We start from the raw sequence: 56,687 nt of genomic DNA, 5'->3' as shown, positions 1-56,687 counted from the left end.
GCTCCAGTGTCGCGGGGATGACGGCGTCGAAGGTGAGGTCGAACGAGAGGTCGTACTCACCGGGTTCGAGCACGATCCGCAGTCGTTGCAGGCCCTCGAGGACCTCGACGCGAAACGGACCGACGGTGGTGTCGGAACGGTCGGTACCGAGAGCTTTCGAACTGCGCACGACGATGTGGTCGTCGCCGCGGCGTAGCACCGCGAAGGCGTCTGTGACACCGAGGTTGGGGTACTGGCCGAGGCCGACGATGAGGAAGAGATCCGTCTCGGCCGACGGGTAGCAGTTGAAGTAGTAGCGGTCGTAGAAATTGCGGTCGGACGTCGCTACGCGGCGGATCGGTTCGGCCACCTGATGCACGAGATAGTCGTCCATCGGTGAGAGCGGATTGCCCGCGAAGTCCGCGCTCACTGCAACTTCTCCCAGTAGGTGCCGTCGAGCATCGCCTGGAGCGAGGCTCGGTGCATGATCAGGTCGTCGGGGTCTTCCGGTGCGACGGCTTGCCCGAAGTGGATGGCGCGGGTCTGGATTCGCAGCATGATGGTGGCCTGCCGCAGGGCCGCGTACACGGTGTAGAACTCGAGGTTGCGGGGAGCCTGGCCGGACAGTTTCTCGTAGGTAGTGGCGATGTCGTCGACGCGCAGGAAGTCCGGCATGCCTTCCAGACCCGCGACTTCGGCGATGTCTTCGAAGAACCGGTGCAGGTACGCCATCCACCCCAGGTCGAGTTCACGCGGTCCGAGTGTGGCCATCTCCCAGTCGAGTACGGCCACCGGCCGAAAATCCTCGTACATGATGTTGCCGATGCGGGCGTCCCCCCAGCAGAAGACCGCGGGGGAGGAATCGCCCGGGCGGTTCTCCTCGAGCCAGGCGAAGCTGCGCTCGATCAACGGGGACCGCGGCCCCGACTGGGTGGTCCACTCGTAATACTCGCGCTGCTGACGTATGTGCGCCGCGAGCGACTCGGAGACCGTCGGACCCGACCCGGGCAGTCGAAGGAAGTCGAACCGATCCCACGGACGGTCGATGTCGTGCAGTTTCGCGAGCACCTCCACCGAGGCGTGCTGCAGCAGCGTGCGCTGGGCGTCGGTCGCCTCGGTCACCCACGACCCGAAGTTGTAGGGCATCACGTCCGGTGGGACCTGACCGGAGACGCGGGCCATGACGAAGAACGGCGCACCGAGTGGTTCGGGATTCGTCTCGGACCAGTAGACGACCGGGACCGGGACCGAGGAGTGTTCGCGGACCTGCGCCATTACCTGGAACTGGCTGTCGAGGTCGTAGCGCGGGAAGACGGGCATGGTGCTGTCGGCCGGGGCCACTCGGGCGACCAACGGATGCTGTTCACCCGACCACACGGCGTCGAACAGGATGGTCTCGCTGGACATTCCGTTGGCGTCGGGGAGATGGACGTGCGTGACGTCGGGGACGGTGCCTGCGGGCAGTTGGCCGGACAACCACCGCTGTAGCCGTTCGCGCAGGATCTCGGGGTCGCGTTTCGAGTTGCTGGGTCGGGCGACCTCGGACTGATGAATGGAGTTGTCGGCAGATCGGGGAGCACTCGTGCTCACGATTCACCTCCTCCTCTTCTGAACGTGGTGTGACCCTGAACACTAGAACACGTTACAGAATTTCGGAACAGAAGGTGAGAACCGGTCTCCCGGTCGCCCCGGACTTCAGTCGTCGAGCGCGAGGACCCCCGCCCCGACCAGCGTTCCGGTGGAGCCCAACTCCGCAGGCACGATGCGCAGGCCCGCGACGAACGTCAAGCGGGCGTGCCGGGCAGCGGCCGCGCGCATCGGCCGCCACAGCGCCGGGCCCGCCTGAGCAAACCCGCCGCCGACGACCGCGAGGTCGACATCGAGCAACGCCGCGGCGGAGGCGATGGCCGCGCCCAAGGCGGTGCCGGCGCGGTCGAGGGCGGCCACGGCGACAGGATCGCCGGCCGCTGCCGAACTCGCCAGGTCGATGCCCGTCGCACCCGTCCAGCCGTGCGAGCGAGCCCACCGCACGGACGCGGGACCGCTCGCCATGGTTTCGAGGCAGCCGATGCCGCCGCACGTGCAGGCCTCGGCGCCACCGGGAACGACCATGTGACCGATGTGCCCGGCGTTGCCGGTGCGACCGGTTGCGATGCGCCCGGCCAGGACCACGCCGCCGCCGATGCCCGTCGAGACGACCAGAGAGACGAGGTCGGTGGTGCCGCGCCCGGCGCCGTGCCGATGCTCGCCGAGCGCAGCAGCAGCGCCGTCCATGGCGAGCTGCGTCCGTGCGCCCGGGAAGAGGTCGCGGACGGCGGTGACCAGGCCGAACCCGGCCGACCACTCGTCGATGTTGATGGGGGACACACGGCCGGTCGTCGAGTCGACCGGTCCGGCGCAGGCGATGCCGACGGAGGTGATCGTGGCGTCTGCGGCGACTTTGCGCAGCAGTGCGGCGCATGCGTCCCAGACGCCGGCCGCGGGAGTCGCGGTGATCGACGGCGCCGGGACAGTGCCGCCTTCTCCGACGAGTCCGGCGGCGATCTTGGTACCGCCGATGTCGAGCGCCAGGCGGGCCACGATCAGCGCTTCTTCAGCACGAGGACGAGGTTGCTCACCAGAAATTCGCGGAGCCCCGGTACCCGCACCATCCACCACGCCCACCGCGGATGGTAGCGGGGGAAGGCTGCGAGAAGCTCGGCGTCGGTAGTGCTCTTCGCCCACCGAAGACCTTCGGCGGCACCCACTTTGAACAACGACACACCGTATCGGTTCTTGGGTTCGCGACCGGTCTTACGGACGTACCGGCGCGCGGCGTATTCACCACCCAGTGCATGCCACGGGCCGGTTTCGTGCCCACCGAACGGTCCCCACCACAACGTGTACGACAACACGATCATGCCACCGGGCTTCGTGACCCGGACCATCTCGTCGGCCATCGCCCACGGTTCGCTGACGTGCTCGGCCACATTGGAGGAAAAGCAGATGTCCACCGAGGACGTGCGGAACGGCAACGCGAGACCCGAACCGCGGATGGCCCCGCCCACGGCGAGACCTGCTGCGTGCATCTCCGACGGGTCGGGCTCCACCGGGACATACCGGGCGCCCGCCTCCAGGAAGACATCGGCGAAGTAACCGGGTCCGCCGCCCACGTCGAGCACCGTGGTGCCGGTAAGGTCCTCGTCGGTGAGGCCGCAGTACAGGTCGCCGATGAGTTCGACGGAATCCCGGGCCAGCGCCCCGTAGAACAGGTCAGGCGCGGTCTGCTCGTGCCGGAAGTCACTGAGCAGTCCGAACGAGCGCTTCAAGGTTGCCCGTCGACCGAATCGTCGGGTCACGGGTGGCGTCGTCACGGATATGAACCTTAGCGAGTGTGGCCCACCGGACGGCAATCCGCCGCGAGGCTGCAACGCTCGGCGTAGTACGACCGATAGGGTGTTCGAGGACTATCGAGCGGAACCGCCGCCTCGGACCGAGAAAACACCGCACCGACCACAGGAGTTCACGAACGTGCACGAGGTTCTGCTGCTCTGCTGGCGAGACACCGGGCACCCGCAGGGTGGCGGCAGTGAGCGGTATCTCGAGCAGGTCGGGGCGCAGCTCGCCGCACGGGGAATCAAGGTGACTCTGCGGACCGCCGGCTACCCGGGTGCGCCCAAGAAGGAGACAGTCGACGGCATCGAGATCAGTCGCGCAGGCGGTCGGTACAGCGTCTACCCGAGGGCACTCGCGGCAATCGCCGCAGGCCGACTCGGGTTCGGGCCCCTCGAGGGCATCCGCCCCGACGCCGTCATCGACACCCAGAACGGCATTCCCTTCTTCTCCCGCGCCGTCGCGGGTGCACCGGTGACACTGCTCGTGCACCACTGCCACCGCGAGCAATGGCCGGTCGCAGGAAAGCTGATGGGCAAGATCGGCTGGTGGGTGGAATCGCGACTGTCCCCGCGCACTCACCGCGACAACCAGTACCTCACCGTGTCGCTGCCCTCGGCCGACGAACTGGTCGAACTCGGTGTCGAGCGCGAACGAATCGCCGTCGTGCGCAACGGTGCCGACGACATCCCCGCCGGCGTTGCGATTGGTGGCGCACAGACCCGGACCGACCACCCGAGTGTATGCGTACTCTCACGCCTCGTCCCGCACAAGCAGATCGAGGACGCCCTCGAAGCGGTCGCGGCCCTACGACCCACGATCGGCGGGCTGCACCTGGACGTCATCGGCGGCGGCTGGTGGGAACAGAACCTGCGTGATCGCGCCTCCGAACTGGGCATCGGCGACGCCGTCACCTTCCACGGCCACGTCGACGAATCGCGCAAGCACGAACTGCTGGCACAGTCGTGGGTGCACGTGATGCCTTCCCGTAAGGAAGGATGGGGTCTGGCGGTGATCGAGGCTGCGCAGCACGGTGTTCCGACCGTCGGCTACCGCAGCTCCAAGGGACTGACGGACTCGATCGTCGACGGCGTGACCGGGGTCCTCGTCGGTGGTATCGACGCCGCCGCCACCGATGTCGACGACCTCACGGCGGCCGTCAGCGCCCTACTCCTCGACGCGGAGACCCGAATGGTCCTCGGTGAAAAGGCACGGGTACGTGCCGGAGAATTCTCCTGGGAGCAAACAGGCAACGGTGTGCACGAGGTTCTCGCCGGCACCGCCGCCGGTCTACGTACGTCAGGACTGGTGTCGTCGGTGCTGCCGCGACCGGGCCTGGGCCACGCACACGCCGAGTAGCCCGCCGACCAGCAGCGCCGCCCAGAGCGCGTGGGCCGCGATCACCGTCGCCCGAATCTGCGCAGCTGCGTCCTGTGCCGGTACTTCGCCGTCCACGCGATACAACGCGAGATGTTCATCCGAGAACAACGGTTGCAACCCATCCAGCGTGGTGGCGGATTGCCCGTGCGGCCCGGGCGTGTCGCGCTCGACGAGCACCCAGCGAACGCCGAGCGACGCCAGGTACGCCGGGGAGCCACCGTCGAGGAGTAACCGTTCCACCTTGTGCGCGCGGGAACCCTCGCCTGCGACGGCGCGCCCGTCCACCACGAGTTCGCCCGACTGCAGGACGTCCACGGGCAACAGTCGGGGCGCCGGGTCCAGGACCGCTGCCGCCCCGCTGTACGGGAATCGGCGGAACATGCCGGTGGGCAGGACCGCGACGTCGCCACTGTCGGGTTGAGCCTCGAGCCGGGACGTCACTTGCTCCCACGACTGCGGGTACCGGACCGGCCGGAGCGTGCCTCCCACTCCCCACACGAGGTCGGGAAGAGCCAGAACCACGATCAGCACGGCCGCCACGGACCAGGTGGCGGGGCGTCGCATCACCGCCGCTGCGGCGGCAAGGGTGTAGAGCGGTGCCGCCGCCGCCACCCACTTCTGGGCGTCCCGGAACAAGCCCGCGCCGGGCACGTTCTGCACGGCCCAGCGGCCGAGGTGAAGACCCCAGGCTGTCGCGCCGAGCGTCGGCAACAGCACTGCTGCCACGGTGAGTACGGCGAGGGCCTTCACCACAGGATGGCGACGACGCCGCCATAACGCCGGTGCCCCGCAGAGGACGACGCCAAGCAACATCACTGTGCCGACCAGGGCAAACAGTGTCGTACGAGTGTTGGGGACGGCTGCGTCGTTCCACATGCCGCCCAGCCCCAGCAGGCTGCCCACCGTAGCGAGTCCAGGCTCTGCGCGTGCCGCGAAGGCCGCGACCCCAGCGGGGTCGGAGCTGTCTGCGCCTCCCGCGGAGAGGGCGGTTGCAGCCAGCCACGGCGTGCTCGCGAGACCGAACAGAATCAATGCACCGGCCGACCGCGGGAGCGGTGACGACCGCCCACCCGGAACCACCAGGACCGCCAGCGCCGTCACCGTCGCGAGCAACACGCCGGTCGGGGTGAGGCCTGCCGCCGCGAGGCACGCGGCGAGCGCGAACCAGCCTTCGCGGTGGCCCCGGCGAATGGCGACAGCCGCACACACGGTCCACGGCAGCGCTGCATACCCGGCCAGAAGACTCCAATGACCTTGCAGTAATCGCTCGGCCACGTAGGGGTTCCACAGGATCACCGTCGAACCCACCAACTGTGCGCCCAGCCCTGCCGTGGGCAGCACGGCGCGGATCATCCGGGCCGCGCCCCATCCGGCGGCCCACAAGGAGACGAGCAGGATCGCCTTCACCAGGAGCCCACCGTCGACGACGGTGCTCAACGCAGCTATCAGCGCGTCCTGCGGTACCGCGCGGGCCGCGGCGTCCGTCAGGCCCAGCGCCGAATCCGTCGGATACGAGCGGGGTGTGCTCACCGCATCACGCAGCAGTAGATATCCGGGACCGAGAAGAGGGCCGAGAATCAATGCGGCCAGGACCAGACTGTAGCCCGCCGGAATGGTCAGTGCTCGACTCCGGGCGGTCATGAGCGGCCACGATACGTGGTGCATCGGCTCAGCTCGTACAGCGCGTAGTGCATCATGGGGCGCATGACCCGCCAGACCCTCACCACCTCGGCAGTAGCCGGGGTGACGATGGTGACGGCCGGGTCGATGGTCGCGAACGTCGCGTCCTACCTGCTTCATCTTCCGGCCAGCCGATGGCTCGGGCCCGCCGGCTACGGCGAATTCGCGAGCCTGCTGGCAGCCCAGTTGGTTCTGGCCGTGCCTGCGCTCGCGCTGCAGACCGTGGTTGCGCGCGAAGTGGTCCGGGGGAGGGGGGCGCACGCGGTCCGTCGTCTGGGATACCGATGCGCCGTCATCGTCGCGATCGCGGCGCTCCTTCTCGCGCCCGCAGTCGCGTGGGCACTCGACACCGGCACCCTCGCGACCGTCTCCGCATTGATCACCGCGCCCGTGCTGGTCCTGGTTGCCACCGAACAGGGACTCCTGCAGGGCGCCGCGCGATTCGGTCCCCTCAGCGTCGTCCTCGCAGGTGCCGGGATAGCCAAGGTCGCCCCTGCCGTCGTGGTACTCGCCGTGGGCGGAGGACCGGGATTCGCCCTCGCGGCCAGTGCAGTCGGAACGGGGTTCGTCGCGCTGGCGGCGCGGGTGCTCGCCGCCCCGGACCAGTCCGGGGCGAAGAGCACCCGCATCGGAGTTGCAGCCGTCCTGAAGGCGTCGCAGGTGCAACTCGCCCTCATCGCTTTGTCGTCGATGGACCTCGTCCTCGCCCGCATCGTCCTCGGCAACGACGACGCCGGTCTCTACGCGCTCGGTGCGGTGGCTACCAAGGCCGCGTTCTGGCTTCCGCAGGCGGTCGGCGTCGTGCTGTACCCCCGGATGGCGAGCCCAGCCCACTCCGTGCAGGCCGTCCGATCCGCGATCGCCGTACTGGTCGGCCTCGGCGCCGCCCTGGTGGCCGTCGTCGCCGTGAGCGCCCCGCTCGTCCCTCTCCTCGTCGGCGAGGCGTATCGGCCGGTGCAGTCACTGCTGTGGCTGTTCGCCCTCCAAGGGGCCTGCCTGGCGGTGCTCCAAGGCGCGTTGCTCTCCGCCATCGCCGGGGAGCGCACCTACCTGGCCGTCATCGCCTGGATCGGCTTGGCTGTCGAAATTGCCTGCATGCTCACCCTCGCCTCCACCGTCGGTCAGTTCATCGGTGTCGCCGTCACCGTCGCGGCGAGCACCGCACTCGTCGTAAGCGTCCTCGCCGTCCGTAGCGCCCGCCACGCGGCAGCGGTCTGACGTCTACGTACGCGCCACCGCCCGGCGGACACGACGAAGGGGACCTCGGTGATTCCGAGGTCCCCTTCGTCTCGACTACGTGATGTCCGGGTGGACGGTGCTAACGCTGGTCGTACCTCCGCGGGTCGGCGACCGGAATTTCTTCCGTCTTGTCCGTGGTCCAGTCGTGCTGTTCCGTCGGCGCGTCCGAACCCTCGAAGTGGCGTCCGCCTTCCGCCGGAGGCACGCCGCCGGTGGTCCGGGCCGGCTGCGGGCCCTTGCCGCCGCGGAGACCGAGGATGATGCCCGCGATCAGTGCGATGAGGCCGAGGATGCCGGCGATGATCGGGACGGTGCGCCCGAAGGTGCTGATCTTGTCCATGCCGTCACGAGCCTGCTGAACCTGGTACTCGATGGTCTCCTCGTTGAAGGGCAATTCGACCTTCAGGACGTCGATCTCGGGCTTGGCCTTGTTGCGGGCGTAGTACTGGTGCAGCTGCTCCTGGCCCTTGACGACGACACCGGTTTCGGGCTCGACCCACAGGTCGCGGACGTTGGTGTACCAGCGCGTCATCGTGACGGGCAGCGTGCCGCCGGGGACGCCCCAGGCTTCGGCAGGCAGGGTCAGCTTGTTGGTGGGCGAGTTGACCACCTTCGACAGATCGACCGGCTCGATGGTCTGGTTGTAGTGGTACACCTTCAGGCCGTTGATCTCCGTCTCCTCGACGAAGTTGATGTCCTGCGTGGCGCGAGCGTTGAGGTCGAAGTAGGGGTAGCTCTTCTGCTCCGCGTTGAACGGGAACTTGTACTGCAGTCCGTCGCGCGGAACTTCCTCGGCAGGCTGGTTGGGCTGCGTCTGGATCGTGCCGACCGGGTCGTTGGTCGGCATCGACGTCTTGCGGTCGACGGTGTTGCGGTCGACGATCGCGGACAGCAGACCGGTGTCGCCCTGCTTGTCGGTGCGCCGAAGCGTCTGGCCGGCCTGGAGGGTGACCTCTTCGGCGCCGGCTGGGTCTTCGGTGGTGACGTAACGCTGTGACACCAATGGAACGTTCGTGTTGATCTCGGCCTTGCCTGCGAGGAGTGCCTGCGAGTTGAGGACGCTGCCGGTACCTTCGGCAATCGTCGTCACCTCGAGGTCCAACGGCGTCTTCTCCAACTTGCCCACCGTGTAGGTGGGGATGAGTATGGCGACGGCCAAGAGGAAGGCACCGAGGCCCACCAGAATGCAAGCAAGTATCCGGCTCGGCCCTGAGCGCTCCGCCATGCTGTCTCTCCTAACCCAATTCTGTCGATTGAGATTCCCCCACCGGCAGCATGGCTGCACGGATCGCATGGAGCCCACATCGACACCACGTGAGGCAAAACACTAACAGTCCCGAAGGCCCATTTGCCCCATCGGATAGTAAACGCACCGGCACTTCTCCAGTGAAGTGACACGAGTGCAGTTTTCCGTCACAGGGCAGGTACCAGGCACACTGGTGTCGATGACCAGTTCAGTTCGGACCTCGGATGCGCCGGCGCCCGCAGCGACCCACGACACACCTCGAGGGTTCATTCCCGCCCTCGAGGGAATGCGTGGGCTCGCCGCACTCGGTGTGCTGGTTACGCATGTCGCTTTTCAGACGGGAGCGACGCACACCGCAATTCTGGGTCGCATCTGGGGACGGTTCGATCTGGCTGTGGCTGTGTTCTTCGCGCTGTCGGGATTCCTGTTGTGGCGCGGCCACGCCGGAGCTGCGCGGGGCTTGGGACCTGCGCAGGGGATGATGCGGTACTGGTTGTCGCGTGCCACGCGAATCCTGCCTGCGTACTGGGTCGCGGTGGCTGTCGTCCTCACCTTTCTCCCTACGGCGCACGCGAGTTTCCGCACGTGGTGGGCCAATCTCGGCCTGGTGCAGGTGTTCGTGCCGCTGACCCTGACGGACGGCCTCACCCAGATGTGGAGCCTCTCGGTCGAGGTGGCGTTCTATCTGGTGCTCCCATTTCTGGCCCTGGCGTTGGTCCGATTGCGTGGCTCGGCCGCGCGACTGCGGATCCCCGCGATTGTGGCACTCGTCGCGGTGAGCTTGACGTGGGCCTTCCTGCCTGTCCCGGCGCCGGAGGGCATCCATCACGACAACTGGTTGCCCGGCTACCTGCCGTGGTTCGGAGCCGGGATGGTGCTGGCCGAGTTGTCGGTGTCCACACCCGGGCGGATGCACCGCTGGGCGCGGCACCGGGTCGCGATGTTCCTCGTCGCGGTCGCGGCGTTTGCTCTCACCACCACCGAGCTTGCCGGGCCGGAGGGGTTGGTACGACCCGAGCCGTGGCAGTACGCCGTCAAGATGGCTCTCGGTGCGGTGATGAGTTTCGCCCTGATGGCTCCGCTGGTGTTGTCCGACACTTCGCGGCACCGGTTCCTGGCCAGTCCTGCCGCTCTGGCTGTAGGCCGTTGGTCGTACGGAATTTTCATCTGGCACCTCGCGGTGCTTTCGATCGTCTTTCCGGTCTTCGGTCTCGTGCCCTTCGCCGGGCATTTCGTCTACGTACTGGTCCTCACAGTGGTGCTCAGTATCGCTGTGGCCTCGGCCAGTTACGCGCTGGTGGAGGAACCGGCGCGGCGCGCCGTCATTCGGTGGAACACTCGACGCGCCGCCGCGGAGCGACCGAGTGGCAGCACGGCGAGTCCGGCGGCGATCAACGCCACGAGCACTGGGAACTGAACGAGGAACGAGTGCCCCACATACCCGCCGGGTGCACGCCACGGTCCGGTCGAGAGCATCGCCACGCCGAGCATCGTGGACGCACCGGCCACGCCGACGAGAACCCGTGCGGTGGTAGCGGATCCGCGTAGCCGGATCAGCCCGGCGGCGATCACGGTCAGCAATATCGTCGTCACGCCGCCGACCGGCCCGGCGATAACGGTGGACGCCATGAGGATCCCCAGCCATCCGACTGTCGCGCTGCCCCACGTCCTCGGCGCCGCACCGCGGTCCCACGCCGCTTCCCGTGCACGTCGAGGCAGGCACGCCGCGGCGATCAGCGGGAGAAGGAGGAGGAGGCCGCCGAATATCCCGAGGCGGTACCAGCGGTCGGTGGGGAAGTCGAGGGTGACGGTGCCCTCGGTTCCGGCCGGGAGGATCCATCCTTGCTGCCACCCGTCGACCACGACAGGGGAAAGTTCCCGCCCGTCCGGTGCGGTGGCGATCCAGCCGGCGTTGGTGCTCTCGGGCACGACGACGAGGCGATCGCCCTCTGAGGGGGAGACGATGAGTTCCCGGTGATTGTCGGTCCAAGCGGCGGTCGAAATCTGTTCGGTGGGCACCGCACGCGGGTCCGCCCCCGCGTCGAGGCGCAGATCGTCGACGAAGAATGCCGATCCGGGTTGCACGACGATGTCCTGTGAGCCGGCGGCGAGGGGAACAGCGGTGAGGGAGTCGCACTGCGTCGCACGTACGGGGTCACCCGACAGCAACTGTTGCGCGGTTGTGGAGATGCTGGTGCGCACGAGGCGTCCGGCGATCGAGATCACCGGGCCTTCCTCACAGGGCACCGAGACGGTGTGGTCGCCGGAGTCGTCGGTGAGCCCGGACCCCCGCAGCAACGCGCCGTCCTCGCCCAGCACGCCGACCTCGGCGAGCCCGGCGGGTTGCAGCTGCGCGAAGCCGAGTGCGTTCTGATCGAGGGTGTCCTGCCACGACACGAGGCTGAGCACGATCCGGTCCGTCACGCGTGGTTCCACGGCGACGGTGAGGTCGTCGTCGACGTCTCGGACCTGGGGGCCGTCACCGAGGTCGACGGCGACTGTCGTCGGAGCGGCGGGTACTGCTCCCTCGCTGGGGGTCAGCTCGAGGCCCGTGACGAGTGTGGGCTCGGGAAGGTCGAGGGTGAGCGTGGGTTTCGCGCCCTTGCCGCTGGTGGTGTCCTGCACGGCCGACCAACTGGTCCGCGGGTCACCGTCGGTGGCGGCGAACGCGGATCCGCGTAGATCGCCGATATTGCTGGTTCCGCGCGCTCTCGGCCGGCCCGGACGAGTCAGAAGCTCTTCGAGTGCGGCACCGTGCCGCGCCCGCACAGTGAGCTGCGGCGTGACAGCGGTGGCGTCGGGCACCGACAGCGTGCGCTGGAAAGCGCCGGCCTCTTCCGGCGGTAGCGCGAAGGCATTGCTGCAGCGGATGCGGTCGGGTGATTCTGCGCAGGCATTGCGGCCGGGCAGCTCCTGGGTGAGGTCCCACCCGGACACCGACGCGCCGTCGGGGGTGGGAGGCAGCACCGTGCGGTACCGGATGGGTACGGTCACGGGGGGTGCGTCCCGGCGGGAGAAGTCCTCTACCGACACTTCGCTGATTCCGAATTGTGTTCCTGCGGATCCGTTTTCGGTGCGAGTGGCGGTGATGCGCACCCAGGGTGTGTCGCCGCCCGGGACGGACACCGTGATCGGCTTGCCGGGCGCATCCACCTTCACGGCGGTGCTGCCGTTGGGCGTCGAGACCTCCATCCACCGGACGGGGGCGCCGATGGCCGCCGGGCTCGTCGTGATGTGCAGCAATGAGCTCGTCAGGGGAGTGTCGAAGTCGATCTGGAGCCACTGGCCGAGCGCCCGCTCGATGCCGTTGCTGAACCAGCCCGTTGCGGGATCGCCGTCGACGGTCGCGGCGGCACTGCTGGCAGGTGAGGTTCCGCCCAACTGCGTAGCGTCGGATGCGGCACTGGACACACTGATCCGGGCGCCGTCCCATTCGCCCTGCACGAGTGGTGTGTCGGCCACCGGATAGTCCGGTACGAGGTTGTGGGTGCGGCGCGCGTCGTCCGGAGACCGCAGTGCCGAGCTGTGGTTGTCGACCTGCCCGTAGTCGGTCTCGCGGTTCCGGGGGGTGTCGGTGACGGTGACGTCCTGTACCGGCAACCCGGCCCGCTGGGCGTCTGCGGCGAGGAGCACCGGCCCGGACCCGGGAAGAGTCCCGTTCTCTCGCAGGCGCTGCAGCGACTCCGGGCCGCCCTGCACGCGCGGGACGTCGTCGAGGGTGGCGGTGTACGGCCCGCTCGTCGCCGGCGAGCCGTCCGGCATCGACACCTCGAAGATCTCGATCGCCGGGTACCGGGGCCGGAGGTCGCTGTCGATCACGAGGCCGTCCACGTCGCCTGGGCCGATGTGCTCGCCGAATTCGGCCACCCGGGTGAAGCCGGGCGAGCCGGTGACAGCCTGGTGGGCCATGATCGGCCGGGTCGACCGCGAGGTGTCCGGATCGAGATCGTTGCGGAGCACGAGGTAGTGGATGCCCTGACCGAGCAACGTCTGGGCCATGCCGTCCGACGGGCGGCCGTCGGTGATCAAGCGCTGGATCGAGTCCATCGCGCGGATCGTGCCGGGTGGGGTGAGCGGGACTGCGTCGCGGGATGCCCACGGTGTGGACGCCAGCGCCTGGATGGGTTCGTCGCGGGTCAGGCCCCACACCTGACTGCCGAACGGTGCACCCGGTACGACGAGTGCTCGTTCGGCGTCGGATCCGTCCGGGCTCGTTCCACCGGCGTGGTGCTCGAGCCACGTCGCGGCCTGCTGCCAGTACTCGGGCACTTCCGGGTAGGTTCCGCGCGGTGCGAGCTTCCCGGTCCAGGCGAGCGAAGTGGCGAGGGTCAGCGCGACGAGGATCAGATTGGTGACCGCGACCATGGGTTCGCGTTCGGGATGGGCGATTGCGCTGCGCCAGCGGACCGCTGGGACCGAACCCGGCAACGGAACCTGAGCAAGCAGATGGGCCAGCCCGAGGACGAGCGGCAGCCGGACGAGCGGCTCGAGTTTGTGCACGTTGCGTAGCGGAGCCCCGGTGGAGTCGAGGAACAGTCTCACCTGCTCGGCGACCGGGGATCCGAGTTCACCGATGTAGCCGGCTGCCAATCCGGTGACACCGACGAACAGGATGAGCACGAGGCGTCCGCGCGCCGGCATCGACCGCATGCACAGTCCCGCCAGCCCGGCCGCCGCGATGACACCGGTGGCGGCCACCGCGGCCGGCTGGGTGACGAGCACGGCGCCGGCGATGCGCTCAGGGGAGACGAATGGAGTCCAGCTGTCGGTGCCGCGCAGAATCTCGGCGAGCGACGTCCACTGTGTGGTCACCCCGGACGACTCGATGTAGTCCAGGAACGGCGGGCTCACCTTCCCGAGTAGCAGCAGCGGCACGATCCACCACAGCGTGGCCAGTGCGAGGAACGGGAACCACCACGCGGTGAAGGTCCACCAACGCCGGTTGGGCCGGTGAGAGATCCACCAGAGTCCGGCCACCAGGCACGCTGCTGCGGTCGCGACGGCATTGACCGCACCCATGAGGGCCACAGCCAGCGCCGACTGCGCCGCCAGCCGCGCAGGCGAATGCGACAGAACGCCGGCGCGAACCGTGCCACTCGGAGGGCCGAACGCCACGACGAGCGGCAGCAGAACCCACGGGGCCAGCATCATCGGCAGCGTTTCCGAAGAGATGGAGCCGAGGGTGGTGAGCACGCGCGGGGAGAACGCGAACGCGATTCCGGCGATGACGCGAGACGAGCGACTGCCGACGCCGAGCGCCTCGGCGAGCCGAACGATGCCCCAGAATCCGGCCACGAGCAGCAGTGCCCACCACACGCGCTGGGTTATCCAGGGAGGAATGGTGAGGACGTCGCCGAGCGCGAAGAAAGCGCCGTGCGGAAAGAAGTACCCGTAAGCCTGGTTCTGGACCTGGCCCATCGGCGCCTGGCTGCTCCACTGATGTGCCGCCCGTTCCAGGAACCCGATCGGATTCTGGGTGAGGTCGTACTTCGTGTCAGCCGCGAGCCGGCCGGGAGTTTGCAGGAAGGAGAGAAAGAACGCTACGACAGAGGCGCCGAACAACCACCGTCGGGACAGAGGTTCCACCGAGGGGGCCATGGACGACATGGCCACCGGCTCGGAAGTAGTGCGGGAACTCGCGAAGCCGGCGCTCTCAGCGGCTGCCGTACTCAACCTGGTTCAGCAGTGAGGAGTCTGCGTTGCCGCTCCGGTCGATTTCGGGGCGGGTGTTGTTCTGCGCTGCTGCCGTGATGCCGAAAGTCGCCACAGCACCGAGAGCAACACCGACCACAGCACTGACCACACCGGGCACCAGGAACTTCCCCATCAGACATCTCCCACCGTCGTGCCATCGACGCACACGGCTACTCCCGCGTACGAATTGCTCGGGTCAAGGTATCACTCGCGGCCCGTCTGGCTGGTCATTGGTGCGTTTGCGGCAGCTCCGGCGAGTGCGAGCCGGCCGGGTCATTCTGCGACGACTGCTCCGAGCGCCCCCAGAAGCGTGCGGAGCTTGGCGGTCGTCTCGTCCAGCTCGGACTGTGGGTCGGAGTCGGCGACGATGCCGCCGCCCGCGGTCGCGAGCACCTCGAGGCCGTCCGCGGTGATCTCGGCGCAGCGGATGGCCACCACCCAGTCACCGTCACCCTGGGCATCGCACCACCCGACGGCACCGCCGTAGAACCGCCGCTCCTCTTCCGTCTCGCGGATGGCGGCCAGCGCCAGGTCGGAGGGGGTGCCGCAGACGGCGGGCGTGGGATGCAACAGTGTCGCGAGGCTGAGCGCGTCCGTCGCCGGGTCGCGCAACAGCCCTCGGATCGGGGTCGCGAGATGCCACACCTCGTGGGTGCTCGTCAGAACGGGCGCGTCGGGAACACTCAGCTCTGTGCACAGCGGGGCGAGGACTTCTTCGATCCAGGCGGTGACGAAGGCGTGCTCGGCCAGGTTCTTCGTCGAGTCCAGCAGCCCGAGACCCTCGCGTTCATCGGCGGCGGGATCGGTGCGCCGTGGCGCTGTCCCGGCGAGCGGACGGCAGGTGATCGCACGACCGCGACGGCTGATCAACACCTCGGGGCTCGCGCCGACGAGGCTGTGACCCCGGAAGCCGTCTCCGGCCGACGTGAGGTCGACGGCAAAACCGTTGGCTCGAGGATTCGACTGAATCAGCCGCGCCGCCAACGTCTCCGGATCGACAGGTGTCTCCGACGCCAGGACGACGCTGCGGGCGGCCACCACCTTTCCCAGTGCGCCGCTCCGTAGGCGGTCGACCAGAGCGCCGACGCGGGCCACGTGTTCGGCCGGCTCGGGCACCTGCCGCGCCACTCGGACGGGCGGGAGTTCCGCCACTTGCCCCGGTTGCCACGGGCCGCTCGTAAATTCCCACGAGTCGGGGGCGGTCAACGCAGCTCGGCGCGCGGGATCGAAGGGCAGTGCACCGACGACGAGTTCGGTGTCACCGTCGGCGAGCGCGGTGATCGCTGCCGACGCGGAGTCGTATCTGCTGCGGGCGCCGGCCGTGCGCAACGTCCGGTCGGCGCGGGAGAGGAGGAAGCCGTCCATGGTTCTGCCGACAGTAGTGGGCCGGCGCCGTCCTCATCCGTTCACCTGCCGCAGGGCGGCACGATCAGCACGGGACGGTGACTGTGCCGCAGCACGTGATCGGCGACGCTGCTCTGCAGCAGCGACCGCAGTCCCGTCGTGCCCCGGGTACCTGTGACGATGATGTCCACTCCGAGTTCGTCGGCTGTCTCGACGATCGCCGTCCAGATCGTGCTGGTGCACTCGATGGTCCGGCCTTGCGTGGTCAGTCCGGCTGCCTCGGCGAGTTCGATACCTTCGGCGTTGGTGACTTTCGCGTCCGAGAAGGCGACGTCCTCGGTTTCCTCGTCGGGCACCCACTCGGGCTGCATCACCCCCGACAGTCCCGACATGCGTGCGGCCTGACGGACCATCGGTTCCCATACCGTTACCAGCACAGCGCGATTGGAGGCCAGAAAGCGGCCAGCGCATTGCACGGCACGTTTGGAGTTGTCGGATCCGTCGTAAGCGATCAACATCAGACCTGCAGGCACGACGACCTCCTGGGAAAGGGACCCTTCGATCTCCAGATTACCAAGAGTGCCGACCGTGGCAGGGTATTCGGAGCGGCCGGGACAAGTAATCGGGCCACTGGGCTACCGTCGAGGACATGCGGATCAAGTATGCCCTCGCGCTCGCTGCCTGTACCGGCCTCGTGGCCGGGTGCTCTTCGGGCGGCGACACGGCCGCGCCGTCCTCCTCGGCGGCATCGTCCTCGACGACCCCCTCCCCGACTGCGGCTGAACCGGCCTCGCACACCGACGTGCCCGCTGCCGCGCCGGCGTCGTGCGAAACGAACTTCCTGCAGTCTTTGCCGTTGCGGCGCAAGCTCGCCCAGCTGTTGAACGTCGGCGTGACGGGGACCGCCGACGCCGCTCAGGTGGTACGAAACGAGCAGGTGGGCGGCATCTTCATCGGCAGCTGGACCGACGAGGCCATGCTCGCGGGCCGGGAGGTTCCGCAGGTGGCGTCGGCGTCGGCGCTGCCACTGATGGTGACCATCGACGAGGAGGGCGGCCGCGTGTCGCGCGTCGAAGACCTGCTCGGGCCGGACCCGTCCGCTCGGCAGACTGCAGCCACCATGACCGAGGAACAGACCTACCAGATGGCTCTCGAGCGGGGGCGCGGGCTGAAGGATCTCGGAGTGACCGTCAACTTCGCCCCCGACGTCGATGTGAGCTCTCAGCCCGACGACAGCGTGATCGGTGACCGCTCCTTTTCCGACGATCCGGCGGTCGTCACCCGCTACGCCGACGCGTACGCCCGCGGCATGCGCGACGCCGGAGTTCTACCGGTGATCAAGCACTTCCCGGGTCACGGATCGGCGTCGGGCGATTCGCACACCGGGGCAGTCACCACTCCACCGCTCGAGCAGTTGCAGACCAGCGATTTGGTTCCGTACCGCGACCTCGTTCCGACCGGCGTCGGTGTCATGCTGGGCCACCTCGAGGTGCCGGGACTGACCGCGCCCGGCATTCCGGCCAGTATCAGTCCCGACGCGGTGGCCCTGCTGCGCGGCGGAACCGGATACGGCGCCCCTCCCTTCGCGGGGCCGATCTTCACCGACGACCTCAGCGGAATGCAGGCGATCACCGACCGCTACGACATCACCGAGGCAGTCGAGACCGCATTGGCGTCGGGTGTCGACATCGCCCTCTGGCTCACCACCGACGACGTCCCGCGAGTGCTCGACCACCTCGAAAGCGTTGTCGCATCAGGGAAGTTGCCGCAGCAACGGATCGACGACGCGGTGCTGACCGTGGCGCGCGCGAAGGGCGCCCTGCCCTGTTAGCTTGGTGCCCAAGCGGCATCGCTCGACTTCCGGTCGGCTGGACCTGTCGATCTAAACCGACCCTCCCGTAGTGCTTCGGCTGAGGGGCCCGTACAGTTTCCCCTGAACTCGTGGCTGCGTAGAAGTTCGTTCGCCAGGTGGGACCCCCTTTCTTACCGTAGAGTAAGATAGCGGGTTCGACGATTATTGGAGGACGGATGGCCGGCGGCACCAAGCGATTGCCGCGCGCAGTGCGCGAGCAGCAGATGCTGGATGCGGCCGTCGACGTCTTCTCCGACAGAGGCTTTCACGAGACGTCGATGGACGCGATCGCGGGCAAAGCCGAAATCTCCAAGCCGATGCTCTACCTGTACTACGGCTCCAAAGACGAGTTGTTCGCCGCATGCATCCAGCGTGAGGGCGTGCGTTTCGTCGAGGCGCTCGCGCCGGCGGCAGATCCGGGACTGAGCCCCCGTGAGCAACTGCGCTGCGCCCTCGAGGGCTTTCTCGGCTTCGTCGGAGCGCACCGCAAGTCGTGGATGGTGCTGTACCGGCAGGCGATGGGCCAGCAAGCGTTCATGGGATCGGTGCAGTCGAGCCGTGACCGGTTGATCGAACTGACCGCGCACCTGCTGGAGTCCAGTACCAAGGACCCTGATCCGGGCCAGGACTTCGAACTGATCGCCATCGCCCTGGTCGGTGCCGGTGAGGCGGTCGCCGACCGGGTGGCCGGCGGCGAGATCGAGGTGCAGGCGGCGGCCGACCTGCTGGAGTCGCTGGCGTGGCGGGGTCTCGCCGGCAAGAAGAAGTCGGACTGAACGAACGGGACGTCGGTTCGATCAGATCGAACCGACGTCCCGTTCGTACCGGTCAGCGGTAGTGCCCGTCAGCGCAGCGTCGCCGTGAGGTGCGGGTACCCCTTCTTCGGGTGCTTGAGCGACACGTCCCAGCCCTCACCGGTGTGGTCGGCGTAGACGTTCAGTGTGGCCGGCAGCAGGATCGGTTTGCCGAAGCGCACGCTGTACGTGACGGCTTCGGGGATCCGGCCCTCCACGGAGCCGAGCACGGCGGCAGCACTCCACATGCCGTGCGCGATGGTCTTCGGGAAGCCGAAGGCTTTGGCGCCCAACGTCGACACGTGTATCGGGTTGCGATCGCCCGACACCGCGGCGTACTTGCTGATCGTCTTCTGGTCGACCCGCAGCGTGCGCAGCGGAGGCGGCGGCACCTCGTCCGGTTTCGGTTCCGGACCCGGTTTGCCGGACAGCGACGTCTTCTGCTGACGCAGGAAGCTGGACGTCTGCCGCCACACCAGTTCGCGTCCCACCCGGATCTCGCTGATCACGTCGATCAGGAGACCCTTGCGATGCTCACGAAGATTCTCGGCGTGCACCGACACATCGAGCGGCTCGCTCACCGAGATGGGACGGAACTGCTCGATGACGTTCTCGGCGTGCACCGAACCGATGGCGGGGAACGGGAATCCGTCGGAGACCATCAGCTTCATCACGATCGGGAACACCAGCGTGAATGGGTAGGTCAACGGCAAGGTGTCGCCGAAACGCAGCCCGGTGGCCCTGTCGTATGCCGCGAGGTTGTCCGGGTCCACCTGCACGCCGCTGAGCGAGAAGGTCGTGTCCGGGGCGCTGTCGCCGCCGGCCCCGATGACCGGGAGCGCGCTGCGTACGGCGCGGGCGTAGATGTCGAGAGTGCCCGGCATGCCGGTGAGTTCGACGAATTTGCCCGCCATCAGGCCCCCAGCAAGCTCTGGCCGCAGACGCGGACGACCTGTCCGGTCACGGCGTTGGACGCGGGGTTCGCGAAATAGGCCACCGTCTCGGCGACGTCGACGGTCTGACCGCCCTGCAACAGCGAACTCATGCGTCGTCCGGCCTCGCGGGTGGCGAAGGGGATGGCGGCGGTCATCGCTGTCTCGATGAAACCCGGTGCGACGGCGTTGATGGTGATGTTCTTCTCCGCCAGGACGGGCGCCGAGGCTTGGACGAGTCCGATAACTCCCGCTTTGGAGGTGCCGTAGTTGGTCTGGCCGCGGTTACCGGCGATACCGGCGATGGAGGAGACGTCGACCACCCGGCCGCCTTCCTTCAGCGCGCCTTTGGCGACCAACGCCTCGGTGATCTTCTGCGGGGCGATCAGGTTGACACCCATCACCATGTTCCACCGGCCCTCGTCCATGTTGGCGAGCGTCTTGTCGCGGGTGATTCCGGCGTTGTGGACGATGATGTCTGCGCCGCCGTGGCGTTCGAGGACGTGCTCGGCCAGCTTGTCGGCCGCGTCGGGGGCTGAAACATCAAGTGCGAGCGACGTGCCACCGACCTTGTTGGCCGTCTCGGAGAGCGCGTCACCGGCAGCCGGGATGTCGGCGCAGATGACGTGCGCACCGTCGCGGGAGAGGACCTCGGCGATGGTGGCACCGATGCCACGCGCCGCACCGGTGACGATGGCGACCTTGCCCTCGAGCGGCTTGTCCCAGTCGGCGGGTGCGGTCGAATCTTCGGCGCCGACGCGGATGACCTGCCCGCTGACGAACGCGGACTTGGCGGACAGCAGGAAGCGGAGCGTCGACTCGAGGCCGGACAGTCCGGGGGACGCCTTCGGGGAGACGTAGACCAGTTGGGCTGTCGCGCCTCTCCTCACCTCTTTGCCGATGCTGCGGGTGAAGCCCTCGAGGGCGCGCTGGGCAACGTGCTCGTCGACGCCGGTGGTCTCTTCCGGGGTGGTTCCGAGAACGACGACACGAGCGGACGGCGCGAGGTTGCGGATGACCGGCTGAAAGAACTCGAAAAGCTGCTCGAGTTCGGTGACCTGGCCGATGCCGGTGGCGTCGAACACGAGGGCGCCGAAGGTGTCGTCACTCGCCGAGGCGGCCGGGTAGTCGGAGAGCAGTGCGCGCAGCGGCTCGACGAGACGGCCCTTGCCCCCGATCAGGACCGGGCCGGCGAGCGGCGGTTCGCCGTGCTTGTAACGCCGCAGGTTCTCGGGCCGGGGCAGGCCTGCTTTCGCGGCGATGAACGCCCCTGGTGCGGAGGAGAGAAACTGGGAATAGATGTCGGGAGCTCCCTTGCTGGCTGCCACGGTCCTACCTTCTTCTCGTCGTTTTGGCGGTCAGTCACCGAGCACCGAAAGAAGTGCGGTGTCGACAAGTAACTTACTCCTGAGTAAGAATAGTAGCCAACAGGTAATCGCACCAGATCCTTGGAGACGTCAGTGACCAGCAAAGCTCGCACCAATTCGAACTCCGACGCGACGCCGAAGCCAGGCGGAAAGCAGCAGCGTCCCGTCGCCATCGTCGGCGGAAATCGCATCCCCTTCGCACGCTCGGACAAGGCGTACGCACAGGCCTCCAACCAGGACATGTTCACCGCGACCCTCGACGGCCTGGTGAGTCGGTTCAACTTGCAGGGCGAGAAGCTCGGACTCGTTGCGGGCGGAGCTGTCCTCAAACACAGCCGCGACTTCAACTTGATGCGCGAGTGTGTGCTCGGTAGCGCGCTCAGCCCGTACACGCCCGCATTCGACCTGCAGCAGGCGTGCGGTACCGGTCTCCAGTCGATCGTCGCCGTCGGTGACGCGATTGCGGCGGGCCGCATCGACGCCGGTATCGGTGGCGGTGTCGACACCACGTCCGACGCCCCGATCGGCGTCAATGACGAACTTCGCGAATTCCTGCTGTCGCTGAACCGGGCGAAGAGCACCGGTGACCGCATCAAGCTGCTCGCCAACGTGCGGCCCTCGATGCTGGGTATCGAGATTCCTCGCAACGGCGAGCCCCGCACGGGCCTGTCCATGGGCGACCATGCGGCGATCACCGCCAAGGAGTTCGGCGTCCGGCGCGAGGATCAGGACGAACTGGCCGCTGCCAGTCACAAGAACATGGCCGCAGCCTACGACCGCGGATTCTTCGATGATCTGGTGACACCGTTCCTTGGCCTCACCCGTGACGACAACCTGCGTCCCGGGTCCACTGTCGAGAAGTTGTCGACGCTGAAGCCGGTCTTCGGGGTGAAGGCGGGTGACGCGACGATGACCGCTGGTAACTCCACGCCGCTCACCGACGGTGCGTCCGCGGTCCTACTGTCGAGCGAGGAGTGGGCGGCCGAGCGCAAGCTGCCCGTGCTCGCCCACCTCGTCGATTCCGAGACCGCGGCCGTCGACTACATCCACGGCAAGGACGGCTTGCTCATGGCCCCCACCTACGCCATCCCGAGGTTGCTGGCACGCAACGGCCTCACCTTGCAGGACTTCGACTACTACGAGATCCACGAGGCTTTCGCGTCCGTCGTTCTCGCGACGCTCCAGGCGTTCGAGTCGGACGAGTACTGCAAGGAGCGTCTGGGGCTCGACGGCGCCCTCGGCTCGATCGACCGCAGCAAGCTGAACGTCAACGGGTCGTCGCTGGCGGCCGGTCACCCGTTCGCGGCGACGGGCGGCCGCATCGTGGCTTCGCTGGCGAAGATGCTTCGCGAAAAGGCGGGAACCAATGGTTCCGCGCGCGGATTGATCTCGATCTGCGCGGCCGGTGGCCAGGGTGTGACGGCAATCATAGAGGCGTGATTCAGCTGGCCTTTCCGGTAGCTGTCATACCGGAAAGGCCAGTTCGCGTTCGCCCGAAAAGGTGATTCGGCAACGAGGGGTGGTCGGATCCCCGAAGTATTCCTCCGCAGGTGTAACGCTGGAGATTAGCTGGCGATACTCCAATCAGCCCCGTGTTGCTGCCTGACCCCCGACCTGGCAGCAGCACGGGGTTCCTGCATTTTCGGCGGCCGGTAGTCTGTCGTGGGGGGTCCGGACCGGAGATCGCTGAAATCGGACACCGCTTGAAATGCACCGAGCGCCGACGGCAAGCTGAGGCCGGCAACGAAGATACTCGGTGAGAGGGCCACGGTGAGCGACGAAGACCGCGACGCAGGGAGCGCACCACCCCAACGGTCGACGCCCGATCCCGAAAATCCCGTATCGCTCGAGTCTGAGCCGACGCAGGGAATCGCTGACGACGATGCGCCGACTACTCGACTGAACCTCGGTGACCTGGGACAGCGCCCCGAAGAACCGCTGCGGGTGGAACCTGCGCCCAACGAGGACGAGACGCAGGTGATCCCGGTAGTCGCACCGGACGCTGAGAGCGGGCCGACGCACGCTTACTCAGTAGTTCCTCCCGCCGACGAACCGACGGTCCTCACTCACGCACCTGCGCCGATGCCGGACGCTCCGCAAGCGACGCCCCCGGCGGGTGTCGATCCGACCGGGGCTGACCAACCCCCCGCCGCTGCGGTTCCCGCCGTCGACACGGGTGGTCCTAAGGGTGCCCGCTGGGTGAAGATCGCCGCGGTGATCGGCGGTGTCCTCGCGATCATCGGCATCGCGTACGTCGCTGACCTCGCGATGTCCTCCGGGAAACTCCCGCGCGGCGTGACGGTCGCCGGTGTCGATGTGGGTGGTTCGTCCCGCGCCGATGCCGAGGCGACCCTGCAAGCGCAGGTCGGGCCGCGCATACATCAGCCGGTGTCGGTGCAGGCCGGGGACGTGTTCGCCGAACTCGTGCCTTCCGACGCCGGACTCGATGTCGACTGGCAGGCCACGCTCGACCGGGCCGATGCGCAACCACTCAATCCGTTCACCCGACTGGCGTCGTTCTTCACCACCGACGAGATCGGTGTCGTGACGACACGGGACGAAGCCGCATTGGCGGCTGCTGTCGACAACCTGCGGTCGCGTACCGACCGAGCGTCCCGCGAGGGGACCGTGGTGTTCGAGGGTCCCACACCCGTCCCGGTGGACCCGTCCGCAGGGCAGAACGTGAACGGTGAGGGTGCCGAGGCGGCATTCGTCGAGAACTGGGCGTTCGGCGGCCCGGTGGAGTTGCCCGTCGACGCAGTTCCGGTGACCGTGACCAAAGAGGGCGTCCAGAGGGCGCTCGGCGAGGTCGCGATCCCGGCCGCCTCCGCTGACCTGGTCGTCCCGGGTCGTGACGGCAAGGTCGCGATCCTTCCCCGGGATCAGATCGGGGCGGTGCTCGGGTTCCGCCCGGACGGGAACGGTGGGTTGACGCCCGAGTACAACGTCGAGGCCGCCGTCGGCATTCTCGCGCCGCAGCTGGTCTCGACCGAGATCGCGCCCAAGGACGCTACGATCACGCTCGACGGGGGATCGCCCCGGATCGTTCCCGCGGTCACCGGTGATCTGGTGCAGTGGCCCAAGACGTTGGAGATGCTGCCCCAGCTCCTGGCAACTCCCGGTTCGCACACCACCCCTGCCGTGTACGGCCCGGTTCCGCCGGCCCTGACGACCGAGGCGGCGCAAGCTCTCGGCATCAATGAGGTGATCAGCGAATTCACCACCGGCGGCTTCTCCGCGGCTTCGGGTACCAACATCAGGCTGGCGGCCAGCGAGATCAACGGTGCGCTGATCAAGCCCGGCGACACGTTCTCCCTTAACGGACACACCGGTCCGCGTGGATCCGCTCAGGGTTACGTGGAGTCGGGGATCATCAACAACGGTCGTCCTGACACGGCCGTCGGCGGCGGTGTCAGTCAGGTGGCGACGACGCTGTACAACGCGGCCTACTTCGCCGGCATGGAGGACGTGGCGCACACCGAGCACTCCTACTACATTTCGCGCTACCCGGAGGCGCGGGAGGCCACCGTCTTCGAAGGTGCCATCGATCTCCAGTTCCGCAACACCGCGAAGACCGGGGTGATGATCCAGGCGATCGGCGGCAGTTCCGAACTGACCATCAGGTTCTGGGGAACCAAGACCGTCGACGTCGACTCCATCACCGGCACGCGCACCAGACCGACGAATCCCGACACGATGACCTTGCCCGCCGGGGACCACTGCATTCCGTCGAGCGGTGCGCCGGGCTTCACCGCCAGCGACACCCGCGTGATCACCGACCGTGCCACCGGTCAGGAGATCTCCCGCAACACCCGGACCGTGCGCTACGACCCCGTGCCGATTGTGAAGTGTGAATCGCCCGCCGCCGCCCCCAAGCCCGACGAGCGCACCCCCACCACGCCGTCCACACCCGCGCCGTCTTCGGCCCCTGAGCCCGACCCGAACGACGGCGAGTAGCCGCACTACTTCTCGGTTCGCGCACCGCTTCTCGAGCTCGAAAAGCACAGCGCGAACCGAGAAAGGGTGCGACTACAGTGACCGCACCGTAAGCCGCTGGGCGGACGGGAGCGGCGCCTGCGTCACCCAGCCTCGTGGCGATCCGGCACGCGCGACCGCGCGACGGACACGCTCCGCCACCAGCCCCGGTGACCCGAGGTCGTCCCAGGTCCATCGCACCACCTGGAATCCGAGGTCGCGCAGCGCGTCCTCGCGTTGCTTCTCGGCGAAGACAGCGTCGCCGGGGGATTGCCCGGGTCTCAGCAGCCGTCCGTACTTGACGCGTCCGTCGAACTCCCCGAGCACGATGCCGTCGAAGTGGAAGTCGACGCGTCCGATTCGGCGCCCGCCGGGTTCGAACACCTCGCCTTTCTGGGACAGGCCGGGCAGCCCGGCACTCGACAACATGACCCGGCTTCGAGATTCACCGACGCTTTCGCTGTGCCCGCTCAGGAACCGGACGACCCTCCGCGCCGCATCGACGCCGTGACGACGCGCACCGCGGGCGAGTTCGGCGTCCAGGTCCTCTCGGCTGATGCCGAACCTCCGGACGGCCGCGTCACCCACCACGACGGCCTGCTCGAACGGCAGAGTTCTCGCGAGGTCGATCACGGTCCGCGCGGGGAGAGTCAGCGAATGCCCGTCCACCACTGCCACGTGCTCTCCGATGGGCGCGCAGTGCACCGTGGTCCGCCGCTTGATCCGGCCACCTCCGCGTCGGTTTCTGGTGACGTGCACGCGGTCGAGGGGCGTCTTCCACAACGGCAGCCCGTACACGACGGCCGCGGATTGGTGACTGAGCACTGCGTCGTCCGACACGGCGTGAACTGTCGAGTCGATGAGGAAGCGATGGCGTTCCTCCTCGCCGAGCGCCGAGTACATCGACGCGGAGAGATATGCGCCGCGCCTGATGCGCTGCCACTCGCCGCGTGTGTACAGGCGTCGGATCTCGTCGTCGCTGTAGCCGCGGTCCAACGCCTCCTGGCGTCGCAGCATCGCCCCCGGGTCATGTTCCATGGGAACGATTCTCGCCGGAGCCGCCTGAAGAATCCGGTCCGAAGGACCCGGCTGTGGATGGACCGACGCTTGTGGACAACTCCCGCACTCTTTCTCGGCCCGCGCACTGCCTGTGGGGACCGAAAAGGGGTGCGTCGACGCAGAAAGAGTGTCGGAGTCTACGTGGTCGGGACACGAAAAAGCCCGGCGGACGGGGAGGTACCCCGGCCACCGGGCCGTGTGAAGCCGATCAGAATGCGGCTTCGTCGAGCTCCATGATGTCGTTGTCGATGTTGGCGATGATGCCGCGGGTGGCGGTCAGTTCAGGGAGGACGTTCTTGGCGAAGAAGGACGCGATGGCGACCTTGCCCTCGTAGAACGCCTTGTCCTTGTCGGACGCACCTTCGTCGAGCGCCTTGATCGCGATCTCCGAGTGACGCAGCAGCTGCCAGCCGATCATCAGGTCACCGACGGCGAGGAGGAAGCGCACGGAGCCGAGTCCGACCTTGTACAGCTCGGACGGCTGCTCCTGGGCACCCATCAGGTAGCCGGTGAGGGTGGCGGCCATGGTCTGGACGTCCTCGAGGGCGGTGGCGAGCAGGGCACGCTCCGCCTTGAGGCGACCGTTGCCCGCCTCGCTGTCGATGAACTTCTTGATTTCACCGGAGACGTGGGCGAGTGCCACGCCGCGGTCGCGAGCGATCTTGCGGAAGAAGAAGTCCTGCGCCTGGATGGCGGTGGTGCCTTCGTACAGCGAGTCGATCTTCGCGTCGCGGATGTACTGCTCGATCGGGTAGTCCTGCAGGAAGCCGGAGCCACCGAAGGTCTGCAGGCTTTCGGTCAGGTACTGGTACGCCCGCTCGGAGCCGACACCCTTGACGATGGGCAGCAGCAGGTCGTTGACGCGGAACGCGAGGTCCTTGTCGGCACCGGAGACGAGCTTGGCGGTGGCCTCGTCCTGGTGTGCGGCGGTGTAGAGGTACACGGCGCGCAGACCCTCGGAGTACGCCTTTTGCATGGCGAGAGCGCGGCGGACATCGGGGTGATGCGTGATGGTGACGCGCGGGGCGCTCTTGTCAGTCATCTGGGTGAGGTCGGCGCCCTGGACGCGTTCCTTGGCGTAGTCGAGGGCATTGAGGTAACCGGTCGACAACGTGGCAATAGCTTTGGTACCCACCATCATGCGGGCGTGCTCGATGACGTCGAACATCTGCGCGATGCCGTTGTGGACCTCGCCGACGAGCCAGCCCTGGGCCGGGACGCCGTGGCCACCGAAGGTGACCTCACAGGTGGCGGAAACCTTCAGGCCCATCTTGTGCTCGACGTTGGTGACGAAGACGCCGTTGCGCTCACCGAACTCGTTGGTCTCGAAGTTGAAGTGCGTCTTCGGGACGAAGAAGAGGGACAGGCCCTTGGTGCCCGGTCCTGCACCCTCGGGGCGCGCGAGAACGAGGTGGAAGATGTTCTCGAAGAGGTCGTCGGAGTCTGCGGAGGTGATGAACCGCTTGACGCCTTCGATGTGCCATGAGCCGTCGTCCTGCTTGATGGCCTTGGTGCGGCCTGCGCCCACGTCGGAACCGGCGTCGGGCTCGGTGAGGACCATGGTGGCGCCCCAGCCGCGCTCGACGATGGTGGCGGCCCACTGCTTCTGCTCTTCGGTGCCGTTGTGGAACAGCACGTCCGCGAAGGCCGGTCCGGCCTGGTACATGTGTGCGGCCGGCTGCGAGCCGAGGATCAGCTCACCGATGGCCCAGACAACGGAGCGGGGGACGGGAACGCCACCGATCTCCTCGGAGATGCCCATGCGGAACCACTCGGCGTCCCACAGTGCGCGGAAGGACTTCTTGAAGGACTCCGGCAGCGTGATGGTGTGGGTTTCGGGATCGAAGACCGGAGGGTTGCGGTCGGCGTCGGCGAAGGACTCACCCAGCGGCCCCTCGGCGAGGCGGGCAACTTCACTGAGCATGTTGCGGACGGTGTCGGCGTCGAGATCGCCCCACACGCCTTCGCTCAGCGGCTGCTCGAGACCGAGTACCTCGAAGAGGTTGAACTCCAGGTCGCGGACGTTGCTCTTGTAATGGCCCATGTCTTCTGTCTCTCCCAGTGAGATGGTGCGGTCTATCAGTAAGTACCGCCCAAGTTATTACTCGTCGGTAACATCGCCGATATTACGCCCCAATTTCCCGACTGCCAAGACTCGGGCGGTGCGCCACGACGAGTGCGTCGATCGCGGTTCCGGCCGCCGTCTCGCGGAAGCGCCGTTCTGCGAGATCGACGTCGAGACGCCCATTCAGTTCGTGCACCAAATCCTCTGGGGTAAACAGGATTTCAGGATCCTGAGGACCTCCCACTCCTTGCGACAAGTTAACCGCGTCATGGCCCAGAATCATGAGGATTCCATCAGGTTTCAGCGCGGATATGGCGCGGTTCACAACCTCGCGGCGCTCCGCCCGGGGCAGATGGAGGTAGATCACGAGGGCGAGGTCGTACTCGGCGCCCAAGTCGGAGTCGGTGACATCGGCGACGCGGTAGTCGAGCCGTCCGCGCACCGAGCGGGGTGCATCGGCTGCCACTCGCCGGGCCTTGTCGATCGCCACAGCGGAGTAGTCGAGGCCCGTCACTTCCCACCCGCGGGTGGCGAGCCACAGCGCGTTGCGGCCCTCTCCGCAGGCCAGGTCGAGTGCGCGACCGCGGGGGAGTGTGGTGACCTGCTCGACCACGACCGCGTTGGGTGGCGCGCCCCACACGAACTCGCTTTGTGAATAACGCTCGTCCCAGGCAGATGCATCCATGGCCCCGACGCTAGTGCGCGTCGGGGTTATGGAGGAAGCGTGTGGACGACTCGGGCGAGCCGTGCGGGCGACTCAGGGAGTCAAGGTGGTACGCATCAACAACACGTTGTAATTGCTGTGCACCGTGGTGAGGAAGTAGAGGTCGGGTCCGGCAGACCACGGGTGGATGTACGCGCCGTATGCGCTGGGGAGTTCCCTGGCGTCGACGAGGGTCTCGGGTCCGCTCCATGGTCCGGTGATCGACGGGGAGCGGCGCATCACGACGGAGTTGTTGTGATCGGTGGTCAGCATGAGGAACTGTCCGAGGTATTCGTTGTAGGAGACGGATAACTCACCGACGCCTCCGGCGACGATGGGCTTCGCTACGTCGGGATTTCCCTTGATCCACTTACCGCCGTCGAAGTACTCGTAGGCACCGAGGTCCATGATCTGTGCTTCGGGGACACGTGCGACGTGCACGAGCCCGCCACGGCCGGCCGGTGTTCCGTATTGGTAGACGAAGCCGCCGCCCTTCACGAACGCGCTCATCTGGAAGTTGGCGTTGCCACCGACGTTCGGACGCTGTGTCTCGTGTGCGACGGTCCAGTTCTCACCGTTGTCGTGGGAGTAGACGAGACCGGAGTAGTTGGTATCCCACGTTCCCGCGGGACCCCAGTTCTTCACCGACATCATGCTCATCACCTGGGTGTTGCCTACGGCGACGCCCGCGGTGGGAATGCGGCTGATCTCGACGAACGGGATCTTGGGACTGGGAACGAGTTCCTTGGACTGCCCGAAGATGTCGCGCGGGGAACTGTCGAAATTCATGCCGTCGGAGAGGATGCCGTCGGAGCTGCGGAACAGTGTGCTGCTGCGCCACGCCCAGATGCTGCCCGACAGCAGGTTGGGCAGTCCGAGCCCGGCAGAGTCGCCGAACGCTGTGAGGACCTGCCCCTGGCCGTTGTCCCACATGATGCCGAGGTCGGTGCCGAGGACGTTGGCGTCCTGGGTGCGGTTCGGGCTGAGTAAGCCGGTCTGCTGTGCGACTGCTTGTGTGCGCCCGGTGAGGCGTGGGATGCCGTTGGTGCCGTTCAGTCCTGGGATCGGGTTGACGACGTTCGGGTTGGCCGCGGCCGGTACGGCGAAGGCGATCAACGACGCGGCCACACTGGCGATGGACGCTGCGGCGAGGGCTGTGGTGCGCTTCACGAAGGGTCACTCCATCTCTAGCAGCAGGCGGCTTTCCCCGGGTCCGTAGGACCCTCCCCCTACCGGTGATCAACTGCCGGAAATCGAACGAAGTCTAGCAAGTCGGATTCCGCCGAAGTGGCGCTTCGGGTAGCGCGTTCATTTCTCCCGTACGGCGGCCGTGCGATGTTACCGGTGAGTAACAGTAACCGGTGCTACCCGCTGAAGCGGCGTCGACGTAACGTGTGGAACGAGCAAGTCCACTCCGCGCGGCAACGACGCGGGACCTGATGAGGAGATCGATCGATGGGAAAGCAGATTGCCACCCTGACCGGAGGTCGGCAGTCCGCCCTTCTCGGGCTCGGCGTGTACCGGCCGGAACGGGTCGTCACCAATGACGAGATCTGTGAGCTGATCGACTCGACCGACGAGTGGATCCAGTCCCGCTCGGGCATCCGCAATCGCCGCTTCGCCGCGGAGGACGAGAACGTCGTCACGATGTCGATTGCCGCTGGCCGCGAGGCGATCGCGGCGAGCGGAATCGCTCCCGAACAGATCGGGTGTGTCATCGTCGCCACGTCGACGTACCTTCTGCTCACGCCGCCCGCCGCTGCGGTGGTCGCCGACGCTTTGGGCACCAACGGCCCGGGAGCTTTCGACCTCGGAGGTGGTTGCGCCGGTTTCTGCACCGCCCTCGCGGTGGCGTCGGACATGGTCCGCGGCGGATCCATCGACTATGCCCTCGTGGTGGGTGTCGAGAAGATGAGCATCACCACCGACCCCACCGACCGCTCGACCCGGTTCATCTTCGGCGACGGCGCCGGAGCTGTCGTGGTCGGCAAGAGTGATGTCGCGGGTATCGGACCTGTCGAGTGGGGTTCGGACGGCGCGCAGGCCGACGCCATCGTGCAGGACCTCGATTGGTACGAATACATCACGACGCCGGGCGCAACTCGCCCGTACATCAAGATGGCCGGAACCGCAGTGTTCCGCTGGGCCGCCTTCGAAATGGGCAAGGTGGCGCTGCGTGCCATCGAGAAGGCCGGCATGACGGTGGACGACCTCGACGCGTTCGTCCCGCACCAGGCCAATTCGCGGATCACCGAGGTCATCGCTCGGAGTATGAAGCTCCCGGAAAGCGTTCCCGTGTCCGACGATATCGCCGAGAGCGGCAACACGTCCGCTGCCTCGGTGCCGCTGGCGATGGAGGCCATGCTGCAGTCGGGTGACACGAAGCCGGGTGACACTGCCCTGCTGCTCGCCTTCGGGGCCGGGCTGTCGTATGCCGCTCAGGTCGTGACGATGCCGGCCCTCCCCAAGAGCTGAGTCGTACCTGATCTCGGGGCCTGGGAACTCGTGTACTCGTGGCTCCGAGGTTTCGGGCGATGACACTGCTAGCTTGCTCTGCGGGCGTGACACCCACAGCCGGGGACGAGAAAGCAGGGACCGATGAACTTCACACGGCAAGGCGGCGGCATCCGTGGTTCGGTTCTGACCGCCTCCGTCCTCGTGGTGGTCGGCGCCGGGTGTCTCACCGGTTGTGGTGACGCGTCGCCCGGGGACCGCGCGGCGGTGTCGTCCGCGGATCCGGCAGTCGAACTGAACGCCGGCGGCGACTGTGCCGGCCGGGATGTCATCGTCAACCGGGACGGTGTCGGCATCGTGCTCGACGGCGAATGCGGCACGGTCACGATCGAGGCCAACGGTGTGTCGGCCGATATCGGCAGCTCGGACGCCGTGCTGGTGCGCGGCCAGGACACCAACGTGATCGGCGGACGCACCGGCACTCTCACCGTCGCCGGGCGCACCAACAGTGCAACCATCGACACGGTGGAGGCGATCGAGGTGCAGGGCAACGGTGTGACCGTTCTGGGTAAGCAGGCCGGGCGGATCTCCGTTGCCGGCAGCGGCAACTCGATCGGGGTCGACGACTCGGGTGTCACGACGGTGACTGGCAACGACAACTTCGTGCGCGCGCAGGAGATGGACAGCCTCGAGCTCACCGGTTCGAACAACTCGGTGGACTGGGAATCCGGTGCGACCGCTCCGGTGTCCGACACGGGCTCCGAGAACAGGCTCACTCCACCTGGGCAGTAGTTACCGCGCGCCGCATTCGGTGAGCACGCCGGCCATGGCTTCGCGCTCGGCCGGGGTGACCCAGAGGCGGTATGCCGCTTTCACTTCCACTTGGCGGGCCACGTAGGTGCAGCGGTAGTTCTTCAGCGGCGGCAGCCAGGTGGACGCGTCCGCATCGCTCTTGCGCTGGTTGGTGGGACCATCTACCGCTTGAAGGTTACGAGGGTCGTTCGCGAGATCGGCTCGTGTCTGGGCGTCGAGGAGCTGAGCGCCCTTCTGCCAGGCGTCGGACAGTGCGACCACGTGATCGATTTGCACCGCATCCGACGTCTTCGGACCACGGGTGAACGCAATGATATTGCCGGTGTACAGGTCTCGCAGCGTCCCGGACTGCACGACGCAGCCCCGAGTGCGATCCCGCGACGTGATGTCGACGAGGTCGCGTCGCAGGATGTCGTTGCGGGTGTCGCAGCCGTTGCGGCCCAGTTCGACGGACACGTTGTCGGTCCAGCTGCTGCCGAAGAGTTCCCGATCGTATCCGGTCTTGGGGGCCCGGCCCTTGACGTCGAGGGTTGCCAGCTGCGCGAATGCCGTTTGTATTTGCTGTGCGTCAGTCGCTTCCGGAAGGATGGCCGGACTGGTGCCTGCGGCGAGGGTGTCGTCGGACTGCGGGGCCATCATCCCGGCGAGCACGATGACGGCAATGGCAGCGAGGATCCAGGGCCACCTGCTCCTGACGGTCGAGATGATGGTGCGATGATTCGGTACCGCAGTGCGGGGCATGAATGTCTCCTGAATCCAACAGCGTTCGCTATTTCTATCAGGAGTGGCTCGGAGCGCCGGTGGCCGACCCGGGACTAAGCGGTGGTGTGCAGCAGGGGAATCAGCAATTCGTCGTCGGTGAGTGCGCCGTGTTGACCGGGAAGGGCGGACAACCGCGACTCCTTCTTCCGCCGCACCACCGCGACACCGTCCAGCGCGATTGCGACGACGTCACCGATGCGGCCGGCGATGTCGGATCGAACGGCAGGCCCGAACAGTCCGGCAGCGATCGCCTCGTCCCTCGTACCGATCCACATGCGCGGGCCGAGTGCTTCCCGCCACCGGGCTGCGACGTCGCCGGCCGCTCCGGACCGGGTATGTACGTGCCGGCACCGAGGCTCACCGGCGAGTGCCACCACGTCGGCCGACAGCGTCGAATCGGCGTCGAAGTCGAGCTTGTCGGCGTCGTCGACGGTGACCATGCCGTGATCGGCCGTGACGTAGAGAGCCGGGTTTCCGGTCAGGGTCGCGAGTGCGTGGGCGAGATTGGCCACGAGTCCGTCGACGATGGCCAACTGATGTTTCCACGACTCCGATCCCGGACCGTATACGTGCCCGAGGGTGTCGATTTCGCTGAGATAGCAGTAGGTGAGTGTGCGGTCGGCGGCACGGGATGCGGCGACGACCTGCGCGATCAGATCACCGTACGCATGTATGCCGGTAAATGTTCCGCCGCGCAGCACCGCTCGGGTGAGACCGGAACCGTCGAATTTCGCGGGTAGGACGGTAGTGCACCGAACGCCCTCGGCGCCAGCGCGTTCGAATACGGTGGGCGTCGGCAGGGCAACCTCGGGTACGAGCCGCGCAAGTTCGTCACCTCTGCGCCCCGCCCGCCACGACAACCAGTTCAGCGTGCCGTGAACCTCACGAACGTATGACTGGTATCCGGTGATGCCGTGACTGCCGGACGGCAAACCGGTCCCGAGAGACGCGATGCTGGTTGCCGTCGTGGTGGGAAATCCCGCCCGGATCGGACGGCCGGCGAGGCCGCACAGAAACGGCGCAAGGTCGCGGTGCTGCTTCAGCGAGTTCCAGCCCAAGCCGTCGAGGAGCAGCACCACGGTGTGCCGACTGTCCGGCAGATCGAGGCGATTCGCTTCGCCGGCCACCCCGAGCGAGGCCAGAACGGAAGGCATCAGGGTGGACAGTGTGGGCTGCGAGTACACGTCGAGCGGCGGCGCCGTTGCTGTCATGGCTCCACTATGCGGGATGGAGCGCGCACGTTGTGATCACAATCGGTGACGGAGGTCGACCGGTTGCCCGTCGGAGGGATACGGGAGGGACGTGTAGTTCAGGGGCGCGACGTAGTCCGGGTCGACGCGCCAGTCGAAGCGCCGGAGGAGGTGATGCATGACCGTCTTGATCTCGGCGCCGGCGAAATGCATGCCGAGGCATTTGTGCACACCGCCGCCGAACGGCTCCCACGCGAATCGGTGAATCTTGTCTTCGCGCCGCTCGGGCGCGAAGCGTTCGGGATCGAATTTCTCTGGGTCGGGCCAGTATTCGGCCATGTGATGGGTGAAGTGCACGACCACGGACACGTACGATCCGCGCGGAATATAGCGACCGAGCACCTCGGTGTCCTTGACTGCACGCCGGGACACCACGGGGACGGGCGGCACGAGTCGCATGCACTCCTTCATGACGAGGTCGAGGTCGGTGAGTTCGTCGAGTTGGTCGTAGCTCGGGGTGGATGTTCCGAGCGCTGCCGACTGCCGACGGCACCGTTCCTGCCACTCCGGATGCTGGCCCAGATACTGCATCATCGTCGACAGCGTGATGGTGGACGTGTCGTGCGCGGCCATCAGCAGGAAGACCATGTGGCTGATGACGTCGTCGTCGCTGAACCGTTGTCCGTCTTCGGATTCGATGTGGCACAGCGTGGTGAACAAGTCGTCGCCCGTGGCGGCGCGGCGGGCGGGCAGGTACCGGCGGAAGAACTTCTCCAGGCGTAAACGGCCGTCGATTCCACGTTTCCACCGAGTACCCGGCAGCGGGTAGCGGACCACGGAGGTGGCGGCCTGGACACAATCGATGAAGGCTTTGTTGACCTCGACCATCTCCTGGTGCGACGACCCCTCGGCGCCGCCCATGAAGATGCTCGTGGCCAGATCCAGCGTCAGTTCCTTCAACGCCGGATACGCGGTGAAGCCGACTCCGGGGTGCCAAGTATCCAGCGTGCCCTCCACAGCGGGGTGCAGCGCCTCGGTGTAGCGGGACAACCGTTGGCGGGTAAATGCCTGCTGCAGTATCCGGCGATGGGCGAGGTGTTCGTCGCCGTCGAGAAGCATCAGGCCGCGGCGGAAGAACGGGCCGATGAGCACGCTCCAGCCGTCGCCGTTGACGAACGCGCGGTCCTTGTTCTGTAACACCGTCTGGCAACCGTCCGGCCCCAGGACGGTGACCCACCGCTTGCCCGCCATGCTCAGCCACGACACGGGCCCGTATCGGTTCCAACGGCTTTCGAGGAGTCCCATGGGGTCGCGGATGTAATCGAGTCCCAGTCCGATGATAGGGAGTCCGGCGTTACCGGTGATGGGGCTCAGGGTGCTTTCCGGAGGTGGAGCAGCAAGAACCTTGGGCATTTGCCCTCCTCGCTCGAGGATGTGACAGGACGCTCTGTCAGTTTGTGTAGTGTGCGTCACACCGGACGGTCTGTCAACATCGAAGAATGACTCATCCGGCGCGGCAGTACCGCGGAAGAAGTTCGCAGGAGCGAGCCGCGGATCGCCGTGCACGGCTGTTGGAGGCGGGATTACAGGTCTTCGGCACGGTTGGTGAGAGGGCGACCATGACCGCGATCTGCGCCGAGGCCAAACTCACCGAGCGTTACTTCTACGAAAGCTTCCGCAGTCGCGACGACCTGTTGGTTCAGGTGATCGAGACGATTGCCGAAGAGGTGCGGATGGCAGCGCACGCCACCCTGCAGACGGTCACCGGAAATCCCGAAGTGCGCGCGCGGGCGGCGATCGCGACGTTTGTCGGAATCCTCACGGGGGATCCGCGGAAGGGGAGGGTGTCGATCATCGAATCGGCCGGTGCCGAGCCGCTGCGGACCAGACGGCGTCAGTTGCTGCGCTCGTTCGCGTCGATGGTCGCGGAGGAATCGAAGGAACTCTACGGTGACCGCGCGTGGTCGTCGCCGCAGGACGAAGTCACCGCCCTGCTGTTCGTCGGCGGACTGTCGGAGCTGATCACGGCGTGGCTGAACGGTGAGATCGACGTGTCCCCCGAGCAGATCGTGGACGCGGCCACCTATCAGTTCACGTCTACCGCTCATCGATGACCGGGACCTGGGCGATATCGTGACCGAGGTCACGTGCGAAGCTGTGCGCATGGTGGATATCGCACGCCCACAGTTGGAGGGCACCGTAGCCGTACGCGAGGGACGACGGATCGGCTTCGCCGAGTTCGGAGCGGCCCAGGGCCGGGCGGTCATCTGGCTGCACGGCACCCCCGGCGCGCGTCGTCAGGTTCCGACGGAGGCCCGGGCGTTCGCCGAGAAGCACCATCTTCGGCTGATCGGCATCGACCGGCCGGGTGTCGGTTCGTCGACGTCCTTCCGGTACGAATCCGTGCTCGACTTCGCCGAGGACCTCGGCATTGTCGCGGACACCCTGGGGATAGACAAGATGGCCATTGTGGGGCTGTCGGGCGGTGGCCCGTACACGCTGGGCGCGGCATACGCAATGCCAGACCGTGTGGTGGCAGTCGGCATACTCGGCGGAGTCGCACCGACGAAGGGTCCGGACGCCATCCGCAGCGGGCTCATGGACCTCGCGGTGCTGGCAGCGCCGGCGTTGGCAGCCGGCGGCATCCCCATCGGGTTGGTAGCCAGTTCCGTCATTCGTGTGGCCAGGCCCTTTGCCTCTCCGATCATCGACTTGTACGGGCGGCTCTCACCTGAGGGCGACCGACGCCTTCTGGCCCGTCCGGAGTTCAAGGCGATGTTCCTCGACGACCTGCTCAACGGTGGCCGTAAGCAGCTCAGTGCGCCGTTCGCCGACCTCGTGCTGTTCGCTCGGGACTGGGGTTTCCGGGTGAACGAGGTCAAGACTCCGGTCCGCTGGTGGCACGGCGACTGCGACCACATCATCCCGCACCGGCACGGGGAGCACATGGTGTCGATGTTGCCGGACGCCGAGTTCCACACGATGCGCGGCGAGAGTCACCTCGGCGGATTGGGAATGGCCGAAGAGATTCTCACGTCGTTGCTCGACATCTGGGACGCGCGCGACGCGGAGTCCGCCCGGTAGCGGATACGACGGCATCCCCATGATCTGGAAGGGCGCGCCCAGCGGATCGGCTACCACGCCAACCCTGCCGAACGGGGTGTCCTCCGGTTCGCGCTCGACGCTTCCGCCCAGTTCGGCAACCCGGGCCACCGGCGGCAACGGCTACCGAAATCGACCAGGCCCCGAATCGCACGGCTGACACGTGCCGGTGATAGTCGCGTGCTGAAGCTCTGATCACGTGGCTGGTGTTGGGCGGTACGGTTATCCGGCATGGGGGAGATGTCGCCGATGCGGCCGGTCAGCACTGGAGCAGAAGAAGCGCAGTCGGTGGCGCCGGCGTGGAAAGTCGCCGTCGTGTTCGGGCTGTGTCTGCTTCTGATCGTCTACGGTGCGTGGGGCGGTCCGTCGAGTTGGCCGGGCTGGGCCGTGGGTGTGGGTATCGCAGCGGGTGGCGTGATGCTCTACACCGCGTCGGTAGTACGGACGTTGCGCGAGAACGCGGGTCGGCGGCTGCCGTGGCTGGCGTCGCCGGAGCGGCCGCGGCGGTACTGATGGCCATCACCGTCGGAGCCTCCCACGCCCACAACTCCCGCATCCAGGACCACTGAACAGGGCAGATGACCCGTCCACTTTCCGTGGTGTGCACCCTCGCCGCCAGTCGCGGCAACGCAGCGTCAGCGTGTCCTCCGTGGGTCTTTGATACTGTCCGCCGAGATGAGCACGAGCGTGCCGAAGTAGCCGATCAGGCCGACTGCGCCGATGATGATCGCGATGACAGGACTGAGTCCCCAGAGGAGATCTTTGCCGCGGATCTGATCGAGAATGCCGATGATCAGCACAAGTCCGAAGATGAACCCGACGAGAAAGTTGGCGACGTACCACGGCCAACGAGGATCGGGGACCGTGGGTCCACCGAACGTCGCAGCGTATTCGCGAGGAGACCCGAAGGCTTCGACGGGATCCTCCCCGGTGTCCGCGACGTGGCTCTCCACCTGGGCGATTGCGTCACCGATCACGTCGCCAGGGACGTCTCGCATTCTGAGCGCGAAGATCAGCTGCTGGGTGTACTTCTCGACCGTTGTCATGATGTGCTCCGTTCTGTCCCCAAAAGCCCGGACGCTCGTTGTGTGAAGCTCTGCCACTGCGCGCGCTGTCGGTCGAGCCGCTCCATGCCGGCTGCAGTGACGGTGTAGTACTTCCGGCCCGGCCCGCCTTCGCCCTGGCGCCATTGCGATTGCAGTGCCCCATCCCGTTCGAGTCGGTTCAGGATCGGATACAGCGTTCCACCCTTGACTGTCCCCATGCCTGCTTCGGCCAGACGGGTGGCCACCACGTATCCGTACGTCTCACCCTCGGAAACGATCGCTAGCACCATCGGCCCGAGCACCCCCCGAAGCCAGTCGCTCGGCCATTCAGTATCCACGTCTAGATTCTCTACTTGTCTAGATAGGCTGTCAATCTACCTGGCCGCTGATGACCAGCATCGCTCCCGACTCAGTGCGCTGACCTCAGGAATAGCACCTCCCCGCTCAGGCCCGGCGGCACAATCATTTTCGTGCCGCCCAGGGGGAGCCCGTACTCATGCGTGGGAATGTCCGGCGACGATGCGGGCGATTGCTTCTGCGCAAGATCGGGCGGTCAGTGTCGGCCGTGGGACCGACGCGTCCCACTGCCGTCCGCGGGTGATCCATGCGGTGGACAGGCCGGCGGCCCGCCCGCCTTCGATGTCCGCGAGTGGGTGGTCGCCGACCATCCACCCGCTGTCGAGGGCGATTCCGGTCGCCGCCGCCGCCTTCTGGAAGATCCGCCGGTCGGGTTTGCGGACGCCGACCGCTCCGGAGATCACTGATCCGGAAACGTGCCGGTCGAGCCCCGAGATAGCGAGCTTCGCTTCCTGTTGGCGTGCTTCGCCGTTGGTCACGACCACGGGCGTCCACCCGGCGGCGGACGCGGCAGTGAGTGCGTCGAGAACTTCCGGTTGGACGCGGATGTCGGCCAGGTGCTCCATCATCAGGGCCTCGACTATCGAGTCTGTCGATCGCGTAAGCGTGTAGCGCTCGCGGATCGCCTGGGCGAGCTGGCGCCGTGGCTCGTAGCCATCACGATCGGCCTCGATCAGCCACCGGGCCTCCTGGGCACCGCCGTCGAACTGTGCGACGAATCGTTCGCACCAGGTTCGGAACGCGGCGGTGCGATCGATGAGGGTGTTGTCGAGGTCCAGCAGCAGCAACGACATGATGTCGAGCCTATCTACGGCGTGGCGTCTGTGTCGCGAGGCGGAGCAGGCCTCTGCGTGTGTGGGGCTCTGTGCCACACTCGAGGTATGGTGGGGGCCAACAAGTTTGCGCGTGAGGTCATTGCCGCGCTGCGTCCCGCTTTACCGTCGCGGACGCTCGACCATGTGAGCTACTCGCTCGCTATACAACGACACGATGTGAGGTAACTGGGCGTTGCCAGCCCGGGGCCGGCGACGCGAACACCAAGTGCAGCAGAAAGACGAATCCTCGTTGCTTCAGGCAGCTCGCGTGGATGGGTGACCTTGATGCCCGCCTCGTTTTGCGGTGCACCTCACCTCGACTGACAGTCCCGTGGGAATCCCATTTCGCGCGTGAACCTGAACCACGGACCACAGGAGGGGCCGATGCTCGGGAGCCTCCCGGTGGTTCCCACGTTCACTGCGACCTGCTCGAGGTGTGAGGGCTCATCGGCCAACTCGTCACCCACGCACACCGCCGATAGAGTTCCTCACATGACTCGTACAGACGTCGCCTTTGCGGCCGGCGACGGCGCCTGCGCCGCCTGGCTGTACACCCCAACCGGCAACACCACGACGCCACGGCCGGTCATCGTGATGGCGCACGGCTTGGGCGGAGTGCGGGAGATGCGCCTCGATGCGTTCGCCGAGCGGTTCGCGGCAGCGGGATACGCATGCCTGGTGTTCGACTACCGGCACTTCGGCGCAAGCAGCGGCGTGCCGCGCCAGCTGCTGGACATCGGCCGGCAGCTCGAGGACTGGCGCGCCGCCGTCGCCTACGCCCGGACCCTCGACGGCGTCAACGCGGAGAAGGTCGTTGTGTGGGGCACGTCGTTCGGCGGCGGACACGTGATCGTGACCGCCGCAGGAGATCGCCGTATCGCGGCGGCGATCGCGCAGTGCCCGTTCACCGACGGCCTCGCCTCATCGCTGGCCATCCCGCCGCTCACGTCGGCCAAGGTCACCGCGCGCGCCGTTCGTGACCTCGTGGGGTCCAGGTTCGGCCGCGAGCCGGTCACGATTCCGACCTTCGGCCCGCCCGGGTCGACCGCGCTGATGACCTCCCCCGACAGCGAACCCGGCGTCCGCAAGCTGCTGCCCGACGGCGCCGACCTCCCGACCGACGTCGTCGCCCGTTTCGCCCTGCAGATCGTGAAGCATTTCCCCGGCCGCAAGACCCGGGACGTGCGCTGCCCCATCCTGTTCGCGATCAGCGAGAACGACACGGTCGCCCCTGCCCGGCGGACGAAGAAGTGGGCTGCGAGGGCCCCCTACGGCGAGGTCACGCTCTACGACGCCGGCCACTTCGACATCTACGTCGGCGACTGGTTCGAGCGCAACGTCGCCGACCAGCTCGCCTTCCTTGCCCGAAACGTCCCCGTCCGCTGAACCGACTCGCCAGCACCTGTCCAAGGACCCCGGATGCCTCGCTACCTCACCCGGGTGCTGCGTTACCGGGCCCCAAACCTGACGAAGGTGTATTCGATGACGTCCACTCGTCGAGGAGGTTAGGTTTGGTCGTCCTGTAACCATCTCGCCCGAGTGTCGTCCATGCCGCGGAGCAGGATCTCGAACGCGGCGTCCACGCGCTGCCCGTCACCGGTGACGAGGAGGTCGACCATGAGGCCGCGCATGGTGCCGAGGAGGTAGGTTGCGAGTGGAAGCGCTTGTTCAACTGGGCATCCCGCGGCGATCAGTCCGTGTTCGAGCAGAGCGTTCCGCTGCCGTATCGACCGATCGACGGCCGCCGCGAGGTCTGGATTGTTGTGCATGGCTTCCCCGGTTATAGCAAGGAACAGGCGGATCGAGCGTTGACCGGCGGGGGCAACCGCACGTGCCCACAGCGCCTGTAGTGGACGCAACCCCTCCTCGGACCTTACGTCGGGTGAGGAATATGCCCGGGTCAGAACTCGGTCCACTATCGCCGAGACCAGACCTTCCTTGGTGGCGAAGTGGTGGACGAGCGTCGCATGGCTGACGCCGACGGTCGTCGCGACCTTGCGCAGGGACAGATTCGACAGACCATGCTCGAGCACGTGTTCGGTCGCCGACGCGAGTAGTTCGTCTCGGCGATGCGCGTACCGCTGTCGGCGGCCGTCCTCATGTGGTTCCACCACCGAAGACTACCGCCCTGCACGTTTGTGTTGACCACTTGGTAGAGCTACTGTACGGTTTCGGGCGTGCCACGGGAAGCCCATGAGCTGACGTCGAGCGAGAGCCCCGTCGACGCGAGAAGGCAACGCACGCTTCGTATCCCTTCCTTGAAGAAAGGGCTGTCACTGATGCGCTCGGCAGAGAAGTTTCAGAGTTATGTCATCGGTGCCGCAGCGGCTGTCGTTCTCACGACGACTGTCGGTGCTGCCCCAGCTCACGCAGAAGCCAATCCGTACGAACGGGGCCCTGCCCCCACGGCTGCCAGTATCGAGGGTGCCACCGGCCCGTTCTCGGTCGGTCAGCAGAACGTGCCCAGACTCGCCGTCCGTGGCTTCGGCGGTGGGACGATCTACTATCCGACCACCACGACGGCGGGAACCTTCGGTGCCGTCGCTGTCGCACCCGGATACACCGCAACTCAGTCGAGTATCGGATGGCTCGGCCCGCGGCTGGCGTCGCAAGGATTCGTCGTCTTCACCATCGATACTCTCACCACGTACGACCAGCCGCGCTCACGCGGTGACCAATTACGAGCCGCGCTCACCTATTTGACTTCGAGCAGTTCGATCAGCGACCGCATCGACTCGTCGCGTCTGGCCGTCATGGGGCACTCGATGGGCGGCGGCGGTACGCTCGAGGCCGCGAAAGCCGATCCGTCGCTGCAGGCGGCTATCGCGTTGACACCCTGGGGCGCAGACAAGACCTGGCCCGAAGTTGCTACGCCCACTTTGATAGTCGGTGCGCAGAACGACGCCATTGCGCCGGTCGCCACCCATTCCGAGCCGTTCTATCAGTCGATTCCTGCCACGACGAACAAGGCATACCTCGAGCTGGCAGGTGCAAGCCACTTCGCACCGAACCTGTCCGACACCAGCATCGCGAAGTACAGCATCGCCTGGCTGAAACGCTTCGTGGACGACGACCTGCGATACAGCCAATTCCTCTGCCCTGCACCACAGGCCGGCGGGGCCGTCAACGAGTACCGCGCCACCTGCCCCTACTGAACACACTTCAGTGTCGACCCCGCGAGGAGGCACTTGTTCGCGGGGGCAGATTCCCGGACCACCAGGTATGACCTCAGCAGACCCGTGGTGCTCCGCAGCCCTGCGCCCCTAATCCTCTGCAACGCAAATGTGTTCGATCCTCCACTGCCACCGAATAGGTCCGAACTGGCCGACTGAAGGGTTTCCTCTTGAAGAATCGTTTTCTGGCTTACACCCTCGCTGCGCTCTCGATTGCAGCCGGCGCTGCCATGGTTCCCGGCGCGGTAGCGTCTGCTGCACCATGCTCGGACGTCGATGTGTCATTCGCCCGTGGAACCGGTGAGCTACCAGGCCTCGGAATTACCGGCGGACCATTCGTCAACAGCCTCACCTCCCAGCTGTCGGGGCGTTCGGTCAGCACCTACCCGGTGGACTATGCGGCGGACTTCAGCCAATACAGCGCCGGCCCCGGTTCCCGCGACCTCGTCAACCACGTCACCTCGGTCGCCGCCGCTTGTCCCGCAACACAGTTTGTGATCGGCGGATACTCGCAGGGCGCGACGGTGGTCTCCAACGCCGTAGGGTTACGCACGCCGAGCAGCGCCACCGGTGCAGTACTGCCCGCCGCGGTCGCCGAACGCATCAAGGCCGTCGTCGTATTCGGTAACCCACTAGGGCTACAGGGGAGGACGATCGAGAACGCAAGCGGCACCTATGGACCTCGCGCAACGAGCTATTGCAACTTCGGTGACCCGGTATGCCAGATCGGGGGGTTCAACAGCTTCGCGCATCTGACGTATGCCATCAACGGAAAGACGACGCAGGGAGCGGCATTCGCGGCCGCCCAGATCGGTGCATGATGGTCGCGCAGTGACAACTGGTCATCTCCCGACCGAAATCGCATGCCGATTCGCTCGCTGAAGCTGTGGAGCTGTTCATTGGCCAGCGGCGAGGGTGTGGTGACGGTGAGCCGGCGGTCAGGTGCGGTGGGCACGATACAGGCGATGGTGGGGTCGAGTTGCAGGTCCCGGCGGTTGGTTTCAGCGATTGCACCTTCGGGTCTGTCAGCGATGTCGAGGTAGGCGTAGCTGCCGTCGACGACTTCGTCGGGCTGCGCAGGTCGGGTCGTGCGGGGGCGGTGTGGCTGCTGTGCACACGCCTCACCGCTGTTCCGGTAATCAGCACGGCGCGGTGAGCCGACAGGGGACCTACGCGTCCCAACGATCCTGCGCCTCCCTTCCGGGCTCTGTGCAAGACTCGGCGCATGGCTGTGAGCGAGAACCAGGACAACCCGGGCCGGGCCCGCCAGAACCTGATCTATCGTGACGGTGTTCTGGGACGCGCACCGTCTGTTCCGACGGACTTCGAGACCCTTGAACGCCGTGCGCGCAGAAAAATGAGTCCCAAGGCGTGGGCTTACGTCCACGGCGGCGCGGGGCTGGGCCGTACCATGCAGGCCAATCGCGAGGCGTTCGACAAATGGCAGATCGTTCCCCGGGTGCTGCGGGACGTTTCTCGACGCGATATCGGGATCGAACTGTTCGGGCGACGGTTACCGGCCCCGGTCCTGCTCGCGCCGGTGGGCGCCGCCGAGCTGGCACACCCCGACGGTGATGTCGCGATCGCGGCAGCGGCCGCCGAACTGGGCGTCCCGTACATTTTCTCGAATCAGGGCTGCGCGCCCATGGAGGACAGTGCTGCGGTCATGGGCGATGCGCCCCGCTGGTTCCAGCTGTACTGGAGCACCGACGACGATCTGGTGGACAGTCTCCTGCAGCGTGCCGAGAAGATCCGGGCGGACGCTGTCGTCGTCACCCTCGACACGACGATGCTCGGCTGGCGGCCGGAGGACCTCAACCTCGGTTCGCTTCCGTTCGCCCAGGGGCAAGGCATCGCGCAGTACACGTCGGATCCCGTTTTCCGCCGGATCGTGCGCGATCGGATCGCGGCGGCAGTGTCCAAACCCGATGTCGAGGTGACCCTCGGCGCAATCCGGTCCCTCGTGTCGATGACGCGGCGGTTCCCCGGCCGGTTCCTCGACAATCTCCGGTCACCGGAGCCCCGCGCGGCCGTCGAGACCTTTCTGGATATTTACTCCCGGCCCTCGTTGAGCTGGAGCGACATCGAGACGTTGCGCGAGAGAACCAGTCTTCCCGTGCTCCTCAAAGGTGTGCTTCATCCGGACGACGCCCGGCGCGCCCTCGACGCAGGTGTCGACGGCATCGTGGTGTCCAATCACGGTGGGCGGCAGGTGGACGGTAGCGTCTCGGCACTCGACGCCCTTACGGACATCGCGCCGGTGGTGGACGGGAGGATGACGGTGCTCCTCGACAGCGGTATCCGTAGCGGGGCCGACGTCTTCAAGGCGCTGGCGCTGGGGGCGGATGCGGTCACTCTGGGCCGGCCGCACCTCTACGGTCTGGCCCTTGCCGGCCGCGCGGGTGTCCGTGACGCCACCGCGAACGTGATCGCCGAATTCGACCTTACCGTGGGGCTGAGCGGCCTCACCTCGGTCGACGAGATCAACCGGGACGCCCTGCGGAGGGCATAGGGTTTTCAGAGTTCGGCGATGGTGATGATCTCGTCCTGAAGCGCCCGCACCAGCAAAGCCGTCTTGGTGGTCGCGTCACGCCCGACCAGCGCGTACTTCTCGCGGACGCGGCTGAGGTGGGTGTTGACCGTGCCGAGAGCGATGTGCAGGTCATCGGCGACGGCGAGCTTGGAATCGCTGCGCAACCAGTGGCGCAGGACCTCTACCTCACGAGCCGACAGTGCAGGCTTGGTCAGTTCGGCGGCGGTGCCCGTCGAGCGAGACGGGGTGCCGACTTCGTCGGGTGCAGAGGTCAAGTCGATCTCATCCTTCTGACATGTACAACAGATCTACAGGTACCCGACGTCCCTGGAGGCCACTTCACGATAACGGGTGCTGTGGATGCGCGCGTCGTCAGGCTGTGGACGCGTGCGTCGGCAGACCGTCGTCAGTTCTCGCAGCCGACGCCGTCCCCGTCGCGATCCAGGTGTGACGCATAGCCGGGGTCACCCACGCGCACCGGCGCGGCACCCGCGGCCCGGGCCGCCGAGCAATTCTTGTAATAGACCGCGCTGGGGGGTGCGGGCTCGGCGAACGGGACGGGTGCAGGAACTGGAAGGGGCGCAGAACCGGCGGGAGCGGGTGCTGGCGTAAACGCTGGAGTCGGCGCGACGGCAGGAGAGGTTCCGCCGCAAATCTGGAGGACCCGCGCCATCGCGTCGTGCTCCGCCTGGGTGACCCACAGCCCATAGACGGTTTTGACTTCCACCTGGTCGGCCACGTACGTGCAGCGAAAATCGCGGTTCGGGGGCAGCCACGTTGCCGCGTCCCCGTCGGACTTTCGTTGGTTGGCGGGCCCGTCGACCGCCCTGAGGTTCCGGGGGTCGTTCGCGAAGTTGCGACGCGTCGCGGTGTCGAGTTGCTGGGCGCCCTTCTGCCACGCGTCGGACAGCGCGACGACGTGGTCGATCTGCACGGCGCTCGAGGTGTCTTCACCACGCACGAAGGAAATTGTGTTTCCGGTGTAAGGGTCGTGCAGAGTCCCGCTCTGCACCGCACAGTCACGGGACCCGGGTTTGAACACGATGTGCTGGAGGTCGCGGCGGAGGATGTCGTTGCGTGTGTCGCAACCGTTGTGGCCGCCCTCCACCGTCACGTCGTCCGTCCACGACTGCCCGAAGAGTTCGCGGTCGTAACCCGTTTTCGGGGCCCGGCCCTTGATCGCCAGGGTGTCGAGCAGGCGAAGTGCGGCGTTCGCTTCGGTCCCGTCGACCATTCGGGGTTCGGCGACGGACAGAGCGGGAAGCGCCGGCAAAGGCGCCACGGGTGAGGACAGTGGCGGTGCGGCCGGTGCCGGTGGAGGGGTGGTGGGGGCCAGTGTTACCGAAGTCTCGGACGCGGACACCGCTGCGGCGTCGGCCGAATGGTCGTCCTCAGCGGGGTTGAGGATCGAGGTCGTGGCGATCACCGCGACAATCGCGCCGGTGATCCAAGGCCACTTCCGCCTGGTGGCAGGTGCGGGTGGCGGAGAGTGAGTCATGCGGTCCTTCGGGAGATTCGACAGTCCGTGAGGTATCGGGCACGGACGCTTCGCTGTTACGCCGGCGTGCCGATCACGACAATCCCGCACAGGTCCTCGAATGTGTGCGACTGCGTCGCCTCGGGCACACTGTCACCATGAGCGACGGGCCTGGAGCACTTCCGGGAGGTGACGTCACCGACGACCTCGAAATCTCCCGCGCGGTGGTCATTCCGGCCGCGGAGCTGCAATGGCGATTTTCTCGCTCAGGCGGTCCAGGTGGGCAGGGCGTCAATACCACCGATTCGCGGGTCGAGCTGTCGATCGACGTACGCGCGCTGTCGATTCTCACGGCGGCCCAGTACGAGCGCTTGGAGATCGGTCTGGGGCACCGACTTGTCGACGGAGTGGTGACGGTGACGGCGTCCGACACCCGGTCGCAACTGCGAAACCGCCGAGCGGCACGGGCCCGGATGGCGGCCCTGTTGCGGGCGGCGCTGTTGGCCGAACCTCGCCGGCGACGCCCGACGGCCGCGACCAAGGGCTCCCATCGGCGCAGGCTCGAGGCCAAGAAGCAACGCGGGCATGTGAAGAATTTGCGACGGAAGCCGGAACTGTAGGGGTTGAAACGCATCTCGAGATGGGGATTTACCCTGATGTGTCACCGTCGGCCATGTCGGAGGATGGACTCATGTTCGGTGACGATGTGCGTTCTGCGGCAATTGTCGCTGCGTCAGGGGATCGTGCCGGCGTCGAACGGTTGACCACGTTGTTGTGGCCGTACGTGGTGCGGTACTGCCGTGCCAGGCTTGGGAACTCTTGCGAAACATCACGTCCTGTCGACGAGGTGGCGCAGGAGGCGTTGCTCGTCGTGGCCCGTGACATACCTTTGCTTGCTTCTCACGAGTTTCCGGTGCGCGAGGTGTACCGACGGGTGGCCCAGACGGTGGCCCGTGCACGAGTGAATGCCGTGGCCGATACGGTCGACTCACCGCCGGAGTTGTCGCTGCTCTTGCAATGCCTGCACCCCACTGCGCGGGAGATCGTGCTGCTGAGGGTGATCGACGGACTGTCCGTTCACGACACCGCGGGTGTACTCGGCGTACCCGTCGGCCGGGTGCTCGTAGTTCAACACAAGGCCCTGCGACATCTGCGTGCGGCGGTGGTGTGAGCCGGCGCTACCGACTGCGGAGAACACAGAATTCGTTGCCTTCCGGATCGGCGAGCACCACCCAACTCTCCTGCCCCTGACCGACGTCGGCGTGCCGCGCCCCGTGGGCGAGAAGTCGCTCGACCTCGGCCTGTTGATCGTCGGGCCGAAAGTCGAGATGCAGCCGGTTCTGTATCTGCTTCGGTTCCGGAACGGCGACGAACAGAATTTCCGGATGACTCTCCGGTGTCGGCCGGATGTGCACATCCCCTTCGGCATCCGTGACGAGCCCCCAGCCGAGAGCGGCCGCCCACCACTGTCCGAGGGCGGCAGGATTCACGGCGTTGACGACAACAGCTTCCCATTGCAGTCTCATGGACTCGACCGTACTGGCGCAGTCGAACACTGTCAGCGGTTCACTCGAGTGTCGGGTCGATCGGCTCGACACCGAGGAATTCGGAGTATTGCTCGTTGAGTTCGCGCCAGCCGTACTTCATTGCGTCACCGCCGACCAGGGGCCCGATCGGGCTGCCGTCCAAGAGTGCTTCTGCCACGTCGAAGCACATGTGCCAGCCGGCAGCCGTCATTGCGGTGGTGCGTTGGTCATCGAGTGTGTGGCGCAGCGTCAGCCTCGTTCCCGACTCGGTTTCGTCGACCTGCCAACGCAAGACGTCGTCGCCCCACGCGTGTTCGAGGACGTGCGGCGCGTCCGCTCGCGTGACGTTGCCGTCGAGTTGGGTCCGCTCTTCACCGTCGACCATGATGAGCGTGGCGGGTCCGACGGTTCCGAGGTTGCGGCTCGCCGTGTACGGCGCCCATTGCGGCAGTTCCTCGGGATCGGTGAGCGCCGTCCACAGCGCCGACGGGGAGTGGGCGAATTCGCGGACGAACGTCAGTGTCCATCGGTCGCCCTCCGGCTTCGTCTCGACCCGCTGGAGTGGTCCGGGGCGGTACTCGCTCCGACGGTTGGTGTCGGTCATGTCCTGTTCTCCTTCGAATCGAGGTGCTGTCCGAGTGCATCGAGATGGCGAATCCACAGTTGGCGGTACGGCTGTAGCCACGCCTCGAGTTCGTCGAACGGGTCACGGTGCAGGCTGTAGATGCGGTGTTGCGCCGCCGTGCGGCACGTGACGAATCCCGCCTGGCGCAGTACCCGCAGGTGCTTCGACACCGTGGGCTGCGAGAGATGAAGAACGTCGACGAGCTCCCCGACGCTCGCCTGGCCGCCGCGCAACTGTTCCAGAATCCGGCGGCGCTGCGGCTCGGCTACCACGGTGAACACATCCAGCGCCATGACCCGAGCATGCGCCTTCGCGTATATACGTGTCAATGCATACAGCGATGAAAACGCACACGCCATGGGTCTCACCTGCGGCAGAACCGGTCGGCCACTCGGCGAGGCGCGTGGCCGCATCCACCACGACGCCTGAGGCAGTGCGGCGCCGATCAGTCCTCGGCGCCACCGGGATCGGCCTGGCCGGCGGCTTCGTCCCGCTCCGCCCATTCGAGCAAGGGGACCAGGGAGAACGCCGCGTCGTCGATTCCGGCGTGCAGATCGCCGAGTTCCGCGAAGCGGGCGGGAACGGTGGCGATGGTGAACTCCCGCGGGTCGACGTCGTTGACCTCGTCCCAGGACACCGGTGTCGATACCGTCGCCTCGGGAACACCTCGCACCGAATACGCACTGGCGATGGTGTGGTCGCGGGCGTTCTGGTTGTAGTCCACGAAGACCTTCTGCGGGTCGCGGTCCTTGCGCCACCACGTCGTGGTCACATCTTTCGGTGTCCTCCGCTCGACTTCGCGGGCGAAGGCCAGCGCCGCCCTGCGCACGTCGTCGAACCCGTGATCGGGCTGGATGCGGACGTAGACGTGCACTCCCGATCCGCCGGATGTTTTCGGCCAGCCCGTTGCCCCCAGCTCGTCGAGCACTTCGTGCACGACACCGGCGACGCGTTTCACCCGGTCGAATCGGCAATCGGGCATGGGATCGAGATCGATCCGCCATTCGTCGGGCTTCTCGACATCCGCCCTGCGGGAGTTCCACGGGTGAAACTCCACCGCGGACATCTGCACCGACCAGATCACGTCGGCCAGGTGCGTCACGCACAACTCGTCGGCATGACGCCCATAGCGGGGGAAGTTCACCCGCACCGTCTCGACCCAATCCGGGGCACCGTGGGGTAACCGCTTCTGGTGAACCTTCTCCCCGCTCAGTCCGTCCGGGAAGCGATGGGTCATGCAGGGGCGCTCCCGGAGCGCGCGCACGATGCCGTCACCGACGCTCAGGTAATAGTTCGCGAGATCGAGTTTCGTCGCCCCTGTGGCCGGGAAATACACGCGTTCCGGATGAGAAATCCGCACCGTTCGATCACCGACCTCCAGCTCGACAGAGGGAGACTTGCTCTTGCCGGTCGCCATGCTGTCAACCTAACCCGCAGGAGGCAGCGCTCGCGCACTTTCCGAACTACATCTCCCGCTTCAGCTTGCGCCACCCGCCCGCCCGATTATTGGCAATGATCTGCTGAAACATCGCCTTCAACGCCCCGGAACGGATCTTCTCGCCTTCCCGGACGGCCACGGTGCGCGCGGTCTTGTTGTCGTGGCCGGAGGTGATGATTCCCTCCGGGTCGGGGACGATACCGCCGTCATAGAGGAAGACGTTGACATGATCCTTCGCAGCCAGCAGCGCGCAGACATTGCCCTGCATGACGAAGTACGGCTGGACAGTGCGTTTGATTGTTTCGGTGACCGCCGGATCTGCGGCATGGATCAGCTCACGAACCTCGCGGCAGATCGTCTGCTGCCACTCCGGCAAGGCATCGATGTAGGCGTCGACGCGCGGATCGGGTGTGTACGTCACCGGAACCACGTTAGCGCCGAGATGCCCGGTGCCGCGGTGGATCGGACGCTGGGGCGCCTTCTGGCGGATTCAGTCGCGGGTCCTGTTCAGGAACGCACGCACGGCGAGGGGCGCGAAGATCGCGATCAGGAGCAGTGACCAGCCGATCGTGACGGGAACCGCGTGATGCAGCGGCCACGCCGCGCTGGGAGGTGCTGCCGGAGCGTTACCCCACAGTTGGCGCATGGCTTGCACGAGTGCGGAGATCGGATTCCATTCCGCGATGGTCCGCAACCAGGTCGGCATCTGTTCGGTGGGTGCGAAGGTATTGGCCAGGAACGTGATGGGGAACATCGAGGTGAACATGAACCCCTGGACCGCCTCGACCGACCGCATCAACGATCCGACGAGGATGCCGAACCAGATCATGGCGAAGCCGAACAGCAACAGCAGCGCGAACGCGAGTACCGCCTCGCCGAAGCCGTTGTGGATGCGCCAGCCGATGAGGAGGCCGGTCAGCGACATGACGACGACGCCGATGCTGGAGTGGATGATGCTGGATACGCTTCGGCCGATGAGGATCGACGACCGTGAAATCGGTAGCGACCGGAAGCGATCGACGATGCCCTTGTCGAGATCCGAATTCAAGCCCACGGCGACCACGAAGCAGGAGAACACCATTGTTTGAGCCATGATGCCGGGGAGTAGCCATTCGCGGTAGTTCGCGCCCGATGTCGTGATCGACCCACCGAAAACGTAGGCGAACAGCAGAACGAACATCACCGGCTGGATGGTGACATCCAGCAGCATCTCGGGCATTCGCTTGATATGGGTGAGGTTCCGGCGCACGACGATCCACGATTGACGTGCCAGTCCCGCAGGCTTGACGTCGGGCCGAGTCAGCCGGGTACCGATCGCGGTGTCGGTCAGTGTGGATGTGGTAGTCATCGGGCTGTCTCCAGGTCGTCTGAGGTAGGTGCATTTTCGGCCGTCTCGGCGCGGTGGCCGGTCAGGCTCAGGAAGACATCGTCGAGGCTGGGACGTTTGAGGCCGATGTCATCGAGCAGGATGGTGCTGTCGTCGAAAATGTTCGCGATACGTGTCATGTCGCGTAGTCCATCGGTCGGTGCCGACAGTTGCCGGGCCGACCTGTCGACCCGCACGTCCGAGACGTGCTGGCGGAGCATCCGCTCGGCCTCGTCGAGATCGGCCACGTGCGACACCGTCAGAACGAGACTGGCCTTGCCGGACTGGTCCTTGAGTTGCACCGGGGTGCCGGAGGCGATGACCTTGCCCTTGTCGATGACGACGATCTTGTCGGCAAGTTGGTCGGCTTCCTCGAGGTACTGCGTCGTCAGCAGCAGTGTGGTCCCGTCCTCGACCAGTTCGCGGAGCACGTCCCACAATTCGATCCGACTGGCCGGATCGAGTCCGGTGGTGGGTTCGTCGAGGAACAGCACCGGTGGTGTGGCCACAAGGCTCACGGCGAGGTCGAGGCGCCTGCGCATTCCCCCGGAATAGGTCCTGGCGATCCGGTCTCCGGCGGCGGTGAGGGAGAACCGTTCGAGCAGTTCGTCGCTGGCGCGGCGTGCTGCATTGCCCGACAACCCGTAGAGTTCGCCGATCATACGGATGTTTTCACGTCCGGTCAGCAGCTCGTCGATGGTGGCGGCCTGGCCGGTCAGTCCCATGCTGAGCCGCACCGACCTGGGGTCGGTGACGACGTCGTGACCGGCCACCCGTGCAGTTCCGCTGGTGGGCGTGCTGAGTGTGGTCATCATCCGCACCGTCGTGGTCTTGCCTGCGCCGTTGGGGCCGAGCAATCCGAGAACGGATCCCTGGGGAACCGTGAAGCTCACCCCATCGACGGCCACGTTGTCGCCGAATCGTTTGACCAGGTCGATCGCCTCGATCGCCGCTTCGGATGTCATGAAAATCTCCCTGCCTGAAGTGAAGGCGAACTGCCAACAGTGTTGTGCGCGAGTGAAGTGTTTGTGCCACAGCGCAGCGGCGCGCGGTGAAGCCCGCACGTTTCGATGCTGTTACTGATCACGTCGTCCCCCGTCGATCGCAGACCAACTTACAGGTTGCCCGGGCGATGTCGCTTGTATATTTCCGACGGCTGAACACCTGATGACCATGACCAGACGCTATTACCTCGAGTTCACTCGAGGTCAAGGGGGCGGAGGCCGGCTTGTGTCGGTTCGAGGCAAGTGTGCTGAGTAGAAACCTTGACCGCGCGAGCTGCCCTGGGTCTAATGCTTTTCGATAGCGATGCGCGGTAGATCAGCTGAGTGCGAAGGGTCGTCCTATGCCGAATCCGAGGGTCGGCCTCGATGTCTCGATGGCCCGAATTCCTGCCGGCGAAGTCGCGTTGAGAGACGACCGAAAAGCGGCCGCGTGGACGGTTGAACTCGACGACTTCCTTGTGGCACGCAGTCCCGTCACTGCCGCTCTGTATTCCGAGATCATGAACGATCACGCGAAGTCCTCCCCCGGAGATGCAGTGCCGGTAGTCGACGTTTCGTGGCACGACGCCATCAGTTTCTGCAATGTCCTCTCGCGAGAATCGGGGCTGACGGAGTACTACTCGGTTACCGACGGCGGCCGGCATACTGCGTGCAACAGCGAGTCCGACGGATACCGCCTGCCCACGGAAGCGGAGTGGCAGTACGCCTGCAAAGCGGGTACTTCCGGATACAGGTACGGAGAACTCGATGGCATCGCCTGGTACAGCGGCAATTCCGGTGGACACGTCCATGAGATCCTCGGGAAAGAGCCCAACCCCTGGGGCCTCTACGACATGCTGGGGAACGTGTGGGAGTGGTGCTGGGATGTGTACGACGCGGAGGTCTACGGGTCGTACCGAACCTTCCGTGGCGGGAGCTGGGCTGAGGAAGCCCGAGGTTGCGGGGCGTCGTGCCGTCGTCGCAGCCACCCGTCCTTCTCCATCGACGATCTCGGATTTCGAGTGGCACGGTCGCTCTGACCTCCGCAGAATGGGCGTCATCGGATCTCCTTTCCTTCGGTGAGGCCCAGACTAGAAGTCATTCAGGACAGCTACTGTCCTCGATGTTCGTGGGAGGTTTCGGCACCGGAGGCAATACGGTCAGTGCAGAACAGCACCCGGAACGTAGAACGATCGGGGCGACGTGCCCTCCGCCTTCGTAAGGTGAGCAAGGTCCGCGCTCTTGTCCGCGCTCATCCGCAGTGCCGCCGTCGATCGAGAGGCCCTCGGTCGGAACTGCCAGATATCGAGGCATTCATCGCGGCAAAATATGGTCAATCTGACCATACGGAGGAGCGGAGTAGTGACCTAGGCTTCGTCTCATGGTTCCCTGGCACCCCACCGTGGTCATCGCACCCGACTCCTTCAAGGGGAGCCTGACGGCTGCCGAGGTCGCCGCAGCGATGGCCGAAGGTGTGCGAACTGCGCTCGGTCCGCACGCGATTATTGTCGAGTGCCCTCTGGCCGACGGTGGCGAGGGCACGCTGGATGCACTGCTCGCCAACTGGCACGCCGTTCCTCGGTTCATCGACACGACTGACGCGGTGGGGCGGACACGGACTGCCCGATACGGGATTTCGAATGACGGAGTGGTCGGCATCATCGAAGCTGCCGAGGCGAACGGTCTCCCGCACGTCTCCGACATTCCCCTGCAGCCCATGCATGCAGACAGCTACGGCGTCGGGGTCATTGCGCGCACTCTGCTGGACCAGGGCGTCGACGAGATCGTGCTGTGCATCGGCGGGTCCGCGAGCACGGACGGTGGGACGGGACTTCTTCGAGCGCTCGGGACTAGTTTCCTCGATTCCGATGGTGGCGAAGTGGAACCCGGAGGGGCGGGCCTCGTGCGCATCGCGTCTGTCGATGATTCCCAGCTCCATCCGCGCGCCCGTCAGGTGCGGTGGCGCGTCGCCACGGACGTCGACAACCCGTTGTGCGGAACAATGGGCGCAGCAGCGGTGTTCGGTCCGCAGAAGGGGGCAACACCACAGAATGTGATCGATCTCGACGTCGGGTTGGAGCACCTTTCGCGGCTCATCAATGCCAAGACCGGTGTCGACATCGCCGAGCATCCGGGAGCCGGCGCTGCCGGTGGAATGCCGGCCTGCCTGGTGCCACTTCTGGGAGCCGAACTGACACCCGGAGCCCGGTTGGTCACCGACGTCGTAGGCCTGCGCGAGATCTGCGAAAGCGCAGACGCGGTTCTGACGGGCGAGGGTTCGTTCGACTCGCAATCGCTGCGAGGGAAAGTCGTCCGCGGCGTACTCGACGTCACCCCACCGAATTGCCCAGTAGTCGTGATCGCGGGAACAGTTCAACTGTCGGCAGCCGAAATCGCCTCGTCTGGTGTCCTTTCGGCGTTCTCCATCGCGAACGGCCCTTCGAACCTCGCGGATATGATCGCGAACAGCGCCCACCTGGTTCGCGAAGTTTCCGTTCAGGTCGGTGGTCTCCTCGGTGTCGCTCTGGGCGCTCGCGGTGCATGCCGATGACGAGGGGGCGGTCCGGCCGGTTGGTGGTCCGAAGGCCTGCGGTTATTCGCCGACGAAGATGAGCGCGCGCTTCTCGCGGAAGGTCGTGACGGCTTCGGCGGAGTCAGGCCATGCGCGGCCTCGGGCAGTGCCTCCGGGGATGAGCCCCACGCGTACATTGCGCACGTCTGACGGTGTATTCCAGCCATGTTCTATTCCTTGTCAGAGTCGAGCATCACTGCGCTGGGTGTCGGCGAGGCGGAGCTGAAGTGTTCAGGCGGTGACGAGGGCCCCTGACCGCCAAACGCACCAGCGCCGTAATCCTGGCCTTCGGCCTGCTGATCACCATCCTGTTCACGAAGTCGCCAGTCCAGCTGATCATCTTCGCCCAGGCGCTCACGGTGCTGATCGCGCCCTTCCTCGGCTTCCTCCTCCTTGTGATGAGCAACAACATTCAGCTGATGGGCAACCTTCGGAACACCTGGTGGAAGAACATGATCGGAGCCCTGGGGTTCCTATCGATCCTGTGCCTGTCCGGAGTGTTCTACAGATCACTGTTGTGCCGTTGCAAGCGACTCGTATGTCCGGGTGCGGCAGCATGGTGACGTGCTGGGGGATTGAAAGACTCTCTGCTGGAATAGGTGTCGGGTTTTGATCGAGTAGCCGACGTTATCCTGCCGTCAGGGGCGAGTGTCTCGTCCACTGCGGTGATGACGAGCCCTAGGCTCGGGGCCGGTTGTCGTAAGAGTTGACCCACCGCGCCTCCCGGTGGTCCCAGTAGCGACCCCGATCGTGTGAGTTGGCGCGCCTGAAGAGCGGTGAAGCGGGCGCAGTTGTGCCCGTCGCGGTTCCCCTGAGTGATCCGGTGTTTGCGCCGAGTGAACCGCTTGCTGTCCCGTGCCCGATAAGAGGGCTGCGGTGGGGCGGCCTGTGCGCGCGCAGGACCACGTCGTGTGTGTGGTGCGCTCCCGCGCCGCCACTGATCGAACGCGCCCGCACCTCGTTCACGTCTATATGCCAGCTGTCATCCAGTAGCGCCGCCACATCACCGGGTGTGACCCAGTCATCGGGATCGAAGCCGTGCTCGCGCGCGGAATCCGCATTGCGCATGTCGTGGTGGACCACCAGCAAGATGCCGCCCGGTGCGACCGCGGAGACCAGCGCACATTCTGCGGCACGATCGGCGGAACTGCGCAAGGCGGGGTACTGAGCTGAGACCAGGTCGAAACCACCCGAGGGCAAATCGGCATCCAGTAGTCCGCTCAACACCCATGTGATGTCCGTGTCCTGCCCGGCGGCGTGGGCCGCCGCCCGGTCGAGGGCGACCCTGGAAACGTCCAACGCGGTCACGGCCCATCCCTGGCGGGCGAGCCAGATCGCGTCTGCGCCTTCGCCACAACCGATGTCAAGGGCGCGGCCCGGCCGTGCGCCGGTTATCTCGTCAACAAGTGCGCCGTTGGGCTCTCCGCTCCACACCCGATCCCGCTCGCTGTAGCGCGCATCCCATTCAGCTGCCTCACTCGATGCTGCCTTGACCTCGGTAACCTCGCCCGCGTCTTCCATACCGACACAGTGCAATAGCAGCATCGTTTCTGGCGAAAATTCTTGCCATACCGGCAAGAATTTGCTCGCTGCTGGGCTGATTTATACCCAGGGGATGCGCTGTCCCACCAGGGGAGGGATGCGGGGGCCTCGACTTCGAGAGCACCCGTCGAGATGATCGACGAGGTCAAGACGGCACTCGACGCCTACGCGGCGTCGGGACTGATCGCGGGGCAGTTCGACGAGAGCGTCGGCGGGATGCAACTACCCACGA

General features: G+C 66.2%; 52 protein-coding genes and 3 pseudogenes (2 of these 55 cut by a window edge). 22 read left to right on the top strand and 33 right to left on the bottom strand.

All coding sequences use genetic code 11. The features are described from left to right. From NOF53_RS18405 to NOF53_RS18390, 4 genes are all read right to left on the bottom strand, one after another. On the bottom strand, positions 1-409 hold the 5' portion of the coding sequence (locus tag NOF53_RS18405) for an Rv3169 family protein (RefSeq protein WP_255971312.1). 737 nt of this gene lie to the left of the window's left edge; 409 of the gene's 1,146 nt are visible here — the first part of the coding sequence; its start codon is at positions 407-409; its stop codon lies beyond the left edge, outside the window. Continuing rightward, positions 406-1,569, bottom strand: a complete 1,164-nt coding sequence (locus tag NOF53_RS18400) for a phosphotransferase family protein (RefSeq protein ID WP_255971310.1) — start codon at positions 1,567-1,569, stop codon at positions 406-408. Before NOF53_RS18400 ends, NOF53_RS18405 begins: the two co-directional genes overlap by 4 nt. Positions 1,570-1,674: 105 nt before the next feature. Continuing rightward, complete coding sequence (locus tag NOF53_RS18395) at positions 1,675-2,559, bottom strand: ROK family protein (RefSeq protein WP_255971308.1); 885 nt, start codon at positions 2,557-2,559, stop codon at positions 1,675-1,677. A gap of 2 nt (positions 2,560-2,561) precedes the next feature. After that, positions 2,562-3,317: a class I SAM-dependent methyltransferase gene (locus NOF53_RS18390; RefSeq protein WP_255971352.1), complete on the bottom strand. Its 756-nt coding sequence runs from the start codon at positions 3,315-3,317 to the stop codon at positions 2,562-2,564. Between the two features lie 172 nt (positions 3,318-3,489). On the opposite strand from NOF53_RS18390, the gene NOF53_RS18385 reads away from it, so the two are divergent. Continuing rightward, the gene (locus tag NOF53_RS18385) at positions 3,490-4,710 is read left to right on the top strand and encodes a glycosyltransferase family 4 protein (RefSeq protein ID WP_255971306.1); all 1,221 of its coding nucleotides are present in this window, start codon (positions 3,490-3,492) and stop codon (positions 4,708-4,710) included. Here NOF53_RS18385 and NOF53_RS18380 read toward each other — a convergent pair. Then, positions 4,651-6,372 (bottom strand): MmpA family trehalose lipid delivery protein, encoded by a 1,722-nt coding sequence (locus NOF53_RS18380; protein WP_255971305.1) that lies wholly within the window; start codon positions 6,370-6,372, stop codon positions 4,651-4,653. The two genes, NOF53_RS18385 and NOF53_RS18380, sit on opposite strands and share 60 nt — an antisense overlap. Positions 6,373-6,426: 54 nt before the next feature. Between NOF53_RS18380 and NOF53_RS18375 the strand changes: the two genes are divergently transcribed. Next, the gene (locus NOF53_RS18375; protein ID WP_255971303.1) at positions 6,427-7,629 is read left to right on the top strand and encodes a polysaccharide biosynthesis protein; all 1,203 of its coding nucleotides are present in this window, start codon (positions 6,427-6,429) and stop codon (positions 7,627-7,629) included. A gap of 100 nt (positions 7,630-7,729) precedes the next feature. On the opposite strand, the gene pgfA is transcribed toward NOF53_RS18375, so the two are convergent. Next, on the bottom strand, positions 7,730-8,875 hold the full coding sequence (pgfA, locus tag NOF53_RS18370) for a cell envelope lipid trafficking protein PgfA (protein ID WP_255971301.1): 1,146 nt from the start codon (positions 8,873-8,875) through the stop codon (positions 7,730-7,732). A gap of 220 nt (positions 8,876-9,095) precedes the next feature. Here pgfA and NOF53_RS18365 point away from each other — a divergent pair. Further along, positions 9,096-10,160, top strand: a pseudogene (locus NOF53_RS18365) (acyltransferase family protein); the annotation flags it as partial. Positions 10,161-10,183: 23 nt separating this feature from the next. Here the strand turns inward: NOF53_RS18365 and NOF53_RS18360 are convergent. The 4 genes from NOF53_RS18360 to NOF53_RS18345 all read right to left on the bottom strand — a co-directional run bounded on the left by NOF53_RS18360 (position 10,184) and on the right by NOF53_RS18345 (position 16,467). Next, positions 10,184-14,503: an alpha-(1->3)-arabinofuranosyltransferase domain-containing protein gene (locus NOF53_RS18360; protein ID WP_255971350.1), complete on the bottom strand. Its 4,320-nt coding sequence runs from the start codon at positions 14,501-14,503 to the stop codon at positions 10,184-10,186. 46 nt (positions 14,504-14,549) lie between these two features. Next, the gene (locus NOF53_RS18355) at positions 14,550-14,723 is read right to left on the bottom strand and encodes a DUF2613 domain-containing protein (protein WP_255971299.1); all 174 of its coding nucleotides are present in this window, start codon (positions 14,721-14,723) and stop codon (positions 14,550-14,552) included. A 140-nt stretch (positions 14,724-14,863) separates the two neighbouring features. Continuing rightward, the gene (locus NOF53_RS18350) at positions 14,864-15,955 is read right to left on the bottom strand and encodes an isochorismate synthase (RefSeq protein ID WP_255971297.1); all 1,092 of its coding nucleotides are present in this window, start codon (positions 15,953-15,955) and stop codon (positions 14,864-14,866) included. Positions 15,956-15,996: 41 nt separating this feature from the next. Further along, positions 15,997-16,467 (bottom strand): universal stress protein, encoded by a 471-nt coding sequence (locus NOF53_RS18345; protein ID WP_255971295.1) that lies wholly within the window; start codon positions 16,465-16,467, stop codon positions 15,997-15,999. A gap of 116 nt (positions 16,468-16,583) precedes the next feature. Between NOF53_RS18345 and NOF53_RS18340 the strand changes: the two genes are divergently transcribed. Then, positions 16,584-17,765 carry a glycoside hydrolase family 3 N-terminal domain-containing protein gene (locus tag NOF53_RS18340; protein WP_255971293.1) on the top strand — a complete coding sequence of 394 codons (1,182 nt, stop codon included), beginning with the start codon at positions 16,584-16,586 and terminating at the stop codon, positions 17,763-17,765. 197 nt (positions 17,766-17,962) lie between these two features. Next, positions 17,963-18,562, top strand: coding sequence for a TetR/AcrR family transcriptional regulator (locus tag NOF53_RS18335; protein WP_255971291.1), 600 nt, complete (start codon positions 17,963-17,965; stop codon positions 18,560-18,562). Positions 18,563-18,630: 68 nt separating this feature from the next. Here NOF53_RS18335 and NOF53_RS18330 read toward each other — a convergent pair whose 3' ends face one another. Continuing rightward, the gene (locus NOF53_RS18330; RefSeq protein WP_255971289.1) at positions 18,631-19,494 is read right to left on the bottom strand and encodes a MaoC/PaaZ C-terminal domain-containing protein; all 864 of its coding nucleotides are present in this window, start codon (positions 19,492-19,494) and stop codon (positions 18,631-18,633) included. Next, on the bottom strand, positions 19,494-20,840 hold the full coding sequence (locus tag NOF53_RS18325) for a 3-oxoacyl-ACP reductase (protein WP_255971287.1): 1,347 nt from the start codon (positions 20,838-20,840) through the stop codon (positions 19,494-19,496). The genes NOF53_RS18330 and NOF53_RS18325 overlap by 1 nt, the downstream gene beginning before the upstream one ends. A gap of 132 nt (positions 20,841-20,972) precedes the next feature. Here NOF53_RS18325 and NOF53_RS18320 point away from each other — a divergent pair, with 132 nt between their 5' ends. Next, complete coding sequence (locus tag NOF53_RS18320) at positions 20,973-22,319, top strand: acetyl-CoA C-acetyltransferase (RefSeq protein ID WP_255971285.1); 1,347 nt, start codon at positions 20,973-20,975, stop codon at positions 22,317-22,319. Positions 22,320-22,649: 330 nt separating this feature from the next. After that, entirely contained in the window at positions 22,650-24,836 is a 2,187-nt protein-coding gene (locus NOF53_RS18315) for a VanW family protein (protein WP_255971283.1), read from the top strand. Positions 24,837-24,908: 72 nt separating this feature from the next. Here NOF53_RS18315 and NOF53_RS18310 read toward each other — a convergent pair whose 3' ends face one another. The 4 genes from NOF53_RS18310 to NOF53_RS18295 all read right to left on the bottom strand — a co-directional run bounded on the left by NOF53_RS18310 (position 24,909) and on the right by NOF53_RS18295 (position 29,851). After that, positions 24,909-25,892, bottom strand: a complete 984-nt coding sequence (locus NOF53_RS18310) for a type IV toxin-antitoxin system AbiEi family antitoxin domain-containing protein (RefSeq protein ID WP_255971281.1) — start codon at positions 25,890-25,892, stop codon at positions 24,909-24,911. 229 nt (positions 25,893-26,121) lie between these two features. Then, a complete protein-coding gene (locus tag NOF53_RS18305; RefSeq protein WP_255971279.1) occupies positions 26,122-27,957 on the bottom strand; it encodes an acyl-CoA dehydrogenase in 1,836 nt (611 codons plus the stop codon). 82 nt (positions 27,958-28,039) lie between these two features. Beyond that, entirely contained in the window at positions 28,040-28,663 is a 624-nt protein-coding gene (locus tag NOF53_RS18300) for a class I SAM-dependent methyltransferase (protein WP_255971277.1), read from the bottom strand. Positions 28,664-28,735: 72 nt separating this feature from the next. Then, entirely contained in the window at positions 28,736-29,851 is a 1,116-nt protein-coding gene (locus NOF53_RS18295) for a glycoside hydrolase family 183 protein (protein WP_255971275.1), read from the bottom strand. Positions 29,852-30,136: 285 nt separating this feature from the next. On the opposite strand from NOF53_RS18295, the gene NOF53_RS18290 reads away from it, so the two are divergent. Beyond that, positions 30,137-31,156 carry a beta-ketoacyl-ACP synthase III gene (locus NOF53_RS18290; protein ID WP_255971273.1) on the top strand — a complete coding sequence of 340 codons (1,020 nt, stop codon included), beginning with the start codon at positions 30,137-30,139 and terminating at the stop codon, positions 31,154-31,156. A gap of 123 nt (positions 31,157-31,279) precedes the next feature. Then, positions 31,280-31,927, top strand: a complete 648-nt coding sequence (locus NOF53_RS18285) for a DUF3060 domain-containing protein (protein WP_255971271.1) — start codon at positions 31,280-31,282, stop codon at positions 31,925-31,927. Here NOF53_RS18285 and NOF53_RS18280 read toward each other — a convergent pair whose 3' ends face one another. The 3 genes from NOF53_RS18280 to NOF53_RS18270 form a co-directional block, all read right to left on the bottom strand. After that, positions 31,928-32,689 carry an HNH endonuclease family protein gene (locus NOF53_RS18280; protein ID WP_308213839.1) on the bottom strand — a complete coding sequence of 254 codons (762 nt, stop codon included), beginning with the start codon at positions 32,687-32,689 and terminating at the stop codon, positions 31,928-31,930. It abuts the gene before it with no gap. 74 nt (positions 32,690-32,763) lie between these two features. Continuing rightward, complete coding sequence (locus NOF53_RS18275; protein ID WP_255971269.1) at positions 32,764-33,921, bottom strand: alkaline phosphatase family protein; 1,158 nt, start codon at positions 33,919-33,921, stop codon at positions 32,764-32,766. A gap of 36 nt (positions 33,922-33,957) precedes the next feature. Next, entirely contained in the window at positions 33,958-35,313 is a 1,356-nt protein-coding gene (locus NOF53_RS18270; protein ID WP_255971267.1) for a cytochrome P450, read from the bottom strand. Between the two features lie 86 nt (positions 35,314-35,399). On the opposite strand from NOF53_RS18270, the gene NOF53_RS18265 reads away from it, so the two are divergent. From NOF53_RS18265 to NOF53_RS18250, 3 genes are all read left to right on the top strand, one after another. Beyond that, positions 35,400-36,014 (top strand): TetR/AcrR family transcriptional regulator, encoded by a 615-nt coding sequence (locus tag NOF53_RS18265; RefSeq protein WP_255971265.1) that lies wholly within the window; start codon positions 35,400-35,402, stop codon positions 36,012-36,014. A gap of 49 nt (positions 36,015-36,063) precedes the next feature. Continuing rightward, a complete protein-coding gene (locus tag NOF53_RS18260; protein ID WP_255971263.1) occupies positions 36,064-36,984 on the top strand; it encodes an alpha/beta fold hydrolase in 921 nt (306 codons plus the stop codon). A 249-nt stretch (positions 36,985-37,233) separates the two neighbouring features. Further along, positions 37,234-37,515, top strand: a complete 282-nt coding sequence (locus NOF53_RS18250) for a hypothetical protein (protein ID WP_255971261.1) — start codon at positions 37,234-37,236, stop codon at positions 37,513-37,515. 122 nt (positions 37,516-37,637) lie between these two features. On the opposite strand, the gene NOF53_RS18245 is transcribed toward NOF53_RS18250, so the two are convergent. From NOF53_RS18245 to NOF53_RS18235, 3 genes are all read right to left on the bottom strand, one after another. Next, the gene (locus NOF53_RS18245) at positions 37,638-38,048 is read right to left on the bottom strand and encodes an HAAS signaling domain-containing protein (RefSeq protein ID WP_255971259.1); all 411 of its coding nucleotides are present in this window, start codon (positions 38,046-38,048) and stop codon (positions 37,638-37,640) included. Further along, positions 38,045-38,386: a PadR family transcriptional regulator gene (locus NOF53_RS18240; protein ID WP_255971257.1), complete on the bottom strand. Its 342-nt coding sequence runs from the start codon at positions 38,384-38,386 to the stop codon at positions 38,045-38,047. The genes NOF53_RS18245 and NOF53_RS18240 overlap by 4 nt, the downstream gene beginning before the upstream one ends. A 156-nt stretch (positions 38,387-38,542) precedes the next feature. After that, positions 38,543-39,199, bottom strand: a complete 657-nt coding sequence (locus tag NOF53_RS18235; RefSeq protein ID WP_255971255.1) for an HAD family hydrolase — start codon at positions 39,197-39,199, stop codon at positions 38,543-38,545. A gap of 513 nt (positions 39,200-39,712) precedes the next feature. On the opposite strand from NOF53_RS18235, the gene NOF53_RS18230 reads away from it, so the two are divergent. Then, entirely contained in the window at positions 39,713-40,606 is an 894-nt protein-coding gene (locus tag NOF53_RS18230; RefSeq protein WP_255971253.1) for an alpha/beta hydrolase, read from the top strand. Positions 40,607-40,725: 119 nt separating this feature from the next. On the opposite strand, the gene NOF53_RS18225 is transcribed toward NOF53_RS18230, so the two are convergent. After that, positions 40,726-41,331, bottom strand: a complete 606-nt coding sequence (locus NOF53_RS18225; protein ID WP_255971251.1) for a TetR/AcrR family transcriptional regulator — start codon at positions 41,329-41,331, stop codon at positions 40,726-40,728. A gap of 66 nt (positions 41,332-41,397) precedes the next feature. Between NOF53_RS18225 and NOF53_RS18220 the strand changes: the two genes are divergently transcribed. The 3 genes from NOF53_RS18220 to NOF53_RS18210 all read left to right on the top strand — a co-directional run bounded on the left by NOF53_RS18220 (position 41,398) and on the right by NOF53_RS18210 (position 44,905). Further along, positions 41,398-42,375, top strand: coding sequence for a poly(ethylene terephthalate) hydrolase family protein (locus NOF53_RS18220; protein WP_255971249.1), 978 nt, complete (start codon positions 41,398-41,400; stop codon positions 42,373-42,375). 188 nt (positions 42,376-42,563) lie between these two features. Beyond that, positions 42,564-43,214: a cutinase family protein gene (locus tag NOF53_RS18215; protein WP_255971247.1), complete on the top strand. Its 651-nt coding sequence runs from the start codon at positions 42,564-42,566 to the stop codon at positions 43,212-43,214. Positions 43,215-43,618: 404 nt separating this feature from the next. Beyond that, a complete protein-coding gene (locus NOF53_RS18210) occupies positions 43,619-44,905 on the top strand; it encodes a lactate 2-monooxygenase (protein ID WP_255971245.1) in 1,287 nt (428 codons plus the stop codon). A gap of 5 nt (positions 44,906-44,910) precedes the next feature. Here NOF53_RS18210 and NOF53_RS18205 read toward each other — a convergent pair whose 3' ends face one another. Further along, the gene (locus NOF53_RS18205; protein WP_255971243.1) at positions 44,911-45,201 is read right to left on the bottom strand and encodes a LuxR C-terminal-related transcriptional regulator; all 291 of its coding nucleotides are present in this window, start codon (positions 45,199-45,201) and stop codon (positions 44,911-44,913) included. Positions 45,202-45,332: 131 nt separating this feature from the next. Next, positions 45,333-46,424, bottom strand: coding sequence for a GmrSD restriction endonuclease domain-containing protein (locus NOF53_RS18200; RefSeq protein ID WP_255971241.1), 1,092 nt, complete (start codon positions 46,422-46,424; stop codon positions 45,333-45,335). Positions 46,425-46,561: 137 nt separating this feature from the next. Here NOF53_RS18200 and arfB point away from each other — a divergent pair, with 137 nt between their 5' ends. Together arfB and NOF53_RS18190 are read left to right on the top strand one after the other, a co-directional pair. Then, on the top strand, positions 46,562-47,023 hold the full coding sequence (gene arfB, locus NOF53_RS18195; protein ID WP_255971239.1) for an alternative ribosome rescue aminoacyl-tRNA hydrolase ArfB: 462 nt from the start codon (positions 46,562-46,564) through the stop codon (positions 47,021-47,023). Between the two features lie 71 nt (positions 47,024-47,094). Next, positions 47,095-47,574 (top strand): sigma factor-like helix-turn-helix DNA-binding protein, encoded by a 480-nt coding sequence (locus tag NOF53_RS18190; RefSeq protein ID WP_255971237.1) that lies wholly within the window; start codon positions 47,095-47,097, stop codon positions 47,572-47,574. Positions 47,575-47,581: 7 nt separating this feature from the next. Here NOF53_RS18190 and NOF53_RS18185 read toward each other — a convergent pair whose 3' ends face one another. The 7 genes from NOF53_RS18185 to NOF53_RS18155 form a co-directional block, all read right to left on the bottom strand. Further along, positions 47,582-47,929, bottom strand: a complete 348-nt coding sequence (locus tag NOF53_RS18185) for a VOC family protein (protein ID WP_255971235.1) — start codon at positions 47,927-47,929, stop codon at positions 47,582-47,584. Positions 47,930-47,969: 40 nt separating this feature from the next. After that, complete coding sequence (locus NOF53_RS18180) at positions 47,970-48,533, bottom strand: SRPBCC family protein (RefSeq protein WP_255971233.1); 564 nt, start codon at positions 48,531-48,533, stop codon at positions 47,970-47,972. After that, positions 48,530-48,847 carry an ArsR/SmtB family transcription factor gene (locus NOF53_RS18175; protein ID WP_255971231.1) on the bottom strand — a complete coding sequence of 106 codons (318 nt, stop codon included), beginning with the start codon at positions 48,845-48,847 and terminating at the stop codon, positions 48,530-48,532. The genes NOF53_RS18180 and NOF53_RS18175 overlap by 4 nt, the downstream gene beginning before the upstream one ends. A gap of 152 nt (positions 48,848-48,999) precedes the next feature. Continuing rightward, entirely contained in the window at positions 49,000-49,971 is a 972-nt protein-coding gene (ligD, locus tag NOF53_RS18170; RefSeq protein WP_255971229.1) for a non-homologous end-joining DNA ligase, read from the bottom strand. A gap of 46 nt (positions 49,972-50,017) precedes the next feature. Continuing rightward, the gene (locus NOF53_RS18165; protein ID WP_255971227.1) at positions 50,018-50,413 is read right to left on the bottom strand and encodes a DUF1801 domain-containing protein; all 396 of its coding nucleotides are present in this window, start codon (positions 50,411-50,413) and stop codon (positions 50,018-50,020) included. Positions 50,414-50,482: 69 nt separating this feature from the next. Beyond that, a complete protein-coding gene (locus NOF53_RS18160) occupies positions 50,483-51,340 on the bottom strand; it encodes an ABC transporter permease (protein ID WP_255971225.1) in 858 nt (285 codons plus the stop codon). Beyond that, positions 51,337-52,323 carry an ATP-binding cassette domain-containing protein gene (locus tag NOF53_RS18155; protein ID WP_255971223.1) on the bottom strand — a complete coding sequence of 329 codons (987 nt, stop codon included), beginning with the start codon at positions 52,321-52,323 and terminating at the stop codon, positions 51,337-51,339. Before NOF53_RS18155 ends, NOF53_RS18160 begins: the two co-directional genes overlap by 4 nt. A gap of 380 nt (positions 52,324-52,703) precedes the next feature. Between NOF53_RS18155 and NOF53_RS18150 the strand changes: the two genes are divergently transcribed. The 3 genes and pseudogenes from NOF53_RS18150 to NOF53_RS18140 all read left to right on the top strand — a co-directional run. Next, on the top strand, positions 52,704-53,381 hold the full coding sequence (locus NOF53_RS18150; RefSeq protein ID WP_255971221.1) for a formylglycine-generating enzyme family protein: 678 nt from the start codon (positions 52,704-52,706) through the stop codon (positions 53,379-53,381). A gap of 341 nt (positions 53,382-53,722) precedes the next feature. Further along, positions 53,723-54,892, top strand: coding sequence for a glycerate kinase (locus tag NOF53_RS18145; protein ID WP_255971219.1), 1,170 nt, complete (start codon positions 53,723-53,725; stop codon positions 54,890-54,892). A 275-nt stretch (positions 54,893-55,167) separates the two neighbouring features. Further along, positions 55,168-55,476, top strand: a pseudogene (locus NOF53_RS18140) (divalent metal cation transporter); the annotation flags it as partial. A gap of 115 nt (positions 55,477-55,591) precedes the next feature. Here NOF53_RS18140 and NOF53_RS18135 read toward each other — a convergent pair. Beyond that, a complete protein-coding gene (locus tag NOF53_RS18135; RefSeq protein WP_255971217.1) occupies positions 55,592-56,434 on the bottom strand; it encodes a class I SAM-dependent methyltransferase in 843 nt (280 codons plus the stop codon). 147 nt (positions 56,435-56,581) lie between these two features. Between NOF53_RS18135 and NOF53_RS18130 the strand changes: the two are divergent. Continuing rightward, positions 56,582-56,687, top strand: a pseudogene (locus tag NOF53_RS18130) (hypothetical protein) (its annotated part continues 263 nt past the right edge of the window); the annotation flags it as partial.

Source organism: Rhodococcus tibetensis (assembly GCF_024438035.1).
GTDB classification, from domain to species: Bacteria; Actinomycetota; Actinomycetes; order Mycobacteriales; family Mycobacteriaceae; genus Rhodococcus_F; species Rhodococcus_F tibetensis.
The sequence above is the reverse complement of the archived record's forward strand: the minus strand, read 5'-3'. Positions and strand labels throughout refer to the sequence as shown.

Bases quoted from the DNA above. Each gene is read 5' to 3' on its own strand.
- arfB (WP_255971239.1), top strand. From the start codon at position 46,562: ATGAGCGACGGGCCTGGAGCACTTCCGGGAGGTGACGTCACCGACGAC.
- NOF53_RS18150 (WP_255971221.1), top strand. From the start codon at position 52,704: ATGCCGAATCCGAGGGTCGGCCTCGATGTCTCGATGGCCCGAATTCCT.
- NOF53_RS18185 (WP_255971235.1), bottom strand. From the start codon at position 47,929: ATGAGACTGCAATGGGAAGCTGTTGTCGTCAACGCCGTGAATCCTGCC.
- NOF53_RS18375 (WP_255971303.1), top strand. From the start codon at position 6,427: ATGGGGCGCATGACCCGCCAGACCCTCACCACCTCGGCAGTAGCCGGG.
- NOF53_RS18135 (WP_255971217.1), bottom strand. From the start codon at position 56,434: ATGGAAGACGCGGGCGAGGTTACCGAGGTCAAGGCAGCATCGAGTGAG.
- NOF53_RS18280 (WP_308213839.1), bottom strand. From the start codon at position 32,689: ATGCCCCGCACTGCGGTACCGAATCATCGCACCATCATCTCGACCGTC.
- NOF53_RS18300 (WP_255971277.1), bottom strand. From the start codon at position 28,663: ATGGATGCATCTGCCTGGGACGAGCGTTATTCACAAAGCGAGTTCGTG.
- NOF53_RS18340 (WP_255971293.1), top strand. From the start codon at position 16,584: ATGCGGATCAAGTATGCCCTCGCGCTCGCTGCCTGTACCGGCCTCGTG.
- NOF53_RS18155 (WP_255971223.1), bottom strand. From the start codon at position 52,323: ATGACATCCGAAGCGGCGATCGAGGCGATCGACCTGGTCAAACGATTC.
- NOF53_RS18200 (WP_255971241.1), bottom strand. From the start codon at position 46,424: ATGACTCACTCTCCGCCACCCGCACCTGCCACCAGGCGGAAGTGGCCT.
- NOF53_RS18335 (WP_255971291.1), top strand. From the start codon at position 17,963: ATGGCCGGCGGCACCAAGCGATTGCCGCGCGCAGTGCGCGAGCAGCAG.
- NOF53_RS18355 (WP_255971299.1), bottom strand. From the start codon at position 14,723: ATGGGGAAGTTCCTGGTGCCCGGTGTGGTCAGTGCTGTGGTCGGTGTT.
- NOF53_RS18230 (WP_255971253.1), top strand. From the start codon at position 39,713: ATGACTCGTACAGACGTCGCCTTTGCGGCCGGCGACGGCGCCTGCGCC.
- NOF53_RS18190 (WP_255971237.1), top strand. From the start codon at position 47,095: ATGTTCGGTGACGATGTGCGTTCTGCGGCAATTGTCGCTGCGTCAGGG.
- NOF53_RS18245 (WP_255971259.1), bottom strand. From the start codon at position 38,048: ATGACAACGGTCGAGAAGTACACCCAGCAGCTGATCTTCGCGCTCAGA.
- NOF53_RS18290 (WP_255971273.1), top strand. From the start codon at position 30,137: ATGGGAAAGCAGATTGCCACCCTGACCGGAGGTCGGCAGTCCGCCCTT.
- NOF53_RS18270 (WP_255971267.1), bottom strand. From the start codon at position 35,313: ATGCCCAAGGTTCTTGCTGCTCCACCTCCGGAAAGCACCCTGAGCCCC.
- NOF53_RS18310 (WP_255971281.1), bottom strand. From the start codon at position 25,892: ATGGAACATGACCCGGGGGCGATGCTGCGACGCCAGGAGGCGTTGGAC.
- ligD (WP_255971229.1), bottom strand. From the start codon at position 49,971: ATGGCGACCGGCAAGAGCAAGTCTCCCTCTGTCGAGCTGGAGGTCGGT.
- NOF53_RS18145 (WP_255971219.1), top strand. From the start codon at position 53,723: ATGGTTCCCTGGCACCCCACCGTGGTCATCGCACCCGACTCCTTCAAG.
- NOF53_RS18160 (WP_255971225.1), bottom strand. From the start codon at position 51,340: ATGACTACCACATCCACACTGACCGACACCGCGATCGGTACCCGGCTG.
- NOF53_RS18210 (WP_255971245.1), top strand. From the start codon at position 43,619: ATGGCTGTGAGCGAGAACCAGGACAACCCGGGCCGGGCCCGCCAGAAC.
- NOF53_RS18175 (WP_255971231.1), bottom strand. From the start codon at position 48,847: ATGGCGCTGGATGTGTTCACCGTGGTAGCCGAGCCGCAGCGCCGCCGG.
- NOF53_RS18250 (WP_255971261.1), top strand. From the start codon at position 37,234: ATGGGGGAGATGTCGCCGATGCGGCCGGTCAGCACTGGAGCAGAAGAA.
- pgfA (WP_255971301.1), bottom strand. From the start codon at position 8,875: ATGGCGGAGCGCTCAGGGCCGAGCCGGATACTTGCTTGCATTCTGGTG.
- NOF53_RS18380 (WP_255971305.1), bottom strand. From the start codon at position 6,372: ATGACCGCCCGGAGTCGAGCACTGACCATTCCGGCGGGCTACAGTCTG.
- NOF53_RS18180 (WP_255971233.1), bottom strand. From the start codon at position 48,533: ATGACCGACACCAACCGTCGGAGCGAGTACCGCCCCGGACCACTCCAG.
- NOF53_RS18305 (WP_255971279.1), bottom strand. From the start codon at position 27,957: ATGGGCCATTACAAGAGCAACGTCCGCGACCTGGAGTTCAACCTCTTC.
- NOF53_RS18285 (WP_255971271.1), top strand. From the start codon at position 31,280: ATGAACTTCACACGGCAAGGCGGCGGCATCCGTGGTTCGGTTCTGACC.
- NOF53_RS18350 (WP_255971297.1), bottom strand. From the start codon at position 15,955: ATGGACGGCTTCCTCCTCTCCCGCGCCGACCGGACGTTGCGCACGGCC.
- NOF53_RS18330 (WP_255971289.1), bottom strand. From the start codon at position 19,494: ATGGCGGGCAAATTCGTCGAACTCACCGGCATGCCGGGCACTCTCGAC.
- NOF53_RS18265 (WP_255971265.1), top strand. From the start codon at position 35,400: ATGACTCATCCGGCGCGGCAGTACCGCGGAAGAAGTTCGCAGGAGCGA.
- NOF53_RS18360 (WP_255971350.1), bottom strand. From the start codon at position 14,503: ATGTCGTCCATGGCCCCCTCGGTGGAACCTCTGTCCCGACGGTGGTTG.
- NOF53_RS18235 (WP_255971255.1), bottom strand. From the start codon at position 39,199: ATGTCGTTGCTGCTGCTGGACCTCGACAACACCCTCATCGATCGCACC.
- NOF53_RS18275 (WP_255971269.1), bottom strand. From the start codon at position 33,921: ATGACAGCAACGGCGCCGCCGCTCGACGTGTACTCGCAGCCCACACTG.
- NOF53_RS18260 (WP_255971263.1), top strand. From the start codon at position 36,064: ATGGTGGATATCGCACGCCCACAGTTGGAGGGCACCGTAGCCGTACGC.